Origin of the sequence: Leptolyngbya sp. FACHB-671 (genome assembly GCF_014695745.1) — a bacterium.
Lineage (GTDB): Bacteria > Cyanobacteriota > Cyanobacteriia > Elainellales > Elainellaceae > JAAUTN01.
In genome coordinates this window covers 57,672-115,342 of the sequence record NZ_JACJOV010000133.1, presented here as the reverse complement: position 1 = coordinate 115,342, position 57,671 = coordinate 57,672, and the positions used below count along the sequence as shown (strand labels likewise).

Here is a 57,671-nt window from a genome sequence, read left to right as displayed (position 1 = left end):
GGGTTGAGTCCGCCTCAGCGGGTTCTGCTGATTCGGTCTCTGGCTCAGTTGAGGGAGTTTCTGCTGGCTCGGTCTGAGCATCGACACGATCGTTGTACTGCCGATTAAACCAATTGAAAGACGACATAACACCTCATGAAACCTGAACACCGTACCCACTAGGACTCCTGCGTGAATGGTAGCGCAGGCTGCCGCACCATCATCGGCGTGCCAAAAAGTGTCTACTGTTTTAACTGTAGGGAAAAATGGCTCAGGCTGTCGCTTCTCGCTAAGATTCTGTTGGGATTAGTCTTCAACTCTGAGCAGTCGCTTGAGTTGCTCGAAATTTTCAGCGCCCAAAGAGATTTTGATCTCTAGCTGCTGGAGGTCGTCTTTGAGGGTGAGAATTTGGTCTTTGCCGCTTGTGCTACGTTCGATTTGGGGGTTTGTAACGACGAGCGATCGGTAAACCTCTTCAGGGACTCCAATTTGAATCACGACTTCTTGCTGCGATCGCGGAAAAACATAAAGGCGCTGATGCAAATGATCGAGTGCCAGTTTGTGAGGGGTGGTATTGCGTTCATCCGTAGAGCCAGATTTGCGCCAGTAGAGCGTGATACCGCGCGTTTCAGCCGCATCAAAGAGAATCGTCTCGTCGAACCGCTGGGTTTCCCAGTTCAGTACGCTCAAATCTCCATTGGGAGGAATCAGGCGTTGTCGCCAGGTAACTTCCTTGCCACTCAACTCAGCCCACCATCGGCTGATCGTGGCAAAATGGCTGGCATTGTCGGGGCTGTTGCTGCCTAATTGCCAAAACGTTTCGGTTTGCATGACGGGTTTAAGTACAAGGATTGATTTTACGTTAGATGGATCTGCCGTTCGTTTATCACCCTGATTACGTTGTACCTCTGCCACCTGGACATCGGTTCCCAATGGAGAAGTTTAGGCGGCTGTACCAAACCTTGCTGGCGGATGGAGTCGCTTCTGCATCCCAATTTCATCAGCCTGAAGCCCCGCCCCAGGAATGGATCGAACTGGTGCATACACCGGAATACATTCGAGATTACTGCGAGGGAACGCTGGATGCCAAGGCTCAGCGGCGAATTGGCTTACCCTGGAGTCCGGCGCTGGTGCAGCGTACCTGCATCGCGGTGGGTGGCACAATTTTAACGGCACGACTGGCGCTAGAGCATGGGCTAGCTTGCAACACCGCAGGCGGAACCCATCACGCTTTTCCTAGCTACGGGTCAGGGTTCTGCATTTTTAATGATTTGGCGATCGCCGCCCGTGTTCTTCAGCAGCAAGGGTTAGTCCAAAAAGTCCTGATCGTAGACCTGGACGTGCATCAGGGGGACGGCACTGCATTCATTTTTCAGGACGACCCGACTGTTTTTACCTTCTCGATGCATTGCGAGGTGAATTTTCCCGGCACTAAGCAAACCAGCGACCTGGATGTGCCTTTACCCGTCGGCATGGAAGATGAGGAATATCTGCAAACCTTGGCGAAATATTTACCCGATTTGCTGTCTGGGTTTCAGCCCGACCTGGTGCTATACGACGCGGGAGTTGATCCACATTCGGGCGATCGCCTGGGCAAACTGGCTCTCAGCGACCGCGGCCTTTTTTGCCGGGAAATGCAGGTTTTGAGTACCTGTGCTGCCCAAGGCTATCCGGTCGCTTGTGTCATTGGCGGCGGCTATGGCGATGATTTTGAAGCGCTGGTCTATCGTCACTCGCTGCTGCATCGAGCCGCCAGCGAGGTGTATAGCAGTAGCGGTATTAAATCACTCCGGTTTTAGGTTTTTGTTGCCTAGAGGATTTGGTCAGTTTAGGAAGTTTGCGAGTTGTTTTTTTGGGGAGGGGCGATCGCTTCTCCAACATTTCAGGTTTGCCTTCTAGTAAAGGTGTTTCCCCTGCATTGCCTAAGCTGAGCGCCCACTGGATCTCATTCCAGAGCGATCGCTTGGCTGCATGAAGGTCTGCCAACGCCAGCGCTAATCCCAGCAGCAGCATGACCAACCCAACGATAAATAGCACTAATGCTGCTGTAATCAGCCAATCCGCATTCGCGATCGTTCTCAGGGCAACGGTCAGCCCGCTCAACACAAACATGAACAGCGCATAGTGAATCACCAAAATGCTGCGATAGGCATCCTGATATTGCTGTCGCAACTGCCGCAGTTGGTGCTTGACCTGGAGCAAGCGATCGCCCCTGAGCAAAACCGAGCCGCCCATCAGCTCAGCATATTCCTGAGTGAGCGATCGCAGTTGCCTATGAGTTGCAGTGTGGCGCACCAGCAGTCCACCCAAAATCACTACGCACGCCGACACCATCAGCGCCGAATTTAGGACTAACTGAATCAACTGATTCGTTTGCTCAAGACTCATCCTGCCCTCTCCCGTTCAACCCTGGCATCTGCATCGCAGAACCAACAACGCATGAATATAGTACAAATGTACTAAAACCAGGCTGTTTAATCAAGCTCTAAACAGCACAAGCCCAATTCTTGACATTTTTATTGGTGCAGTTTCTGGAGCAACCTCATTACTCCTGCCAAAAATCGCTTCATTTACAGGCTAAACAACAAACTTTCGCCGAAAAGTTGCTATTTTTCAGAGATCTTTCTGTACAGAGCAGAGATATTTTCCAGCCAACCTGACGAAATTCATATAGAGGTTTTTCCTAAGTCCCCTAAAGTAAACTTTTGTAGCGTTCTTAGATTAAGGAATATTAAGAGGAAAAATTCTGTGGAAAAGCACTATTTTTCTGTGGAAAACTATGGGGAAACCAGCGTGGAAAAGCCAGGGTTTAGGTGGAAATGCTAGATGAGTATAAATACTGTGTAAAACACTCTTCTCTTTTTCCACAAGTTCTCCACAAGTTAGAAACTTTCAAGATCCCTATGCTGGCGTGATCCCCTGACTTTTTCCACATTTTCCACAGGCCCTACTACTACCGATCTCTTTTTAAAGATCCGATCCGGAATCCTTTAAAGTCACGGATGAATGCTTCAGATTCGACAAATTGAAAGGTTCAATTAAAGGCGGTAAGGGTGTTAGGATCTCGTTCCAAGCAGAACTTGTCCTTGGCTTTTCAGTGTACTAGTTGAAGTACTAGCTTTTGTACAACTAAATAGTACAAAGGATCTGATCTCTAAACGCTGAACCGTTACAAAACAATCGCGAACCGTTTACTAGCCAAGCCAGCTAACTCAAGTTAAAGCGTCCAAAAGTTGAAATCTCGCAGAGCATACCCAAGTTCCTTCAATCCGTCTTTGCCCCAGCAGCCCTCAATCCGACAGCCGCAAGCATCAATTTTTCACCCATGAAACTCATTTGTGCCCAAAACGAACTTAGTTCTCACCTTTCCCTGGTTAGCCGCGCTGTTCCTTCGCGTCCCAGCCATCCCGTTTTGGCAAATGTGCTGTTGAAGGCGGATGAGGAAACTCAGCGCGTCAGTCTCACTGGATTTGACTTGAGTTTGGGAGTGCAAACTAGCTTTGCGGCACAGGTTGAGGAAGGGGGGACGCTGACCCTGCCTGCTAAGCTGCTGAGCGATATCGTTTCGCGTTTGCCCGATGGCGAAATTACTTTGGCAACTGAATCGGGTGATATGACGGCAACGTTGACCTGTGCCTTCGGGCGGTATCAGGTTCGCGGCATGGGCGCAGAAGAATATCCCGAATTGCCAACGATTGAAGATGGGGATGTGACCTATTTGCCCGTTGAATCTTTGATTGAAGGGCTGCGCGGGTCGCTGTTCTCAACGAGTGCTGATGAAACTAAGCAGGTTTTAACTGGGGTGCATTTGACGGTGGAGCCAGATAGCCTAGAGTTTGCCGCAACGGATGGGCATCGTCTTGCGGTAGTCCAAACTGTGAATGTGGAACCGGATGAAGAGCCGTCTAGCGCAGCTAAGGCAAATGGCAAAGGAACGACTGATGCAGAGGCAAAAGCCGAATTTGATGTGACGGTTCCAAGTAAAGCTCTCCGAGAACTGGAACGAATGCTGCAAGTGCATCAGGATACGGGGGCGATCGCCGTTCACTTTGACCAGGGGCAGTTAACCTTTGAGTGGGCAAATCAGCGCCTTACCAGCCGCTTACTTGAAGGACAATATCCCAACTATCGGCAACTGATTCCACGTCAGTTTTCCCGCCAACTGACGGTTGAGCGTCGCCTATTTGTTGGTGCGTTAGAGCGAATTGCAGTCCTCGCAGACCAAAAAAACAGCATTGTGAAGCTGGAAATGAACAACGCTGAGCAGGAGTTAGTTTTGTCGGTAGACGCTGCTGACGTGGGCAGTGGTCGCGAATCTGTCGCGGCTCAAATTTCTGGTGAAGACTTAGAAATCGCCTTCAACGTGAAATATCTGGTGGAAGGGTTGAAGGCTCTCAACACTACCGAAATTCAGATGCAGTTCAATACGGCAACCAGCCCATCAATTCTCACTCCTTTAGGCGGCACGAAAATGACTTACCTGGTCATGCCGGTCCAGATCCGCAGCTGAGATACAAATGGTACAGAGCCTTGCAATCAGTAACCTCACGTTGCCGGAGCTAGAGGAAAAGCAGAATCTCAAGCTAACAGATGATCCTGAGTTTTTTGCGGAGTGGCATGAAGCTCTTCCCGAGTTGAGTGATGAGGAAAAACGCTATCTGGAGCAGGTACAGCAAGAGTATTTTGATCAAACTCGAATGGGGCAAATTTCTGAAGGTTTGATCAAGCTAATAGTGGTTTCTCCTTTGTTGCATCTAGCTGGGTTCTATCGATATCCGTTTGAGGTCAGGCTGGAGGAGCCCGTACAGATTGAAGTTACAGAAGCAAATGAACTTTGGAGAGGTCGAATTGATGCGCTGGTGATCAAAGACTTTTTCTGGGTTTTGGTAGTGGAGGCAAAAAATTCGGTCTTTGGCATTGATCGCGCAATCCCTCAGGCGTTGGGATATATGCTGGCAACTCCTCACCCTGCGCGATTGACCTATGGATTGGTAACCAACGGCAGCAGTTTTGCTTTCATTAAACTCATTCAAGAACCACAGCCTCGTTATGATGTCTCGGATGTGATGCTGCTATTGCCGGGACGTAATGTGCTTCTTAAGGTGCTACAGGTGATGAAGCAGATAGGAAGAATGACTGGTGAATGATTGTAAGGGCGGCTCTTTCTGCATGGGTTGGTGCATTAGCGGGAAACAAAGACTTTTTGATAATCGCTCTATGGCAAGATGACTGAATCGGAGAGGCATTTCTCCTGTCAGGAGCCGGAGGGCGATCGTGAAGTCAGTTGATTCTTTCTTTAAGGTTTTTCAGAGCCAGCGAATGGCAGCACTGCTGTTTCTGGGATTTGCGTCAGGACTGCCGCTGTTTTTGACGAGTAGGACGCTACAGTCCTGGATGACAGTTGAGGGAGTTGATCTGGCTTCGATCGGAGCCTTTAGTTTGGTGGGGGTGCCCTATTCACTGAAGTTTCTCTGGTCACCGTTGATCGATCGCTACATGCCACCATTTTTGGGTCGCCGCCGGGGTTGGCTGGTGATTACGCAAGTGGGTTTAACACTAGCGATCGCCGCTATGGCTCTGCAAAACCCAACTCAAGCACTCCAGCTTCTTGCCGTGAATGCATTGCTGATCGCATTTCTTAGTGCCAGTCAAGATATTGCGTTTGATGCTTACCGCACCGATGTGCTGGAAGAGCGAGAAATGGGAGCAGGAGCAGCCGTTGCCGTTTTAGGGTATCGGATTGCGCTGCTGTTAACTGGTTCCCTGGCGCTTATCCTGGCAGACCGAATTCCCTGGACGGCAGTTTATCTGTGTCTGGCAGGGCTGATGGCAATTAGTATTGTTTTCTCCATTTGGGCACCGGAACCGATTTTGCGCGATCGCCCGCCATCCTCTTTGGCAGAAGCGATCAAAATGCCCTTCCTGGAATTTTTTCAGCGATCGGGGTTGTTCCAGGGTATCGCTATTCTAGTTTTCATCGTTCTCTATAAACTGGGCGATGCGCTAGTCAACAATATGTCCCTGCCATTTCTGCTGCAGGCGGGCTTTAGTCAAACTGATATTGGTGCCATCCAGGGTGGAATGGGTCTGCTGGCAACAATCGTAGGTGTGTTGGCGGGTGGTGCAGTTTTAAGCCAATTGGGAATTAACCGTTCCCTCTGGATTTTTGGTGGACTTCAGGCAGTTAGCAACCTGACTTACCTCATCCTGGCGCAAATCGGGCGAAACTATCCCTTCATGGTTGTAGCGATCAATATCGAAAACTTCTGTGCTGGCTTGGGAACCGCTGCCTTTGTGGCATTTCTGATGAGCCTTTGTAATCAGCGATTTTCGGCAACGCAGTTTGCCTTGCTGTCTAGCTTAATGGCAGTCAGCCGCGATATTTTAGTGGCTCCAGCCGGAAGGATTGTAGAACTTACAGGGTGGACAACTTTTTTCCTATTGACTCTGATTGCCGCTTTACCGGGGCTGTTGCTGTTGCCGCTGTTTGCTCCCTGGAATCCGGGTCCGTTACCAGTTCCTAGACCGGGCTTAGGAGATGTCGAGGATAGCGATCACTCAGAATGAATGGTAGTAGGATGGATGAAAGAGCTTTATAAAACTTGAGATTTTTTCTTAAAATCCCTTCACCCATCATGGCTATTTTTCGTCAATATATTGCGCCGCTTTTAGTTGTCCTGGTTTTTGTGGTTGCCCTCGTTGCCGTCAGTGCGCGAATTTTCCTGCCTTCTGACATGATGGCTCCTGCTCCCATCGAGCAACCAGAGGAGCAAGCACAAGCCGCAGACACCGAAGCTGTTGCAGATTTGCCTCCCACATTAGAAATTTTGGTGCATGGCTTGCCTGAAGCGGCTTCCTTTTAGCGTCGCTGGGTTTTAGCTGTGGCAATTCCCGCCGATTATGTGCTTTGGTCAGGTTCAGGGCTAGATCGGGCGCTGTTGGTGAAGTTTATGCAGCGCACGTATCAGGAGCTATATCCTGATCAGTCCTTTGCTCATCTTGCGCGAACCGTTGAGCAGTATTTCTCAAAGGAAACGCCGCTCTGGTGGGTTGGGCAGTCCGATGCTCATAAGCCTGAATTTGGTACGGGAACTTATGCGCGATCGCCAATTGCTTGCTTGTGGTTAGGAAACGCTATTGATCAGGTAAGAGGCGATCGCCACTCTCATATTTTCTTGCTCTACGTCTTGCCTGCTCATCGCCGCAAAGGAATTGGGTCAGCATTGATGCATCATGCGGAGGAGTGGGCAAAAGAGAGGGGCGATCGCCAAATGGGTCTACAGGTTTTTGTTGCAAATCAACCTGCGATTAGCCTTTACCAGAAACTAGGCTATACTTCCCAATCTGTATGGATGGTGAAACCTTTGATTTAACGGATGCCGGACTAACCTCGATAGGTTTCTACTAGGCGATCGCTCCATTTATTTCGTATTTTCAACCAGAGCGAGAAGGGGGAACTAAGTTGCTCAAATTGCTTCCGTTGATCTAAGGTTACTTGTTACGATTTCATTGAAATTTTAGCTAGACGTTTGTGAAAAAGTACTTAATTTTCTCTGGTATCTTGCTGGGGTTGGCGGGTTGCGGTACTGTTCCTCCCGTCAGTCCAGAAGCTTCTGTGCCAGATAGCACGCCTGCTGCTGAAGAAGTTGCTCCGTCTCCCAGTTCTACTCCTTCAGTATCCGAGACAGCTGTTTCCGATGAGCGACGCATCTCAGCCGAGGGAATTGGGCTAGCCAAATTAGGAATGACCCTGGGCGAGTTAAAGCAGGCGTTGGGAGCAGAAACCGAGTTTGTGGTTGAGTCTCCTTTTATTGCAGACTTTGATGCGATCGCCGTTCGTCAAGCTGGCGAAGTTCAGTTTTACATTCTCTATCTGCCAGGTGGAACCTTTACAGATGAGGATGTAATTCAAGGTTTAATGACTGATAATCCTAAGTTTCTCACTGGTGAATCAGTGGGTCCGGGAGTGGCGATCGCCCAAGCAGAATCAGCTTACGGTAAAGCAACGCTTTCCTATAACACGCAAAATGAAGGGCGGGAATACGTCCGTTTTGAGAATCATCCTGCCTCTAACCTTTCCTTTGGAACGGGCAACTTCAATCAGCAAACTGCTGGCGTTTATCCTTCGACAACCGCTGACTTTAACGAAACTCAAGAGTTTCAACCAACCGCTACGATTACCTCGGTATTAGTGGTTTGTCTAGCTGAGAGCTGTGTAGGTGCAGGAAATTAGTAGACGCAGCAATAGTCATCAGAGATGGCGAGTGGAGAGTCGAGCGTAAAGCGCTATATTCGACTCAGGTGAGGGAGGAAAGGCAGAATGAAGGCAGCCAACGATACAAGCCAAATTTGCTTTGGCACGGACGGCTGGCGTGGAATCATTGCGGATGATTTTACCTTTGCCAATGTGTGTAGAGTCACACGGGCGATTGCCCATTATCTAGAAACTGCCTATTCCAAATCGCGTCCTGTTTTGGTTGCCTATGACACTCGCTTCCTTGCCGATCAATTTGCCAAAACAGCAGCAGTAGTGCTGGCAGATGCAGGCTGGACAGTCAAACTGGTAGAGCGAGATTGCCCAACTCCAGCGATCGCTTACAGCGCCAAATTGCTCAACTCGGCAGGCGCGCTTATGTTCACAGCCAGCCACAACCCAGCCGTGTATTGCGGCATCAAATATATCCCTGACTATGCTGGCCCGGCTACATCAAAAATTACCGACTCGATCGTAGCTCAGCTCGATCGAGTATCGACTCGACCTCCCAGCGGCGATCGGACTGATCAGATTTCTACCTTTGACCCTAAACCTGACTACCTCCGGTTCTTATACACGCTGCTGGATATCGAGCGGATTCGCAAGGCTAATCTACAGGTCAAGTACGATGCGCTGTTCTCAACTTCGCGTGGCTATTTGGATGTCGCGTTAAGCCACTGCGGCTGTCAGACTGAAGCCTTCCACATGCAGCGAGACGTGCTGTTTGGTGGTGGCATTCCTGAACCCAAAGGCAAGCAATTGAGAGGCTTGGTGAAAGCAGTGCAGCAGGATAAGGCGGCTCTGGGAGTTGCCACTGATGGAGATAGCGATCGCTTTGGCATTGTGGATGATCAGGGAAATATTCTCACGCCCAACGCAATTTTGCTGCTGCTGACGCGCCATTTGGTTGAACAGAGGGGTAAGACGGGGGCGATCGCTCGGACGGTTGCCACAACCCATCTGCTCGATAATTTGGCGCTGAAATATGGGCTGGAGCTTTATGAAACGCCAGTCGGATTCAAGCACATCGGCGAAAAAATGCGAACTGCCAACGTGCTAATTGGCGGTGAGGAGTCAGGCGGGCTGAGCATTGCAGGACACATTCCTGAAAAGGATGGGGTACTAGCAGCCCTGCTCGTGGTGGAGGCGATCGCCTACGCAGGCAAACCGCTGAGCCAACTGGTAGAAGAGGCGATCGCGGATGCAGGAGGACCTCGTTATGAACATCGGCTCGACTTTCGTCTGAGTAATTCTCACAAAGCAGCTCTGATGGATACCTTTAGCCAGAATCCGCCAGCCGACATCGCTGGAATCAGGGTTAAGCAGATCGGTCGCAAGGATGGAATTAAACTTTATCTGGAAGATGGCAGTTGGGTATTACTGCGTCCGTCTGGTACAGAACCTTTAATGCGAGTTTATTTGGAGACGGATGATTTAGAGAAACAGGCGAGCATTGCGGCTCATCTAGAACGTCAGGTGAGTCAATCCTTTTAAGACAAATTTGGGCAAAAAAAAGGACAGAGCTTTGCCCTGTCCCCTTCATTAAGGAAAACGTTGAATCGTGTCTCTACAGAAGGTTAAATCTCAAATTTTTAGGAGGTTTGGCTACTCAACGGGGATGGCATCAACGGTAACAGGTTCTTGATCTACGCTTGAGGCGACCCGATCGCTACCTGCTGCAACTGCATCTTCGTCTTTGCGATTTCTAACCCGCTCGATCATCAATTGAGATAGCTCTGACACCAGTAGAGTCATTAGCATTACATCATCGATCTGCCCAATCACCGGGATGAAATCTGGAGCAATGTCAATGGGGCTGAAGAAGTAAGCCAGAGTTCCTAAGATGATCCACCAGCGATATTTAGGATTGCGAATGGTGCTGCGGTACCACTGATAAATCGATTGAACAAAAGATTTTTGATTGCCTGGTTGGTTGCTTGTCATAGGAAGTTCCTCCGGTTACTTCTTAATTCTGGCGAATTTGTCCCAAGAGGTCCGGTACAGATATCCGTCTGTTTTGGTCTGGAGAATCCCACCGACAAAAGTTCGAAGGCTAAATTTCCTCCATGTGCTTCTGATAAATCTGCATAAATGCACTTGATCTTCTCAGAATAAATTGTTGATTTTGAGCAAACGCTTTTGAGCAAATTCGATAGCAGTTTTTATTGTTTGACTACGGTTCGTAAGCATGAAATTTAGCATCTAAAAGTCTTCCCCAGAGCGAATTGTAAGGATGGACCTGTTGAACAATCTGTTCGTTTCGGTAAAGGGGTCTGCCTTGATTTGCCCATTGAAAGATTGATCCCTTCAAGTTGACCACATTGGAGTAGCCCGCCGCTTGTAGGCGAGAGGCGATCGCTGACGACCGATATCCGACTGAACAGTAGGTCACAATTGGCGTGTTCAAAGGGAGCCTCAAGCTCTCGAACGTTTCCAGCTTAGGATCAACTTGCCGGGCGTTAGCTAAATGACTAACCGCAAATTCTGCCGGGTTGCGCGTATCCAGCAAAATTAGCTGGGGCAAATCTGTCTGCTCTAGTCTCGCTGCCAGTTCTTCAGATTCAATTTGCCGAACTGCTGGAAACTGAGTGTGAATCATGCGCTCAAGGGCAGCCCAACTGATGCGATCGATTAAATTCATAAACCATACTCTCTAACAGCAAATCTTTAGGGAATTGATATGAATTAGTCATGCATTCAATGGCTTAAACCGAGTTAAGTAGCCAACGAAATTAGAAGCGATCGCCCTAAGTTTTGTCATGATGCAGTTGCTAGCTTTGAAGATTCTAGTTGAGTTTTTGAGGATATCCGGACTGAAATAAACTTGGTCTGTAAACTACAAAAGCTAATCTGTTTGAGTTTCAAGCAATTTACCCTATCTCAGTTGATTTCTTATGGATTGTGCCTACTACTACCAGATTCTTGACCTTAAGCCCGGTGCATCAAAGCATGAAGTGAAACAGGCATACAAGGATTTGATTGTTGTTTGGCATCCTGACCGCTTCACGCACAATCCCAGGCTCCAACAGAAAGCCCAGGAAAAGGTGAAGGAAATTAATGCAGCTTATGCTTTTCTAAAGTCCTATGACTTCGCTCCTGAAATGGGCTTTTCAACACCCTATAATGAGCCCCGCTACAACGAGCCTCCTCAAAATTCTGCTGACAACTTTACTTATCAAAATCATCAAAATACGTCTTACCAAAACGCAACTTATTCAGATTGGGCTCACCAGAACACAACTTACCAAGAAAACACGGCTTATCAAGAAAACACAACTTATCAAGCACAACCTCAATCAACCGATTTAAGTTACTTGCAGCTACTCATGGCATCGGGTCGTTGGAAAGATGCAGACCTTGAGACTAAAGCAATCTTGCTGAAGATTATGAATCGCGAAGAAGCGGGTTGGCTCAGTGAAGAAGATGTGAGAAATTTGCCTGTTGCAACACTTGCTGCGATCGATCGCCTTTGGGTCAAATATAGCAATGGCCGCTTTGGGTTTAGCACTCAAAGCAAAATTTGGCGTGAGCTAAACTGCAAAACAGACTCCTGGCTGTTTGCCCAAAGCAAGAGTGAATGCAAATTTGGAGCGCAAATTGGCTGGTATGTAAATAATATTTGGCTGCTCCAGTGGGATATGTTCAAATATGGCTTTCGTGCCCCCGCAGGTAGCCTACCAAGGGAGTACATTTTTGCCCTGAACGGCTGGTGGAGCTATTCCCAAAACTTGAGTAGTCACTTGCTGTGGCGATTTGAGGAAGTATTCTTGCGGCTAGAACCCGCTGATGTTTAATCTAGCCAGGGTTGACTCGCATCAGAGCTTGCCCGTATTCTACGGGCTCTCCGTTTTGCACCAAAATTTCTACAATTTCGCCGGATACTTCGGCTTCTAGCTCGTTCATCAGCTTCATCGCTTCGATGATGCAGACGGTTTGCCCTGGGCGAATGCGATCGCCCACTTCTACAAAAGGTGACTCGTCTGGACCGGGCGCACGGTAGAAGGTGCCGACCATAGGCGACATCACATCGACCAGGCGATCGCTTGCAGGAGGGGCAGGGGTCGGCACTGAAGCGGTGACGCTAACATCGGCTGCCGTCGTAGCTGCCCCAGGAGTTGGGGAATGCAAAATCGCTACGGGTGGCGCAAAGCCTTCTGCCCCAACGACACCGCTGGTTGGAGAGCGATCGCCAATTTGAGAACCCTTCCGCACGACTAGCTCAAAGTCATCGCTCTTTAACGTCAGTTCTGCTATATCTGTTTGATTTAGCACCGCCAGCAGTTGACGGAGTTCGTTAAAATCAAATTCCACTTATGTGACCCCTCAAAATAGGCAACAGGCAACAGGCTTGGGCTATGGCGTTTTTAGCCTATCGCCTGTCGCCACCACCCAGCTAAATCACTAATTCTCTCGTCCTAAGTATGTATCATTGCGGGTGTCAATCTTGATCCGTTCGCCAATTGAAATAAACAGCGGCACCATCACCTGAGCGCCCGTTTCAACAATTGCGGGCTTGGTGCCTCCGGTGGCCGTATCACCCTTGACTCCTGGGTCAGTTTCCGTCACCTCCAGCACGACAGAGTTGGGCAGTTCAACTTCGATGACCTGCTCCCCCCAGCGCACGACGTTTACTTCCATACCTTCTTTCAGATATTTGACGCGATCACCAATCTGCTGGGCGTTGAGGCGTCCTTCCTCGTAAGTCTCCATATCCATGAAGACGTAGTCATCAGCTTCTTTGTAGGTGTGCTGCATTGTGCTTTTTTCGAGCGTCGCCTGAGGAACCGTCTCACCGGCTCGAAACGTCCGCTCGATCACGCTGCCAGTCTGAGCATTTTTTAGCTTAGTGCGGACAAATGCAGACCCTTTCCCTGGCTTGACGTGGAGGAATTCAACCACCTTCCACACGGAGCCATCTAGCTCAATGCTGACACCTGGGCGAAAGTCATTGCTGGAAATCATGAATCTTTTGAAGGAGAACAATTGGCAACTTATTGTACCGCTCAAGTGGGTGCGTCTTCACTTTCCTGAGAAGCATTTTGGGGATTAGAGATGTGGGGATGAGGAATGGCGATCGCCATTCCCTCTCCCCATTCCCGCACTGTGGCAAGATTAAACATGGGGTTGTTCCAAAAAATCCCCGCTCTCATGCCGAGTTCTTTAAGCAATTCTGATGACTATCGCTCTTGCAAAAACGGCTAGTGAATCCCCCAAGACGAGTTCAACTGAACTTTGCAAGAGGTTTGCCAGCTTCCTTAGCCCCTACCTCAAAGCCGGAGTCTTGATTGCAGTGCAGGCTGCTCTATTTCTGGGACTCAGTACAACTTGGTGCGTTAGCCCAGCCTCAGCGGATGTGTTGATTAGCGCTTTGCCGCCTGGTAACGCTATTACTGATGGCAAAGCGTTGCTTAGATATGCATTGCCGATTGACAACACTGCTGTGCGACGAATTCAAACCAGCATTGAAGAAATTTCGGAAGTGCTGCGGGCACGCAGACGATTTGGTGCAATCAACGGCAATTTGGCTCAAGCCGAACGAATTCTCAATTCGCGCCGTTCAGAATTGCTGACTACCGTTCCCGATGAGAACAAGCCTCAAGCAGAATATCTTGTCTTGCAATTGCAGAATGAGATCAACGCTATGCGGCAAGACGTCGAAACCAAAGACAAAGAAGCGATCTGGATTCGGCGGGGCAAAATGTTGGACATGATCGGTCAGCTCGAAGAGTTGATGGTGCAAGATTTTCCCTTTGAGGTGCCTGCTGAATACAGCAATTTGCCCCAACTTAAGGGTCGTGCCACGGTTGAGGTTGAAACCAGTAAAGGCACGATGACGCTAGTCGTGGATGGCTATAGTGCTCCTGTCACCGCTGGAAATTTCGTCGATTTGGTGCAGCGTGGCTTCTATGACGGGCTAGAGTTTACCCGTGCAGAAGACTTTTACGTAGTGCAAATCGGCGATCCACCCGGAGAAGAAGAAGGCTTTATTGATCCGAACACGGGTGAATATCGGGCAATTCCTTTGGAAGTTTTGGTAGAAGGTGACACTGAGCCGACTTATGGAATCACGCTAGAGGATGCAGGACGCTATCTAGATAAGCCCGTACTACCTTTCTCTGCCTACGGCACGTTGGGAATGGCTCGTCCCGGTGAGGATGCCAATGGAGGTTCGTCGCAATTCTTTTTCTTCCTGTTTGAGCCAGAATTGACTCCTGCTGGGCTGAATTTGCTGGATGGACGTTATGCGGTCTTTGGCTACGTCATCGAGAATAAGGAAGTTCTAGAACAACTCAAGCAAGGCGACAAGATTATCTCTGCCAAAGTCGTCAAAGGCGCTGAAAATCTGGTAGAGCCGCAAGCTGCTTAAAGTTGTCTCATGTTGATTCGTGATTTGGGGGAGCAGGCGCTTTTGCAGAAATTGCAGCGTTTTTGCCCCCCTGCTGTGGTTGGTGATGATGCAGCACTCATGGCTGTGGCGACGGGCCAGTCGGTCGTGGTAACGACCGATATCCTGGTTGACGGAGTGCATTTCAGTGTGGGACTGGCATCTCCGGGTGTGCATACGACTTCTCCGGCAGATGTGGGATGGCGGGCGGCGATCGCCAACCTCTCTGACCTAGCCGCAATGGGTGCTTCTCCCTTGGGAATTACGGTTGGACTGGGTTTGCCAGGAGACTTGCCCGTGAGTTGGGTTGAGCAGCTTTACCAGGGCATAGCTGATTGTTTAGAGCAGTACAATACGCCGATTGTGGGCGGGGATGTGTGTCGCTCGACGGTGTTGACTGTGGCGATCGCTGCCTTTGGTCAGGTCTTTCCGGATCAAGCAATCCTTCGTTCTCAGGCGCAACCGGGAGATGCAATTCTGGTGACGGGTGTTCATGGAGCCTCGCGGGCTGGGCTGGAACTGTTACTGAATCCCGATGCGGGGACCGGGTTGAGTGGGGGCGATCGCGATCAGCTCATCAAAGCGCACCAGCGTCCTGCCGCACGTTTAGACATTCTGCCAATCTTGCAAGAGGTTTATTCCCTCCAATCTCCCGTCCAAATTCCCTTTAGGCTGGCTGGGATGGATAGCAGTGATGGGCTAGCAGATGCCGTCCTGCAAATTTGTCGAGCCAGCGGTGTAGGAGCCAAGTTGGAAAAGGCAAAAATTCCTATGCCGACTGCTTTTGAGCAATGGCTTGCTCCAGAGCAAGCGCTGGATTGGGCTTTGTATGGGGGGGAAGATTTTGAACTGGTGCTGTGCTTGCCTCCTGATCTGGCTGAGTCGATAAGGAACCGTTTGGGCAGTGGAGCGGCGATTGTTGGCAGTATTGTTGCAGGCAGCGAAGTTTGGTTAAGCCAGAGCAATGGACAGCCTGATGTTGCCCTTAACCTCAGTCAAGGATTTCAACATTTTTAATTTTGCAGCGCTGACAACCCTCGAATTACTGGTCGTTCAACATGTTGCAGTGATTTCCAACAGGTGTCATACAATCAAGTGAAATTGTCATGGCATTAGCCCAGTGAGCACTGCTCTATGCTGAAAGTTTTTGCCGATCGCGGGGGTACGTTTACTGACTTGGTTGCCGTGACGGATGATGAGGCGATCGCCCGTCACCTCTCTCATTCTCCTGAACGGTTTCAGGTTGTCTCGCTGCCTGATCGTCAGTGGGTGATTGTCTACAAACTGTTGTCAGAGAATCCAGAACGATATCAGGATGCAGTCATTCAAGGTATTCGAGACATTCTAGGAATTGCCTCTGATGAACCCATTCCATCAGGAGCGGTTGAGGTGGTGAAGATGGGGACAACGGTGGCGACCAATGCCCTGTTAGAGCGAAAAGGCGATCGTACCCTCCTTCTAATCACAAAAGGCTTTCGGGATGCCCTGAAAATTGGTTATCAAAATCGTCCAAATATCTTTGCGCGTCACATTGTTTTACCCGAAATGGTGTACGAACAGGTGATTGAAGTCGAGGAGCGCTACACGGCACAAGGTGAAGAACTCATTGCCATCAGCCCTGAAGAAATAGCCCGCTTAACTCAAGCATTGCAAGTTGCCTTTGAAGATGGCATTCATGCCTGTGCGATTGTATTTTTGCATGGCTACCGCTATCCCAAACATGAGCAACAGGTGATGGCGATCGCCCAACAAATCGGCTTCACTCAAATCTCTGTTTCCCATGAAGTGAGTCCATTAATGAAACTGGTGAGTCGGGGAGATACTACCGTTGTTGATGCCTACTTATCACCCATTTTGCGGCGATATGTAGAGCAGGTCGCAGCCAACCTCACCAAAACAGAAACTCACTCTACCAAACTGGAGTTCATGAAGTCGGATGGAGGACTCACTGATGCCCGACTGTTTCAAGGCAAAGACAGTATCCTTTCTGGCCCCGCTGGAGGAATTGTAGGAGCCGTCAAAACCAGCACTGGCGCTGGATTCAATCAAATTATTGGCTTTGATATGGGAGGCACCTCCACCGATGTCTCTCACTTTAATGGGGAATATGAACGCACCTTTGAAACAGAAGTAGCAGGGGTGCGACTACGTGCCCCAATGATGTCGATTCACACGGTTGCGGCAGGGGGAGGCTCAATTCTGTTTTTTGATGGTTCTCGCTATCGAGTTGGACCCGAATCCGCAGGGGCAAACCCTGGACCAGCTTGCTACCGCAAGGGTGGACCACTTGCAGTGACCGACTGTAATGTGATGTTAGGCAAAATTCAGCCAGAGTTTTTCCCTCATGTGTTTGGCGAAACAGGGAATTTGCCTTTGGATAATGCCATTGTGCAGCAAAAGTTTGCTGAGTTGAGTGCAGAAATTCACTCCAAAACAGGTGATTCTCGCACTCCAGAACAAGTGGCGGCAGGGTTTTTGGCGATCGCCATCGACAAAATGGCTAACGCAATCAAAAAGATATCGGTTCAGCGGGGTTATGACGTAACTGAGTACACTCTCTGCTGCTTTGGTGGCGCAGGTGGACAGCATGCCTGCCTGATTGCTGAAGCGCTAGGCATGACGCAAATCTTTATTCATCCCTATGCAGGCGTACTGTCAGCTTATGGTATTGGTTTAGCTGACCTTCGTACCCTCAAAGAAAAAGCAGCAGAGGTTCGCTTAACTCCAGATACAATTCCTACGCTAAAGCAGATGTTGGAGGAGTTGAGTGCAGAAGCTCAGCAGGAAATCCTGGCACAGGGAGTGAGTGGCGATCGCATCCAAACGTTGCTTAAAACTCATCTTCGCTACGAAGGCACGGATTCTGCCCTGATCGTAGACTTTGGTGATGCAGACACGATACGAACTCACTTTGAGCAGTCCTATCATCAGCGCTATGGCTTCACCATGCCTCACAAAGTCCTGATTGTGGAAGCTGTCTCAGTGGAAGCAATTGGACAAACCACGCCACTCACCGAACCTCTGCTTCCTACGGGCAGAACTACCCCGCTCAACCCGATCGCCACCGTCCAGATGTACACTCACGACACCTGGCACGACACCCCGGTTTACCAGCGAGAAGACCTGAAACCAGGCGATCGCCTTCCCGGTCCATCCCTAATCATCGAACCCACCGGCACCAATGTCATTGAACCGGGCTGGAGCGCAGAACTGACCCAGCGAAACCATTTGGTGTTAACCCAAATAAAGAGCAAAGAACAACGAACAAAAGACGAACCCCTTCTCATTTCCCAACCCTCAACCTCCAGCAAACCCGACCCTGTTCTTCTGGAAATTTTCAACAACCTATTTCGGGCGATCGCTGAAGAAATGGGCATCACATTACAAAACACCAGTTATTCCGTTAATATCAAAGAGCGGCTAGATTTCTCCTGTGCCATCTTCGACCAGCACGGTCAACTGGTTGCCAACGCGCCTCATATTCCAGTCCATCTCGGCTCTATGAGCGAGAGCGTCAGCAGTTTGATTCAAGCAAAAAGTGATGTTCTCAAATCCGGTGATGTTTACGTCTCCAACAACCCCTACAACGGTGGTACTCACCTTCCTGATATCACCGTTATCACTCCCGTTTTTGCCACTGTAGCAACTTCCCATCCCTCTACTCCTCTCTTCTACGTTGCATCTCGTGGACACCACGCTGATATTGGTGGGATTACTCCTGGCTCTATGCCGCCTCACAGCACCTCAATGGAGCAAGAAGGAGTGTTAATTGATAACTTTCAGCTTGTGAATCAAGGAGAGTTTTGTGAATCTAAATTAGTTGATCTACTCACTTCTGGGGAGTATCCGGTTCGGAGTGTTTCACAAAATATTGCTGACTTACAGGCTCAGGTTGCTGCGAATGAGCGAGGGTCACAGGAATTGCTGCGAATGGTCGAACACTATAGTTTAGAAACAGTGCGGGCTTACATGCAGCATGTGCAAAACAATGCAGAAGAGTCTGTGCGACGAGTGATTGATGTATTGCAGGATGGGCAGTTTGTTTATCCAATGGATGACGGCTGCGAGATTCGCGTGAAGATTACGATTAATCGGGGCGATCGCTCTGCCCACGTCGATTTCACAGGCACTTCACCCCAACAGCAGAGCAATCTAAATGCACCTCTTGCGATCTGCAAAGCAGTTGTTTTATATGTGTTTCGCACCCTTGTGGAAGATGATATTCCACTCAATGCGGGGTGCTTGAAACCTTTGGAAATTACCATTCCCGATGGCTGCATGTTAAATCCACATTATCCTGCTGCTGTAGTTGCGGGAAATGTGGAGACTTCACAGGCGATCGCCAACTCACTCTACGGTGCTCTCGGTGTTATGGCGGCAGCCCAAGGCACGATGAACAATTTCACCTTTGGCAATGAGCAGCACCAATACTACGAAACTATTTGTGGTGGCTCTGGCGCTGGAGCAACGTTTGACGGAACCGATGCCGTGCAAACTCACATGACTAACTCACGACTCACCGATCCAGAAGTATTGGAATGGCGGTTTCCCGTGTTGCTAGAAGAGTTTGCAATTCGGCACAACAGTGGCGGCAAAGGACACCATTCGGGAGGTAATGGCGTGATTCGCCGCATCCGTTTTCGCGAAACGATGACTGCCGCAATTCTCTCAGGGCATCGGATCATTCCCCCCTTTGGGTTGCAGGGAGGTGAACCTGGGGCGATCGGTCGTAACTTTGTAGAACGAAAGGATGGGGCGATCGCCTCTCTACCCGGTAAGGCAGAAGTACAGGTACATTCAGGTGATCTGTTTGTAATTGAAACTCCCGGTGGTGGTGGCTTTGGTGCCTAAGCCTGAGCTGGCACATACCGTCTGATGTAACTATCCAGGGTTTCCATTCTCATGTTGAAGACCGATTCTAATCGCTCGATTTCGGTAGCAGTGCAGTAAAACTCATTCGAGAGCAATGTCCGAAAAGTTCCCAGCGCCTGCTTTGCTTCAGGATTAAAGAATCCTACGACGGTGCGAATCCCATCCACAGCGCCAATGGGCGGATTAATTACAACGGGTTCCTGATTAAAAATCTGTTCAAAGATTTTTGGAATGTTGCCTCGCTCAATAATCTCTGGCCCACCAACCGCAAAGATTTGATTGCGGGCGGCGTCAATGGCTACGGAATCTACTGCAATTCGGGCTAAATCATCGGTGCTGACGATCGACGAGCGAATTCTCAGGTCACCAATAGTGAAATAAATGCCGGATTGCTTGAACCGCTCTGCCAAGGGCACAATGTTAGAAGCAAAGCCGGATGGACGCAGGATTGTGTAGTTGAGTCCGCTAGCTTGCAAGTAGTTTTCAACTGCCCGCTTTGCTTTAAATGTCGGTGCGTCTTCATAGCCGCGATCGGCTCCCAGCACGGAAATGAAGACAAAATGCTCAACTCCGGCAGCTTTTGCTGCATCAATTAAGTCAATATTGGCGCAATAGTCCAGCGTTTCAGCAGTGCCACCACCGGCTTCGCTTGCACCGTGTGCACTAATCACATAGCGAACGCCCTGACAGGCTTTTTGAATATCTCGCTCTTTCAACAGATCTCCAACAAAAATTTCTGCGCCACGACTTTCAAGTTCTGCATAGCGCGAGGTCAGACGCGCGAAGGCTCTGACGGGTTTTTCTTCTTCTCGCAACCGCTTAATGACGCGGGTGCCGAGATCTCCGGTGGCTCCAGTAACTAGAAACATGGGGATTGGGGGGTGAGGATTAGGGACGGGGGGCTAGAGGCAGATTGTATATGCTTCTTCCCGTAGGGTAGCTCAAGATTTATGTGAGGTGTGCGATCGCTCCACTCAAGGCAGAAATTAAGATGAGTGAGAGAACGCTGAGGAAAGGAGCGTATGACTCATACAGCCTATGGAGTTTGAGTATGATTCATCTAAGAGCGAATCTAATCAGGAGAAGCACAAGATTGACTTTGTAGAAGCACAGAGACTGTGGGCTGATCCTGCCAGAATTGAGATTCCAGCAAAGACTGAAGATGAGCCAAGATACTTAGTGATTGGCAAAATTCTTCAGAAGCATTGGTCAGCGGTAATTACCTATCGAAAGGGCAAGATTCGCATTATTTCTGTTCGTTGCTCCCGTGTAGAAGAGGTGAAAGTTTATGAAAGCAACCGAATTTGATAGCAAATTTGACAACGGAGAGGATATCACCGATTCTCTAGACCTCCCTCAAGCAAAACGTCCTGGATACGAACAGCAACAGATTGATGTTGATTTTCCAACATGGATGGTTGCTGCATTGGACCAGGAAGCTAAGCGGCTCGGAGTAACCCGCCAATCGATTATCAAGATCTGGATTGCGGATCGACTTGCCAAGCTTGCTCGTTCATCTGTGGATTAGGTTAGGTCAAGGTGTGAAATTTACAGGTTCAGCCAAAAGTTTCTTCGGTAAATGCTGTCCTCCAACGTAATTCTTAGTTCTGATTAAAGTTCCACAATAACGGGGGCGTGATCGCTGGGCTTTTCGAGTTTGCGGGGAGCTATGTCGATGGTGCAGCTTTTTGCGGAGTCATAAAGGGGTTGAGTGGCGTAGTGGTGGTCAATCCGCCAGCCGAGGTTGCGACGAAAAGCGGCGGTGCGATAGTCCCACCAACTGTACTGTCCCCCTTCCTGGTTAAATTTGCGAAACACGTCCTGAAGTCCCAAATCCAGGACGGCTTTCAGGCTTTCCCGCTCCAGGTCGGTTGCCATCACCATTTTTTCGCGCCCTTGAGGATTATGAATATCCAGGTCTTCAAGGGCAATGTTGAAGTCGCCGCAGATCAATAGGTTGTTGGGTAACTGAAGCATCAAAGCTTGTACATACTCCCGCAAGGTTTTTAGCCAGCGCAGTTTGTACTCATATTTATCGCTGCCGACTGAAGAGCCGTTGGGTACGTAAAGGTTAATTAGTCGCACCTGATCGTTGACAATGCCGCTGATCACACGCTTTTGGTCATCAAGGTCATCCACCAGGGTTTCGGGAAGAACGGCTGAGAAGCCCATTTTCACATCGGTGAGCGGAGCGCGGCTAATCAGTGCTACACCGTTGTAGGATTTTTGCCCGTAGATGTAGAGGTGATAGCCCAGAGCTTCTAAGGGCGATCGCGGAAAGTCCTCATCCACAACCTTCGTTTCCTGCACACAAAGCACATCTACAGGATTCTCCTGCAACCAGTTGGTCACATGTTCCATTCGAGTGCGAATTGAGTTAACGTTCCAGGTTGCAATTTTCATGTTGAATTAATGCTCAAAGATGCTGGAATACTGCATCAGGTCTAGCTTGACGATGGTAGGTAGACAGGCAAAGCACTCCTGAGCTAGCTCCCAGCGTCCCTCTCGCTTCAGCATTTCGGTCAGTCTGATCCTGACGCTGAGCAAATAGCGTACATCATTTGCCGCGTAGCGAAGCTGTTCCTCAGATAGGTTGGCAGCATTTCCCCAATCAGAGCTTTGGGCGCTTTTGTCCAGCTCAACTCTCTCTAGCTCCTGCACCAGATCCTTCAATCCATGACGGGGCGTGTAGGTGCGGGCTAGCTTGCTGGCAATTTTAGTGCAGAAGGTCGGTTGAACTTGAATGTTTAAGTGATGCTGCAACGTCGCCAGGTCAAAGCGGGCAAAGTGAAACACCTTGACGGTGCTATAAGACTCGAGAACCTGTTTAAGTTTGGGTGCCTCGGTTTGCCCCAGTGCGATGCGAACGACCGCTACGTTTCCTTTGGGGTCACAAAGCTGCACCAAACAAAGGCGATCGCGCTGTGGCAACAATCCCATCGTTTCGGTATCAACAGCGATCGCCTCCGCCTGCAAATACTCAGAAAGAATCTCATCGGAGAGATCGCGATCGCACACCTGAAATTCAAATTCCATCAAGCCACACTGGAGAAACTAGACCAATTCTAGTATTCAAAAGTCTGAGTTTAGTCACTGACCCAGCGACCAGTGACCAATACCCCTAAAACGGCAACAGCCGCTTCACAAAAAGCTGCGTCAGGTAGTATTCCCCTTGCTCATTTTTGACCACACCAATGCCCGTCAGGTCAAAGTTGCCTTTAATGTTAGCGTGATGTCCGGGACTGTCGATCCAGCCTTCTACGGCTTGCGTTACAGGGTCAGCAAAACCCTGATTAAAGGCGAGATTTTCAGCAACCGTTCGGAATGGGATTTTGCGGGCGATCGCCTGTCCCCGCTGCTCAAACCCATCATGACTAAAGGGAGCTTGCCCGTCTGCCATTGCCTGACTGTGTTGGCGGGCAATTTCACTCATCTCAGCGTTTAGCTCTAGCGGCGGTAGCCCTTGTTCTGCGCGATATTGATTGATTTGAGTGTGAACTGCTTGCTCTAGCTCAGCGTAAGGGCTGGGAGGCTGGCTTTCTGAAGGGGAAGCAGCCTGCTCAGGTCGCTCAGCCGGACGTAGCTGTGGCAGCACTTCGGAGGTGACTTCTTGACAGGCGGCGATCGCCAACAAACCTGCGCCACCAACCCAAAATGCAGCAAATCTTGCAAACGAAATAAAACGAACCATGTGAACCATCGTGGAGTAAGCCTATCTACTCCACGATAGCGATCTGCAATAGCTAGCTGGTCATGTCTAAAAGCTTGGCAGCCGTTTGCACATCTTTGTCGCCTCGTCCTGAGCAGTTGATCACGACGCGAGGGTTGCCTGTAAGTTGAGGACAGAGCGTGTTGAGGAAAGCGATCGCATGAGCCGTCTCCAGCGCTGGAATAATCCCTTCCAACCGAGAAAGCTGCTGGAATCCGTCTATCGCTTCCTGATCCGTCACGCTGTAATACTCTGCCCGTCCTTCGTCTTTGAGGAAGCTGTGTTCTGGCCCAACACCGGGATAGTCCAATCCTGCGCTAATTGAATGGGGCTCAATCACCTGACCATCCTGGTCTTGCAGCAGATAGCTCATTGCCCCATGCAGCACACCAACTCGTCCTTGGGTCAAAGTTGCGGCATGTTTGCCTGTGTCAACGCCTTCACCGGCCGCCTCTACGCCAATCATTCTAACGCTGGGTTCATTCACAAATTCGTTAAACAGACCCATTGCGTTCGAGCCACCGCCAATACAGGCGAGGAGAATGTCTGGCAATCCACCCCATTTCTCCTGACACTGGACTCTGGTTTCCTGTCCAATAATGGCTTGAAAGTCTCTCACGATCATGGGGTAAGGATGTGGCCCAGCCACGGAGCCAAGAATGTAATGGGTCGTTTCCACATTTGTTACCCAATCACGAATTGCTTCAGACGTGGCATCTTTCAACGTTCCGGTTCCAGCTGCGACCGGTCGCACCTCTGCCCCCATCAGGCGCATCCGAAATACGTTGAGCGACTGCCGCTCCATATCGTGAACGCCCATGTAGATGATGCAGGTCAAACCAAATCGAGCGCAAACCGTTGCAGTCGCTACGCCGTGCTGTCCTGCCCCCGTTTCGGCAATAATCCGCTGTTTGCCCATTCGCTTTGCCAGCAACACCTGCCCCAGCGCATTGTTAATCTTGTGTGCGCCTGTGTGGTTTAGGTCTTCTCGCTTTAAGTAAATCTGTGCGCCTGTGCCATCGGGTCGAGCGTAATGCTGCGTTAGCCGTTCAGCAAAGTAGAGCGGACTGGGTCGTCCTACATAATCGCGCATCAGCCCTTGCAGCTCTTGCTGAAACTCTGGCTGATCACGATATTCGTAGAATGCAGTCTCTAGCTCTGTCAAAGCAGGCATCAAGGTTTCAGGCACGTACTTGCCGCCAAATCGTCCGAACCGTCCTAGGTTATCTGGTCGCTGAGTCGATTCTGAAATGCTAGGAGCATCGGTGGTATTTTGGCTGGGGGAAAGGGGAGTACGTGTCACAGACCCAATTTAAGATAATGGATTAGCCCCCATTATAGAGAAATCCTGGAAGATAGAAACATTCCAGAAAATAGAACAATTGCTATTCTGCAAAGACGCGGTGAATTGCTTTCCGATAGGAGGTTTTGGGATATGGCGGCTTCTAAAGGTAAATCATCTGATTCACAAAAGTCAGGTAAAGATCGCGTTGTCTACTCCGAGTTCGGTACGCCCGATAACTCGGCTGCGATGCAACGGGGCACACCTGACCTGCCGCCCAATCAGCAAAACCTGAAGGTGCAGGCTTCCCGCAAGGGACGAAAGGGCAAAACGGTCACAGTAATCAGTGGTTTCCAATCCAATTCTGAAACGCTGGCGGCTTTGCTGAAGCAGCTTAAAGCCCAGTGTGGGGCAGGTGGAACGATCAAGGACAATGAAATTGAAATTCAGGGCGATCATGCTCAGAAGATTGCCCAATTTCTGATCCAGCTTGGTTATAAGGCAAAAGTGAGCGGCGGGTCGGGGAAGTGAGGGTGGGGCGATTGGGAGTTGGGAGGGGGCGATCGCCCTCAAAACTGGCAATTTCGAGTTCTCAGTTTGAAGCTTCTAGTTTGAGACAGGAAATTTCTAGTTTGAAACCGCAACGTTCTAATTTCAAACCGAAAGCTTTCAGGGTTAAACCGCAACGTTCTAATCTCAAATAAGAAATTTTCGATTCTAAACCGAAAGTTTTCAGGTTTAAACTGGAACGTTCTAATTTCAAACAGGAAGTTTTCAATTTCAAATCAGAAGTTCCGAGGTCAAAGCCGAAAAGTTCCAGTTCAGAACCGGAACTTTCTGGTTTAGAACCAGAAGCCTCTCCCTTCAAAGTACAGTTCCGGGATTAAAATCTGAAGTCTCTGATCCCTAACCTTTGGCTTCCCCAGTTCTTAGCCTCTGATTGGTGATCCCAAATAAAGGCTCTGCCTCCGATTGCCTAACGTTAGAAGTAGAACCTCTAAATTCCGCACGACTAATCAGAATCGCACCATAACTGGCTCCTACGCTTCAGCTTAGGAACTAGCTAGTTCTCTACTGGAAGGCTAAATAATCCACTCGTTCAATACCATCAGGTGCAAGATCTTTAACTTCAACAACCAGATCTTCATTCACCACGTGTTCTACCACAGCCAAGTCAGGAATATAAGCATCCTGCTGTTTAAGGAACTCGTCCATGAAGGAAAAAGCGGTTCTATCCCTAATTTCTCTATCTCTGATTTTACGAATATCTCTGATTCTATGAAAATTAGAACGCCTCAGCTCGGACTGAAACTGGATAGGAAAACCTACCTCATAGAAGAATTTTTCTTGTAACGCACCACTGCTGTACAGCTGATATTCAATAGACTCTCCATCACTATCCCAGTAATAAATAGCGTGAGTATTGAGCAATCTAGATAACTCTAAAGTGTCCTGGTCTTGCAACACATTGAACTTTCGTTTTGGTTTGGCTAACTCTGGGATTTCTTCAAGCTGTTGTGGCTCCGTAACATACGGCGGACGCACGAGAGATCTATATTTACTCAAATCCCCAACCCGCCGATTTTCGTCAATTCGAGAAGCTATGACAGAAGGCATATAAATCATGCTCCAGGAATGCCTCCAAAAACGAAGTACAAAAGTGCTTTCATAAAGGATTTTAATTTCCTGCCCATATACATTTTTCTCCCAAACATTCATTCCTCTTGTAGTGCTTAACGCTTGAGCGGTTTCTTCTACAGGCGCTTTAACTAAAACGAGTATGTAGACTCCGGTACGACAACTACCAAGTCCTCTAGCTTGTTCTAAGGGACACTTTATCCAATGATTAATAAAAAGAGCCATAAGTTCTTACCTGAAGACGAGGTTATAGTGGCGTTGCGGCTTTGCCTAGTTGCTAATCTCCAGCATTATCTACTTCTCAAGCTGGACTAGTTCTCAAGCTCTCTGATTGACTGACAAATCTCCTGATGTAGGTTGGGTGGAGCAAAGCGGAACTCAACTCCTGCCTCAATTCGGTTGGGTTCCGCGATGCTTCACCCAACCTACGGCATATCAATGGCTTTAAAGGTTTTGTCAGTTAACCAGCTCAAGCCCCAGTTTGGCAGTGTAATCAAGGAAATTCCCGCTTCCTCTATGGTGGCACTGGAAGCGGGAGCTTCCAAAACGTGTTCCCAAGCCGGAGCTTGGGAACGAGCAAACGCATTAATTCTTAGAGAACGATACGTTACGCTGCGCTAACACATCCTACCGGGTTGTATATCAAGCTCCTGCTGATAACTAGTTAATCCTTCCTCCTTCCATCTTCCAAGTACAGCAATCCGATCGCCCCCAATAGCAACACTGCCCCAACTATTCCCAGCGAACCCAGTTGCTCATTCAGCAGCCACCAGGCTAATACAGTCGAGACAAGCGGCTCCAGCAGGGTTGCAATACTGGCAACGGTCGCGGTGGTATGGCGAATTCCACCAAAGTAGAGCAGATAGGCGAGGGCTGTCGGGATGATGCCCAGATACAGCAGCGCTAACCAGCCCAGACCGGAGTAGTTGACTGCCAATCCAGTTCCCAGGGCAAACGGTAGGAGAATGACTGCTCCAGAGCCAAACCCAATGGTCAGCGTTTGCAGCGGATGATAGCGCTCGGCTAGCGATCGCCCACACAGCGCAACCACTGCGTAGCCCAAGGCTGAACCCAGCGCTAGCAACACACCCAACCCCATTGACTGCATTTCAGAATCGGGCTGTATGCCGACTAACAGAATTGTTCCGGCGATCGCACAGCTTCCTGCTAAGAAAACGCCGCGAGTCATCCGTTCGCGCAATAGAACGGTTGCCAGCAGTGCCACCCAGACCGGCGCAACGCAAAGTGCAATCAGCGTCGCTGCTGCTACACCAATATGGGTAATCGCTGAGAAATAGCAAACCTGATACAGCGCAGTCATTGCACCAATCAGCAGCATCAGCCCCAAATCGCGCCGCGCTACCCGAAACGTTTTGCGTCCCAAAGTAAACCCGCAAACTACAAACAGCAGCGGCAGCGAGAGCGCTAGCCGCAAAAAGCCAACCGAAAGGGGATTGGTGTCGCTCAACCGATACAGCGCTTGAATCACCACCCCAACCGTGCCCCACAGCGTTGCTGCAAGCAAAATCGAAATTAGCCCAAGGCGAGCGATCGCTTGAGCGTTGACTTGAGTTTTCATGGAAAAAATCCTTATTCCCGCAAAGGTCAATGAACCGTTTAGAAGCGAGGGCAGGATTAATAGGGGCGATCGCTAGTCAGAAATGCAAGTTCGCGCAACTGGATAAGTTGCGAACTTGTATCTGGCTTCAGCAATGCTCAAAAGAGATTCAAGCAATCAACCTGAAAAAATCTTTGCTTGTCCTGCCCTAGTGGATGCGGGCAGATGGGGGAGAAATGCAGTAAAAAGTGTTTTGTAGAGACATTTTGCTCTCAACTCTCTGTTAAGCAACTCCTTCCGATAATACCGCATAGCGAAACTCCCAAAACTATGGGTATATCGTAGGTTGGGTGAAGCAGAGCGGAACCCAACCTACATAGGAAGATTTGTCGGGGAAAGGTCGAAGAGGATGTGCCCGTGATTCAGTCAATGTTGTTTTTTGTCCTGGCTGGAGTCTGTGAAATTGGCGGTGGCTATCTGGTTTGGTTGGCGTTGCGGGAGGGAAAGAGTTATTGGTTAGCGCTAATTGGAGTGGTGATACTCGGACTGTACGGTGCCGTTCCGACGCTGCAACCGACTCATTTTGGACGTGCTTATGCTGCTTATGGGGGTGTGTTTATTGCGATGTCTATTTTGTGGGGCTGGCTAGTGGATCAGATCAGACCGGACAAGTTTGACCTTTTGGGCGGCTGGGTTGTATTGATCGGCGTTTTAATCATGATGTACGCTCCCAGGAGCTAAACAGAAAAAGCTCACCTGGTTGACGCAATGGGCAGACAAAAAGCTGCCCATTGCATCGTTGTAAACTTACCTGTTAAGCAACTGCTGCCTGAGTGGGTATACCTACCACCGAGCAAGGAAAGCGACGAGTGAGTTGACGAATCAGCCGATGATTAGCAGAAGTGCAGCCCAAAACCAGCAAATCGGCGTGTAGAGACTCCACAACCTCACGTAGCTCGCCTGCTACTGTGCCAAAGCGCAGATGGGCATCAAGAGAGCCACGCCACTCTTCTGCCATGCATCGAGCTTGCCAGAGGATACAGTCGGCTTTTTCTAGTGCACTCAGTGATGCGTCGGGGCTAGGGTGACAGGAGGTACTGCAAACGGTGGTGCGTGAAGGGCTGAGTTCTAGGGGCGATCGCATTAAAGTCGCGACATTAGAGGTGAACTGAGGTAACTGAGATACAGACTGGCTCAACTCAGAATGCTGCCCGCTATTCAAAGTGCCAAAATCGCTAGACTGCTGAAGGCTCTGAAGGTCTTCTACTACATAAACCACATGGACAGTGACTTGCTTTTTCGTGGCTAGGCGAATTTGGTGGGCAATCCATAGCGTTAGGTCTAAGGCTGCTTGACTACTGAAAGAGCCGTTGTAGCCAACAATCAAGTTGATTGTTTTGCGAGATGCAATATTTGACTTTGCTCCTCGCAGCAACAAGATTTGTTTGACCCAGTCTTCTTGCCCCAGAGTATTCTGCAGGCGTGTCAGTACAGTTTCAAGCTTTACGCCTTCTGTTTTTTTCATAGTAGTTGGACTAAAAAGGTTAAGAAATGATTTGTTTTAATCGGAAGGACGGTTTAGAGAATTTGGAGAATCTTGGCTCTATTTATATTGAGAATTCCATTCTGCTTTGGTACTGCATTTAAGTCGAGCTAAATGGTTTTCTACACAGTTCGTCATGATCCCCAGCCATTATTCTTTCGATCCTGTCTACTAGGATGCCTGATCGCAATTAGTTTAGTCCTCCACCATTAGGCTACTTTTGTTACCAAGAGGAGTGTGATGCAGATAACTTTGCGGGTTATCCTACAAACGGTTAAGAGTTCCAGCCAACTGCGAACGAAAACCGCTGTGGTGTCTCACTCCTGGTTGACTGACAAAACTCCTAAAACTATGTATGTATCGTAGGTTGGGTGAAGCGAATGCGTAACCCAACAGAATCTAGGTGAGTGTTAGCTTACACGTTGTTTCACCCAACCTACATCACATTCAGTAAAGAGATTGTGGCTAGGGTGCAATAATCACTAACCGTAACTATATAGTTACTCTTCCACTAAAAGATTCAGGGATGCAGCCCTGCTAAGTGGGGCTGCATCCCTGAATCTTTTGGTACCTACTTTAACTGAGAAGGAAGTAGTTAATAATCGATCGCCAACCCCAACAGGTTAGTCATCTTGGCTGAAGTGCTGATCGAGGAAATTCAGCGCATGGTTTCGCAAGTCGTAGTAGGTGGACTGCGATCGCAGTTCTTTCAGGACGCGGGGATGCTCAAAGGGAACGTCTAGAATTTCACCTATTTTGGCGTGCGGGCCGTTGGTCATCATGATGATGCGATCGCTCATATACAGCGCCTCATCCACATCGTGAGTCACCATCATGACTGCCTGTCGCTGATTCTCCCAAATGTCTAACACCTGCCGCTGCAACCTGCCGCGTGTCAAAGCATCTAGCGCTCCAAAGGGTTCATCCATCAGCAGCATTTTGGGACGAATGGCCAATGCTCTGGCAATACCGACCCGCTGTTTCATGCCGCCGGATAGCTCATCAGGGTACTTCTCAGCTGCCGCATTCAGGTTCACCATTGCAATGTGTTCATTTACCACTTGCTTTTTGTCTGCGGGAGACAAGTGGTCTAGCACTTCATCAACGGCTAATCGGATATTTTCACGCACCGTTAACCAGGGCAGTAGAGAATAGTGTTGAAACACCATCATCCGCTCTGCTCCGGGCTTACGAACTTCGCGTCCGCCTAGCCAAATGGAGCCTGATGTCGCCTTCTCTAGTCCACCAACAATCTTGAGCAGAGTCGATTTGCCGCAGCCGGAGTGACCGATGATGGAGATGTATTCGTTCTCCCCAATATTCAGGTTGATGTCGTCGAGAACCACCGTTTCGCCACCATTCGGCGTTGGATAAGCCTTTGTCACATTTTCGATTACCAAAAACTCTTTGGGTGAGTTTGCAGTTTGAGATGTGTTGGCAAAGTTCGCAGTGGGTTTAATCATGTGGGACTCCTAGTTGCAGTAGAGCGAGAAATCTAGATCAGGAATGGTTTAGAGCCGCAATTCTCAAGACATGAAAATACGAGTGGGGCGATCGGCTCGAATGTCAAAGCTATTCAGATAGCCAACCGGATCACTGGGGTCAAACCCGACGTTGTCAATGAATGCCTCTGGCGGTTCAACTTTGTAATCATCAGCCGGACACTCAATGCCCATTTCTGCGGCAATCTCACGATACAAGTCAGTTCTCCAGGCTTGTCTAGCCAGTTCTTCCCCATTTCTAGGAAATTCTGGAAGTTGCCCCCACCGGGCGGCTTGGGTCATGAGCCAAATGCTTTGCGACTGCCAGAGAAACGTAGAGTGATCATTGGGTACCGTAGAAACGGTCGAAGGCATATCGAAGAAAATAGTTGTCTCGTCAGGATCGTTGACTATCCGCTCTTTTTCGTCAAACCCACCGTAGTTGTAGTTACCCAAGATGGCAGGTCCAGTGAATTTTGTGGTGCAATCAGGCAGGGAGCCGATGTTCTCCTCGGTAATGGCGGTGGGTGCCTGGCAAGTTTTGGGTTTTGCAGCAGTGTAAGATACACCCGTGATGATTTGAGCAACCTCTTGGCGGTTGTTGGGATTGCTGCAATACTGACAGGCTTCGATCATTGCCTTGACCAGCGATCGATAGGTTTTAGGATTTTCCTCAATGAAAGGTTCCATTACACCTAATACGCGGTCTGGGTGTCCCCGCCAAATCTCTCGACCTTGAGCAAAGGTAAAACCAACGCCTTCATTTCCACTAATGGCGCGGGTATTCCAGGGTTCTGCCACCATGTAGCCTTCCATTGCGCCAATGCGAATGTTAGAAACCATTTGGGGTGGTGGCGTGATGATGATCCGAAATTCATCTAATGGATTGACTCCTGCCGCTGCTGACAGATAGCGGATGAAGTATTCATAAATGGAAGAACTGAGCACGACTGCCCAGACTCGTCGTTCTGGAGGCAGACCGCTAAAGTGACGGCGAAAGTCTTGACCAAAGGCTTCCAAGTCACCGTTGTATTCCTGCCAGGGGCGCACACCGCTTTCCCACATGGCTTTGTTCATGGTCATGGAGTTGCCGTGACGGTGAATCGTCATCGCCGCACATAAGGGTGCGTGACGTGCGCCTTCGGCTCCGCTGCGAGCATTGGTTACTGCACCAGAAACCACGGGTGCAGCATCCAAACGACCAAAGATGACACCGTCGCGAGAGGTGCCCCAGCTTGCTTCTCGGTTGATCTTGACGTTTAGACCGTATTTGTGAAAGAAGCCTTTTTCGTGGGCGATCGCAAACGGTGCACAATCGTTCACGGGAACGTAACCAACGGTCAAATTTGGCTTTTCTAATGTGCTGGGATCGACAACCTGGTCAACTGCCTGAGCAGTAGGGGTGAGGATATTTGAACCCGTGCTTCCTTTGACGCAAGAAGCTAACGCCAATCCACTTGCGGTTGCGCCAAATCGTTTAATGAATCTTCTCCGACTCCAGGAAGTGTCAAAAATGTCAGTCATGCTTAGCCCTCTTGCTGGGAATGAGGTGATGCAAGGTGTAGCGATTAATGAAGTTAGATCAGGTCTGGGAGGCAGGGCGGTGTGTCACCCACTCCTGAATTTTGCCAACGATGTAGTCCAAGACCAGCCCTGTGACTCCGATTACAATCACTGCCAGGAAGACAGAGCTCAAGTTGAGTCGATTCCAGGAGTCCCATACAAAGAAGCCAATTCCGACACCGCCTGTTAGCATCTCAACTGCAACGATGACCAGCCAAGCGATTCCTAAACTGATCCGCAGTCCTGTGAAAATGTAGGGCAAGCTTGCAGGCAGAATGATTTTGAGTACCTGTCTCCAGCGGGGCATTTCTAGTACTCGCGCTACGTCAATATAGTCTTTAGAAACGCTTGATACCCCTAAGGCTGTGTTGATGATGGTTGGCCAAAGGGAGGTAATAAAGATTACGAAGATGGCAGAAGGGTTTGCCAGGTTAAAGATAGCAAGGGCGATCGGTAGCCATGCCAGAGGAGAAACGGGCTTGAGAATTTGAATAACGGGATTCAGCGCTAGCATGGCCTGCTTTGACATTCCAATTAAGAAGCCGACGGGAATGGCAACCAGAGCACCCAACACAAACCCAATCAAGACTCGACGCAAACTTGCCGCTAACAACCAGCCAATTCCTAAATTCCCTGGACCGCGTCTGTAGAACGGATGCAGAATGTAGTCGAGGTTTGCGACTAGAGCCTGCCAGGGAGTCGGCATCATTTCACTTCTCAAGGTAGCAACGATCCACCACAGTAGAATCAATCCTGCAAACCCTAGCAGCGGGAGCAATACCGAGTCTCGAACCAGGGCTGGACGCAGCGATCGCCGCCATGTTGCCTGAGCAGCGACAAGAATAATCTGAACGTTGAATTGCAGCAGCATTGAACTCTCCTGAGAGTGCGAGGCGATCGCAGACCAAGGAACGCTGTGCCGCTCGGTAGAGAGCACAAAAAAAGCGTCCTTGCGTGTATACGAGGACACTGAAGTATCGAGCAGTAGTAAAATGCTGATTCTTCAGTCTCCTCTCAATGCCGACGGAGTTAGCTGACGGGCTAGGACTGAGAGGTGTCCCTCGTTAGGGATGAAGAATGAAGGATGAGGGATGAACGAGCAATCTCCCTAACCAACAAGCTTCATAACCGTGCTAACGATAAGCCCCAAAATTTGGTTCCTCCGCTCTGAATTTGCGTTTGAGGCTGAATCGCAGACAAACGCCAGTCCAGATTAGGCTGACTTACTTATTCGATTTCCAAATAAGTTAGCACTGCTCTTTAGGTGCGTCAATGTATCTTTTGACAGACCGAAACAAAAGCCTGTGGCATCACGGTAAACTGATGGTGCAATACTTTTTGATTTTGCTTTGAGTGAGGCTTGTCCTAATGGCGACGTGGGCAATGTGGGGCGGTATCGTAGTGGTCGTGGCTTACTTGCTGGGCGCTATTCCCACGGGCTACTGGATTGGGCGATTGAAAGGAATTGACATTCGGCAGCATGGGTCTGGCTCGACGGGCGCGACAAATGTTTTGCGAACGCTAGGTAAACTGCCAGCGCTGGCAGTGCTGCTGATTGATGTGTTGAAGGGAGTGGGGGCGATCGCCTTCACGCGTTGGCTCTATACATTGCCAGCGGTGGTTGCTACGACTCCTGCATCGATTGATCTAGAAATCTGGGTGCCCTGGGCGGTGACAATCGCTGGATTGCTTGCCATCTTTGGACACAGCAAATCAATCTGGATTGGCTTTAGCGGCGGCAAATCAGTTGCAGCAGGGCTAGGTGTTTTGCTGGCAATGTCGTGGATGGTCGGGTTGGGTGCACTGGCAGCCTTTGGGATCGTGTTGGCGCTGTTTAGAATTGTGTCCTTGGGATCGATTGTGGCGGCGATCGCAGGCTGTGTTCTCATCGTGACACTGAATCAGCCTTTGCCCTATCAGCTGTTGGCGATCGCAGGTGGGCTTTACGTCATTTGGCGGCACCGCAGCAACATTCAGCGATTGATGGCAGGCACAGAACCTCGCATCGGGAAGAAGCTGCAAGAGTCAGAAGACGTGGTGGTTCAGTAAAGCAAAGCATCCCGGGCTCAAACGCACTTAATCTGACTGACTACTGCTGCCACCAGTGCAGTGGGCTCAACTGGCTTAGGTAGATGAAGCTGGAAGCCTGCATCTAGCAATTGCCTGCGATCATCATCTTCTCTGTCATAAGCAGTTAAGGCGATCGCCGGAAGGTGAGCGTGCTTTGCGGTAGTTGGGATCAAGTTTGGGCGCTCTGATTCGATTTCCCGTACCTGACGAATTAGCGCATAGCCATCCTGTTCTGGCATTCTCACGTCGCTGATTAAAATATCGGGCTGCGACTGTTGAATCACTTGCAAAGCTTCATTGGCTGAGGTGACTGTCTTGACGTTTGCGCCAGCATCCTTCAGCACAACAGCTATCCATTCACGGTTGTCTGCTTCATCATCAACTACTAAAACTTGCAAACCCAGGAGGGGATGAAAGGGTGAGAGGTTGGAAGGGTAAATCTCTTCCCATCCTCTGACTTCCTCTTTGTTTACCAGCAAAGGCAAAGTGACTGTGAAAGTGGCTCCTTGCCCTTCGCCTGGGCTGTCTGCTTCAACCGTTCCTCCGTGTATTTCTACCAATTGACGCACGATCGCCAGTCCTAAACCTAATCCGCCGTGACACCGAGTGGTGGCCTGTTCTGCCTGACGAAAGCGATCAAAAACGTAAGGCAGAAAATTTGAACGAATGCCTTCCCCGGTGTCTCTTACGGTAATCACAGCGTTAGTGGCAATGCGCTCTAGTCGAACTTCAATTAGTCCGTGTTGAGGCGTGAACTTGGTGCTGTTAGCAAGCAAATTCCAAACGATCTGCTGGAGGCGATCGCCATCTCCCAATACGAAAGTGGCTGATTCATCTAATACCGTCCGAATTTGAATATTTTTAGCCGTGAAAGCAGGCTGTGCAGACTTGATCGCTGCTTGAATCACTGACACCAGATTGATAGTCCGAATATTAAGGAAAAGCTTGCCCCGAATGATCCGAGAGATGTCCAGCAAGTCTTCGACTAGTTTTACTTGCGCTCTAGCATTTCGCTCAATTGTCTCTAATCCACGAGCAACCATTGACTCATTTAACTGCTTGTTGCGAAGCATCTGCGTCCAGCCCAACATAGCGTTGAGGGGCGATCGCAGTTCGTGAGAGACGATCGCCAAAAATTCATCCTTGAGAGTACTTGCCTGATTCAGAGATTCTGCTTGTTGTCGCAGTTCCTGCTCCAATTGTCTCCGCCGAGCAATTTCTGCTTCTAGTGCCTGATTGGTCATTTCAGCCAGTGCATTCTGCAACCGCGCTGCTTCGAGTTGCTTGCGTTCGCTGATGTCTCGCAGTAGCCAGCGCAACCCCACAGAATTACCTTTGGAGTCAAACACTGTAGTAACCGTTAGCGCTGCATCAAAAGAAGGGGCACCGCGAGGCTGCAATCGAGTGAGCCACTCTGGAAGTCGTTCAACCTGCTGCAATCGGTTCAGTTCGTTCCAAAAAGCTTGATGCTCAGGCTGAGGCATAAACACGGTTAGAGGTTTCCCGAGCAAATACTTCTGCGGCACCTTGAGCAACAAACTAGCAGCATGATTAGCTTGCTGAATATTGCCTTCGGGGTCAGTGATTAAATAACCATCAGGAGCACATTCGAATAGCTCCTGGTAGCGCTGTCGTTCTACTTCTAATGCTGCATGAGCTTCTAACAATTCCTGATTCTGCTGGTTCAGTACCTCCTGAGACATTCGGAGTTCTTCCAGGGAAGTACCCAGTTCTTCCAATGCTTCGGACAACAGTTCTGGATGTTGTAATGAATTGGAGTGAGCGTGTTGTAATAGGGTACTTACTCGCTCACCTAGGGCCCTCGTTTGTTGGCTCAGCCACTCACTGCTTACGTTCACTTTTCTAAAATACGGCTTTAAAGTTGCTTTTCAAATTACCTTTCAGACTACTGAAAATCCCAGTGTTCTCATCCCTCGCTAGATTTGTTTATTGGTGAACCTTTTTAAACTCACCAAATTCTGTTTGATTTCTCCCATATTGAAGCCGGATGAATGGAAGTCTTGTAGAACCCACTGATTGATAACGGCTTTCAGATCAACAAACCACAGGTAGACGCAAACGGTTGTTCGCACCTACAGAAACGATATGTTTTTTATACGGTTAAAAACCGCCATAGCACTGTTTAGGACTGAACCAGCGGGGTATTTTACCCGATTAGCCGCAGTTCTAATTTCCGATCGCCCATCCTTACCGAAATCCCTTTAGACAGATTTCACGACATATCAATTTCTGTAGGGGCGCACTGCGGTGCGCCCCTACTCTTTCCTGGGTCGCACCTTAAAACGGGCGAAACTGTTACCAGAACCTCTTTTGTCCGTTAAGGAGCTATTTTTCCAGTTTAAGGCAATCGTGTCAGCCTAATGTTAGAGCCTACAACTCCTTCCTTGCAAGGGTTTTAGGCTTTTTCTGTGGGTTTTTATTCTCTCGTTAAGATTAAGTCGTTAATTGCGTTTTTGCTCCTTGGGAGCAAAAACGGTTTAAACTGTTAATTGCCTTTTGCTCTTTGCGCTCCAAAGCACATCAGTCTAGCTTATGAAAGAAGTAGAACTTGTGTCCCCTGCTCTGCCTCTAACCCAGGTCAGTACTCTAGCTGCACAAGATGGGCGGCCAGTCCATAGGCTGCTAGCCGAAGAGATTGAGGATTTGGATAAAAGAAGATTCGTGATGCGAAAGCTTGATGCGATCGAAGATATTATTCAAACCTCAGATGACCTCAAGCAGGAAAGAATTCAGTTGTGGGCTGACCGACTGGAGAGGCACCCAAGAACCATCACGCGCTGGTTGGAAAAGGCGCAACAGGACGGACTCGCGGCGATCGCCAGAGAAGTGCGATCGGATGCTGGGCAGTTGAAGGGCAATAAGCGCTGGAAACACTCACTCCAGTATTGGACCGAGTTCATCCTCAATACCTATAACGACGGTGTCAAGGCGAAGCTGGGTATGACTCGCAACTTGACGTTCAATCAAGTGAAAGCCCATGCTGAGCTTGAACTAGGACTTAAAGAGGGTGAGTATCCCTGCCACGTATTTGTCTACGCGGTTCTGGACCCCATCATCGAAGCGAAAAATCGCAAGGTGCGTAATCCTGGACAGGGACCTGGCATCATCATCAAAGTTATTAATGACGAAGGCGAGGAAGAAGATATTGTCGTTGAACGCAGTAACCAAGTGTGGCAAATCGACCATACTCGATTAGACAATCTGTTAGCAGATGAAGAGGGAGGTTTAACTGGCTCAGTCTGGATTACAGCGGTGATTGATACCTGGTCAAGCTGTGTTATGGGTTACTACCTCAGCTTTGACTCGGCGGGTTCGCACGAGGTTGCTCTGGCGCTGCGTCATGCAATTTTGCCCAAGCAGTATGGTCCTGAATATCAACTGCAAAAAGAATGGGAAGCTGGTGGATTACCCGAGTACATCGTCACCGATCGCGCTAAAGAGTTCAAATCTGCTCACCTCAAACATGTTGCCTCAGCCCTGGGAATTAAGCTGCGACGACGTTTGTACAAAGAACAAGGTGGCGTTGTAGAGCGACTATTTCTAGCGTTAAAAACAGAGTTTGCTGCCCTCACCCCTGGCTTCAAGGGTGGCAGCTTGCAAGAGCGTCCAGACCAGCCGGAGAAGTATGCTTGCGTGGTCTTTGAGGACTATGATCGCAAGCTAGTGCGACATTTAGTAGACCATCACAACCAACATCTGTATCCCAGAGTTGCCAATCAGACGCTTTCAATGCGATGGCAGGCGGGCTTACCGGGACTCAAGCCGCGAATGCCCGAAAGTGAGCGATCGCTCGACATCTGCCTGATGAAGAGCACCAAGCGAAAGGTGCAGGAGCGAGGGTGTGTAGAGTTTAGAAAGCTTATTTGCACTGCAAGCTTGAGTCGGGATGAGGAAGGCAACTGGCAGTACGACAAAACTGCCAACTTTTTGAAAGTGTATGAGGGGCGTGAGGTGATGCTCCTGTACAACCCGACCAACATTGTTTATATTCTTGTCTATTCTTTAGAGGAGAATGGTCAACCTGCTGAGTATTTAGGTACGATTCGCGCTAGAGATTGGCTAGGAGAACGCTTATCCTTCAGAGAATGGGAGGCTATGAAGAAAAAGATACGAGATGAGGGTAACGCAATCGATCAATCCTCAATTCTAGCTGAGCAGCGCGATTCGTACAACGACTCGATCAAGCAAGTCAAGACGATGCGGCAACGTCGCAGAAGCGAAAGTAGGCGGCTTACCAAAGCTTCTCCACATTCTGATAAGGTCGTGGAACTTCATCCTCCACAAGCTGCTTCAGCAAATTCAACCAAGTCCAAACGGTCAAAGTCTAAAAAAGTTGAATCTGAAGTCGAATCTGCTGCGCCAGAGCCTTTAGAATCTGTACAGGAACAGGTTGAGGTTTCGGTGAATCCTGCACTTTATGTCGTTTCTGACTGGAATGAGTTTGTTGAAGACAGTTGGTAAGCCATTATGAGTCAATCCAACCTCGCGGTTCAACCGCCTGATGAAGCTCACCCTTCCCAGCAGCCAGCGCCACAGACGACGCAGTCGGCTCAAGTTGCTGTGACTGCCGCTGTACCAAAGCTGGGCAAGCAGAAGGAGCGATCGCCTCAGCAGCAAGCAGAAATTCAGAGGATTCGCGAGGTTGATCCTTATGTTGGGTTGGCGCGAGACGAAGAGTTGTTTACTCAATTGAATCACTGGCGCGATATTGGCAGTTGTGCCCGCGTCATGACAGCCGATCGCATGGGGATCATGAAATCTCTAATGTTTTACACGGGAAACAACATTCGGCGGAAAGGCGGTTTGTTGCTCACTCCTGCTCCAGTTGCTTACGTTGAAATCGAACAACACGGCAGTCCAACTGATTTGTTTCGGTTGATTTTGGCATTTCTAGTCAATCCACTTGACTGCGGGGCGTTGCGGCAGTTGCGATCGCGCACTTGGGGAACCCTCAAAGATCGCAAAGTCAAACAGCTGATTGTTAATAATGCTGACTTGCTCTCATTCGCTGCGTTGACTGAACTGATGCGAATTCATGAGAAGCTTAAAATCTCAGTTGTTCTAGCAGGCTCTCCTTATCTTGATGGTCTGCTTGAACCAAAAGCGCACAAGAAGCAGAAGTATATTCCAATTCACAATACTTTTCTCAAATACCATCCCTACAGTTTGTTCAGTAGAAATGATTTGAAAACTGCAATTGAGGTGTGGGAGAGAAGCTTAGGGTGGGACAAACCTTTGAACTTGCACCAAGATCAGGAGATCGCCAACGTTCTATTTGGTGCTTGTCAGGGGCAGCTAGGACCGCTTTACGAGAATTTGCGTGATGTTGCTACATGGAGAGTTGATCATCCAAAAGCTCAAATTAATCATCTCAATGTTTCTAATGCTTTGGGTATGTGCCATCAACCGATCGCGAAGCTGTAGAAGCGATCGTGCCGATTTTGCTGCATCAAGTAACGAGAATGGTTGAGCAAATGGAAGACGGTGAAGTGCAGCGATCGCTTCTGTACCTTCCGCCGCACGAAGGCGAAAGCATTAGTCACTACCTTGGGCGCTGGTTTCGGCAAGAAGTAGTTCAAGCGGATGCTTTCAGCGTGGGTGGAAAGTTAAGGCTCGGTAAAATCTTGCGAAGGTGGGAGAACTTCTACTTCAATCCGCCTCCGACCTCCACAGAAATGGCAAAACTAGGCAAGCTGGTTGACTTGGAAACTGAGCAGTTGATGCAGATGTTTCCACCCAAGAATGAGCCGATTAACCCGCGACCAATCCGACTCTGTGCTGCTTGTTATGGTGAGGCTCCGTACCACCAGATGCAGTGGCAATGGCAGTCAGTTGATAGATGCGATCGCCATCACCTAATTCTGTTAACGAAGTGTCCAGGGCACAAATGTAATACCTCTTTTCCAATTCCTTCCCAATGGACGATCGGAAAATGTCAGCAGTGTGGCATGTCCTATCGAAAGATGGCGAAACATCAAAAATCCTACTAAGTCTTATGTCAAATCTAGATTTGTGCAGTGACTTTTTAAGAATAATTAGTCACTGTACAGATGGAACAGCGATCGCACAACGCACTTCCACAAGCAAAACTTCTTCAGGTGTTAGAGCTAGACCTTGTTTTCAAGGTAGAGGAATCAAACATAATCGCGTAGTGAAGGGTGGGAGCATTTTGCCGCAGTATTCGCAGATGAGCTTCAGCATCGTTGCGGCGGCGGAAACGAGCGATCGCTCGGCGTTGCATGTTTGGCAAAAAGCGAATGATGCACCAGGGCTGTAAATGGTCGAGGTAGGTCATAAAACTTTCTCAGGAATATCAATAGAGTGTTGGTTGAGCGTGTTTTGAATGATGTTCAGCACCTCCTGTCGATTGCGATCGCCGCCAACTGGATGCAGAAACCAGGCAGCAATGGGAGACGGTTGATAGGTCAGCCGATAGCGTTTAGCTTGGCTAACCTGAATGATCCAGACAGCCTGTCGTGGTTGCTTGCGAAGCAAGTATCCGTGTTGCTTTAGAGCTGTGCGGATCAGGGTGATTTTCTGAACAATTTGCGCTCTGTTGTTGAGGTGGGTGTAGTCCATAGGGCTGAACCGCCATAAACACTGAAGCCACCTTACGAAAAGGTGGCTTGGCAAAACAGGTCAGGGTGGTATTGACTTTTTGAACAATTAGCTCTGTGAAGTCTCCTCCGCTAGACAGAGAACATTTACCAGTTCTGGAGGTAATTGCTCAAAGTGGCCGAGCAGGAAGTCCATCAGTGCCAGATGGCGTAAGTCAGTTGGAGTTGGGCGGCGGTAACTACGTCCTTTGCGGAACCAGCAGCGAACGGTAGAGAGAGAACGAGAGCAAATCGAGGCGATCGCTTCTTGACTGACGTTCCACTTGGCGTAGAACTGTTGAGGTGTCATCCCAAGCTGGCAGTAGCTGTAAAGCTCAATCAGATGCTGTTCTCGTTGGCTAAGAGAGCGAGGATTCATTGGAATTTCCCCACTTCCATTGGTTCAAGGTCCTCTTCCCAAGCAATATCGGCACTGATCCAGTTTGAACTGAGAGAATTGGGATCGAGCCAAAGCAAGTAGCACCATGTCCAGCGACAACTATGAGGTGCGAAGCTGTAGAATCTGCCAATGACAACACCCCAGTCGGTCGCTTCCCCATTCGAGAGCCATTGGAGGCGATCGCCATACAGAAACTGGGGAATTTCTACATCAGGAAAGTTGGTTGGTAGCGATATAGATGCTGAAGGCAACTTTAGGTTGGAGAGATTACTGAGTGCCTCAAATTTGTTGTGGCGTATTGCCTCTAGATAACTGGCGAGTAGGCTGTCATTGAGGTTGGCAGTTAGGGTTTGGATCAGGATAGCAGCGAGGACTTCGATCTCTTGAGACTCTAGACTCACCCCGACTGCATCGAAGTAGGTTTTCAGGCGAAGCAGTAAGTCGCTGAGAGCAAAGCGATCTAAGACCTGCTGATAAGCAGGAAGTCCATCTGTTTGATGGAGAACTGGATTTATCATTAATTAAAGTCTCCTATGACGTAGGAGCTAGAAGTCAGCGGAGAGCCTGGAAACCTTACTGCTGACTTCTAACTGCAAATTTTGTAGAGAGTAGAACTGCGATCGACGCTCATTACGCATTTTGCTCGTCGATGTCTTTACTTTAGAAAAACTTGACACAGGTTTCAATACTTGACACAGGTTTTTTTCAAAAACTTGACACAAGTTGTTTGAGGCGTTCTCTGGCAAACTTGATACAAGTTGTGGTTAGGATAAGGGGCCCGATGACAGACAATACTGAGCGTGGCAGTAGAGGACCAGCTCCCCAGTGGAACTTGGGGCGAACTAGAACGATTCGAGTGCCGATCGCGATCGCAGACCAGTTGCTGGGAATTGCCCGCAGGATTGATCAAGGTGAAGCGGCTGAATTAGAAGTGCTTTTAACCCAGGAGGATAGGCAGGAGTTATCCAAAAGCCCTTGGACAGCAAATTGCGCTTGCTAACGACGAGTTAGTAGGGCAGGGGCTTTATGAGGGAAAAAAGGCTGAGGGCGATCGCCGCAAAGAGTTAGAGCAGCAGATTAAAATTTGGGAGGCTTTGCGGGAGAAATTGAACAACGAGCCATAGGGTGAGCGGGGTCAGCATCTTAGAGCAGATGAACCTGGGGTAACGCATATGAAGGAGCCTGAACCAGATGTCCAATTAGGTAAATACCTGACACTTGGTGAGTTTTGTACCTGCACTCAGACTTACCGGAAGTATGCTGATCAAATTGATCCATATCCGAGGAATTTAGAAGAGACTATTCCAGCATTATGGGCTCTCTGTCGGCATATCCTCGATCCTATCTTTGACCATTTTGGTAAGGAGCGATTCCAGCTTACCTACGGATTTTGCTCAACTGATCTGAAGCGCTATTTGAGTCAGAAAGACCCCAACACTGGGATTAAAAATGGACGGGTTGACCCAAGTCGGGATCAGCACATGGCACATGAGAAAAATCGGAATAGCAAGTATTACTGCGATCGCCTTGGTGCTGCTTGTGATTTTCAGATTCTGGGACTGGAGAGCGATCGACTTGTGGAGTGGATTCTAAAACAGCAATTGCCCTTTGATTCGCTTTATTACTATGGGAGCGGTCGTCCTATCCACGTCAGCTATGGTCCTCAACATAAACGTGACCTTTGGGCATTTACAGCCAAAGGTCAGCCAACAAAGCAAGGAGTACCAAGTGCTAGATAAGGGCAAGTAGAGTAACGATTGCAGGAAGTAACTTAGCGGACTCCTGTACCAACTTAGTCACTTCTGGTAGCCCAGCAACCGTCCCTTTCAAGATTTTCATTGCTGTCTTCGCTGTTTTTTGTAAAGCTCCGTCTTCTGGTTTCTGTCCTGCCTCAGCTAAAACCTTAACTTGCTCTAGTGCTTCAACTTTGTCTTCAGGAGCCAACTCAGGTTCTGTTTCAATTGCTGCTTGTAGCTGTAACAGTAGCTCTTTAATTCCTGGTTCGTCTGGATCTGAGGAATCTGGTAGCTGATTGATGGCGTTTGTGACGTTGCCGCTGATAGTGCCCAAGTTTAGAACACCACTGATATCGCCTCCAGTGACACCGCTAACGTTACCAATGTTGCCGCCAGCTTCAATATTGATTGAGCTTTTTTCTGACACGGTATCCCCCAAACTGTAGTAAGTTTCTATGTAAGATTTGTTGCTATTGATGGCTGTCATTACCATCGTTTCCAGGCTACGAATCCTTTCATCCTTCTCTGCAATACCTGCTAGAAGTGCCTGTAGATCACTATAGGGTAGTGAGGAAACTTCTTTATATTTCTCAAAATACTCTGCATTGAGCTGAGACTGATCTGCTTTGCCTGTCACCCTAGCTTGAAGACGAATTTTTTCTTCTCCTCGTCCCTCTAATGCAACAACCTCCAGTCCTGCTTCAGGGTGCTGTTCGGCTAGTTGTTTCAGTGCAATTGCAGCAGCACTAGGGTCAATGCCCTCGTAGTGGTATAAGTCCAAGGTCTTGAAGGTGTCTGCCATTTGACGAGGGTCAACGTTCTGTTGGCGGTATAGATCTAGCGTTTTGACAATGGGAGCAATAAAATCTGAAAAATCTCCTTCTTCAAAGGTTTCGCGTCGATTGTCCGGCTTGCGCCAAGGATCGGGATCATCCTTCGTTGGTAGACGCATGTAAATGAATTCACATCTCACTCCATCTAATTTAGTGTCAGTTGAGATTGCCCAGTCCTGAATACAGGCTCCTGTTAGACAGCAATCAGTTAAATTGACTCTATAGAGTTGTGTCTGAACAAGCTTTGCTCTCGATAGGTCAGCATTTTGAAGAGTTGACTCACTCAGATCTGCTCCAATAAAGCTGGCATCTGCTAAATTAGCTCCTTCTAGGTTAAGTCCTCTCAAATTAAAATAGTCAAAGTTTTTGTCTTGTCCATTTTTTGAAATGACTAAACGTCTCACTTGTAAATTTTCTAAGTACGTCCCTTCAATTTGAGATTGATCCAACTTTTCTGCAAGTAACCAATTAGTTCGCTTAAGATTAGCGTTTCTTAAATCTACATTTTTAAGAATGGCTTTTGTAAAGTTTGCATCAGTAAGATCAGCACCTCGAAAATTTGTTCCACCCAAAGTTGAAAGAGTAACTACAATCGTCCGGGTAATAAGATACTTCCGATCTTCTGCAAGAGCACGAAAACCAATGTAAGTGCTTAGAGCTACAAGTCCTATAGTAATCAGGATTTCTAATATCCAATCAAAAGTTAGGGTTCTACTTTTTGAACTAATACCCAAAATTGCACCAGCTATTCCGCCTACAATCACTCCAGGGCTAGCAAGAGCGATTGCGAAAGAACCAACAGTATTTCTGAGTACACCGATAGAAACTGCCCCCGCTAAAATTCCTGCTCCTGCACCAGCTATAGCTAAAGTTTTCACTATAAGAACAGCAATGATCTGTTCAGTCTGAGAAAGGTTTTCAGCTACTGCCGCTGTTATTGCAACTATCGCAATAACAACAGCACTCGATAAGCCTAAGGCTGAGCCTAATCCACGTTTAATAGTAATTGTAAGAAAGAAGGTTAACGCTGCTAGTGGCAAGAGCCTAAGGAAAAAGAAGTTATCAATGCCGTTTTCAAGAACTTGAACTGTTAAAGCAACTGTGTAAGCAATAATGAAGCCTGCCATTATTGTTAATAACAGCGCCACTACTGCCAGACCAATTGCCCAATGATGCTGAAGCCCAGCCTTAGCATTGCTAAAATCAGCACCAGTAAGTATGGTATTACTGAAATCAGTCCCTCGGATATCAGTGCCTCTGAAGTTGGTATTGGCTAGATTTTGCCCTTTAAAGGAGCGCCCCTGAAGATTAGCATTAGAAAAGCCATTCAGCATAAGCTATAGACACTGCTAACAGTCACCAACATCAAAGATCTCAATTTATAGATACAAGTACAGTTTTTCTGCTTCAACGAGCTAGAAATAACTTAATTTATCTTTGTTGAAAAAGCCTTGATATGGCCCCAACAAGCCTTTGAAGGGTTGCTAAATCTTCTTGTGGGTTGTCTACTACTTCACTAACTACATCCCATAAAGCTTTTGCAGCAGATCTACGGGTCTCCAAATTCTCGCTTTGAAGTAATGTAATAAGCACTGACGTAAGTTCTGCTCGTTCATGCTCATTTTCTACTTCTACTCCCACCAAAACAGAAAACGCAATATTCTGCTCGTCTGAACTACCATTTAGAAGTTCTATGATAAAAGAACTATCATGTCTCCCAATATGTTGAAGAGTACCAATGACATTGTCTCGATATTGCGAAACGTCGCCATTATAGTTAAGTGCAAGGAGAGCAGGAACAGCTTCAATTGGTGCAGGTTCTAAGCGGTGTAGATTACTTATAGCTTCATACCGAATATCAGGCGATTTATCTTGAAGAGCAGTGATGAATAGTGAAATATCTCGACTATTTATAGCTTCAATATCAATTAATGCCATAAAAGCATTTAAGCGAATAGAATCCGTCTCGTTTTCGTTTTGAAAAATCTCCAATAATTCTGGAACAGCAAGAGCTGCCTCAGCGCCAAATCCTCTCAAGGCTTCAGCAGCAACTTCTCTAGTAATATCGTCTTCATCCTGAATAGCAGTAGTAAGTGCAGGGACAGAGATAGAGGGTTCAGCCTTAATTCTGCCTAAAGCAAAGGCTGCAACACCACGAACCAATGTGTTGTCATTCAATAAAGCATTCACTAGTAGTGGAACAGCTGATGCTGCTTCTGAATTCATTGCGCCTAGCGCAAGTGCAGCAGTTGCGCGAGCTTCAGCATCAGGATGGTTTTGAAGAACATTAACTAGTTCAGAAATGGATGCGTCCGCATTCAATCCAATGCTCTCTAGACGTGCTGAAGCTTCAGAGCGAATTTCCTCGCTTTCATCTTCTGGAACGAGAACTGCTGATTCACTAAACTCCTGCAAATCAGGAGAATTAATTGTTTCCAAAATTTTATTTATAGTAGCGCTTACAGATGGGGTACTTGTTTGAAGAGCTGCTGTCAAACCAGGAATGGCTGCGGGTCCAATCTCAACTAACATACCAGCAGGATCATAGTTTCTAAGGAAAGCAGTAGCAGCAACTTCACCCTCGAAGTTGATATAAGATTCTATACCTGGTAAAACTTCGATTAATCCAGGTACAGCAGCAGATCCAATACGCTTTAAGGCATATGCAGCAAGACTGCGGACGGCTTCATCGTCACTTTCAAATAGAGCAATTAGGGTAGGCACGGATTCCGAGCCACAATTGACGAGCGCATTAAGAGCGTCGTAGTCAATGATTAGCAGTTGTTCCGCATAACCCCAAATTTCTTGGTCACTACACCCATTCAAAGTTTCACGTGACACTTCTGTTTCACTTGATTGTCCAATGACCAAGTTTTGTCTTGCTGCTCCAACAGAAATTGTTACGGAATATGAACCTTGGCTTGTTGCATCGGGAGCAGCAACTAAAACCCGGTAAAGCCCAGTATAAGGAACGTTGAAGCTTGCAAAAGCTCCTGTTGAATCTGCCCAAGTATCAAGACTTTGAATTAGGCGAGAATCTGGTTCTGTAACTACTTCTCCACCTGCCAGAACGACCAGCAGGTTATTCGCTGAATCAAGCAAAATCAGGTTGAAATTAAATGCTTCACTTGACCAATTAATCTGAACTGGAGTGCCAGCGGCTCCTTGGAATGTATATTCGTCAAAAAGAGCTCCAATTCCTGATAATGCGGAATCACCTGGTTCAAGGACACCTATCTCATCTAGCAAAATCTCGGGACTAGGCTGTGCTTTTACTTCGAGGTTAGTTAAAAGTCCAAAGGAAGCGACCAAAGAGATTAGAAAAACGGGCAAAGCTCTCACTAATGTATCCCTATTAAATCTTAAGTAAAGTTATGTTTCTTCTAAATATGTTTGAGAATTTGTGCCGTTCACCAAGTGTTTGCGTTTAATAGTAAGCACTTGTAGGGCAGAAACTGGATCTTTAACATTCTCCTTAAGATGCCCTAAATGATCCGGCAATTTACTGAGAGCATTACAATATTTATCAAATCTTGATACCTCGGTAATCCTTATCCTTCAAGCTTCTCACCAACAGCTATGGATATTGTTCTTGCTGCCCTTTCAGATCAAACCTCTCTGTCGCCGTGTTGCCCGCACCAACTTCACCCGGTAGGGGTCAGCATCTTTCTGCCACACCACACGATGCCCCTTTAATTCAGCACAATGCTCCTCCAGGCATTTTTGCCAGCCACGATAGTCATAAATCAGCCGCAAATCATCCAACAAGCCCCATCCTTCCTCCTGTCGCGTCAGCTTTGCGAACTTCTCATACAGCGGATAGTCGGCTGTCACTATTGAGTCCTTCTGGTGCAGTAGGGGTGGGTTGTCGTTGGGGTCGTAATCTCGGTAATGGACGTGTAGATCCCGCAAGTCGATCTCCATACTTGTGTGAAGGGCAGGGTGAGGATCGGTGTCAAAACTTGGGTAGACAAGGTAGGAAATCTTAGGTTTGCGGAAATGGAACTTGACGACATTAGCTTCATGGGGACGACCGATCGTGCGAGAAGCGCAACCTTCATAGAGCCTCAGTAGCGGATCAAGTGCCTCGATCGCCGACACATGAACCCATAGCGAATTCGGTCGCTTCTGCCCGATCGCACTACTCTTGCAGCGTTCCTCGACGACCTCTAGATTGCCCAAACTCATCAGCATCAGGTCTGCCGCAGCACAGGCTTGCTGATAGCCACCGAATAGACTTTTGATGTCGTTCTGAACCACAGGTGTCAAATCCCGAAGCTTGGGACGGCGACCAAAATGGCTTAACGCCAAATAAACTAGCAAGTCTTGACGACGGCGATCGCTAATCTCATCCCATTCCTGCGGATTGGTAGCTTGCAGGACGATCTGGAATGCCCGTCGCAGGTTGCCAAACTCGGTACTGAGTGTTTCCGTCTCAGGCAGTTCCTCCAGGGTTGGTAGTCGTCCCCGCTCGGTGAAGAATGCCATCAATGGAGTGAGCAGTTCCTTGTAATCTTCAAACCGCTTATTCGCCAGTTGCACTTTCGGAACACTAACCCGCGATCGAAACCGAGATGCCCGAAAACTCTGTGCCTGTGCCTCGTCTCGAAAAACGAAGTAGATTCCTAATGCTGCCGGAACTGCATCGACCCCAAGCACCTGATCGATATAAATTTTCAGTTCTTCCTGGTCATAGTATTTCTGAAAGGTGTTACGGCTTGTAATCACCCCATCCTCATAGGCAATCTGACTATTCCCCTGCGCGATGAGAACCTGGGCGGCGACAATTAGCACCTGCCCGGCTAGCTCCCATGCTTTAATCAAAGCCTCACGCCGCTCTGCTTGAGACTCGATGACGTTGATGACATATCCCAAGTTCACGACATCCGCAGCGACTAAGGGCGAATCTGGGCGGTAGTATGGGTCCCAGCCAGCGCTCTCGTAGCCCAGTTTAGCAACCCGTTCCAGATCCCCTCCCTGCCCACATCCGTAGTCAAAGAAGGTTGTGGTCTGGTTCAGCAACCCTGCTTCTAATGCCAGACGCACAGGTTTAGAGAAGTCGTTGCGGCTGATAGCCGCTTTATGGCGATCGATTTTAACCTGAGTCGATTGGGCATTGAGGAGCGATCGATGGATCAGGGTATGCCCTTGAAACGCGACCTTGAATTGGGCTAAGCGTTCTTCCCAAGCCAAGCGCGTCCCGATCGCCCTCGGATTATCCAATAGTCCCAGAGCTTTCTCCTGACGAGTGAGGGCAGCGAATTGCTGGTAGTGGGGATAGTCAGTCGCGACAAAGGTTTCTTTCCGGTGAAGAATAAAGGGATTGCCTGCCTCGCCGTAATCTCGATAGTTCACCTCACGGCTTTGCAGGTTCACCTGAATGCTGGACTGAAGCGCAGGATGCGGATCGCTGTCAAACTCTGGATACAGCAGGTACGAGATACTTGGTTTCTCCAGATTAAATTTAACGAGCGTGATCCCCTCTAGACGGGAGGCAATCTCTCTGGCTTCACTCTCGTACTCTTGGAGAAGCGGGTCTAATGACTCTAAGGCTGAGACATGGACGTATAAGGCATCCGGCAGAAGCTTACCCACCTTGCTGCGTTGGCAGGTAACGGCGATCGCACTAAAGTCATCAAGGCTACAAAACATCAAACAAACCGCTCAAGCTGCACCTATCAGTTCTTCTTGACTTATTATGCTTGCGAAACCGCTATGATAAAAGGTCTTTATATATCCTGCTTAATTTCCTATTGCTGTTAAGGAATTACACTATAGAATGCCATGTAGTCCCATATATGGAGTACCCTTGGAGCTTCAACCCTACATCTATTGGGTCTAGCCATTTTCTTCCTAATCACAGACAATAGGTACATTCGTTCTACAAGGCTCCATGGTAAAGCAAATTAGCCTAAATTTGGGCAAGGTAGACACTAAGAAAATCAGTGTCTTTGCTCGCCATGAGACATTTCATCCTCGTTTCGGATGGATTAAGAAAGGATTTGACAGGACTGTTGAAGATCCAGGCATTTTTTTACGGGAGGATGCCCCCGTCCGCCTTGGTGTTGGAAAAAACATGGTGCGGGCGATTCGGTACTGGTGTACTGCTTTCAAGGTTTTGGATGAGCAGGAGGGGCTTTCCCCAACGGAATTAGGCTCAAGGTTGTTGGCAGACGGAGGGTGGGACCCATTTTTAGAAGATCCTGCTTCTCTCTGGCTGCTCCACTGGAGCTTGCTAACTCCCCCCTGCTATGCCACAGCTTGGGATTTTACCTTCAATGCTTTCCGGCAAATCGAGTTTTCCTCTGAAGATTTGTTTCTAGCACTCTGCGATTACCTGGATGGGCAGTCAATTCGCGTTGCCGATTCTTCATTAAGAAAAGATATCACTTGTATTTTGCGGATGTACGTTGAGCAGGAAGGGAAAGCAGGTTTTAACGAGGATCTGGTGGATTGTCCATTTACAGAGCTTCGCCTGCTCTATACCTCTGGGGACTCCAAGCAGTACGAGTTTCAAATCGGCTCTAAGGACAATCTGCCTGCTGAAATCATTGTCTATGCTTGCCTAGATTTTGCAAGTCGGGTTAGTAAACATCAGCGGACTATTGCACTTTCGCGCCTTGCTTTCGATCCCAATAGTCCAGGTCTTGTATTCAAACTGTCGGAGAGTGCGATCGCTGAGGCAATCGAGCGAGTTGTTCGCCACTCAAATTCCCTCTTCCTGTCAGATACGGCTGGGTTAATTCAGCTTTCTTATACCGAAGATCCAACAGCCTTAGCCTTTGAAGTCTTAGAGGGCTACTACCAGGGTGGGCACAGAACCCCTGATGGTAATACAGCTTCGGGTTTGGAGAGTGCGAATGAGGGGAGAGTATCATGACAAAGCAAATTTTATCTGAATTTTTCAGCCTCAATCGCCGCTACTCCCGCTCGATTAACTTAGAGCGTGATTTTGAGTTGCCAAACTCCGTTCTGGGTTACATTTTGACGGAGCGGGCAGTTGATGCGCTTCAGCGGATTTTTGCCTCAGTTACGAAGTCTCAATCAACCCGTGCTTGGACGCTGACAGGTGTGTACGGTACGGGTAAGTCTGCTTTTGCCCATTATCTGACCTCTCTCTGTGCCCCAGTAGAGAACCAGATGCGCCACTATGCCGTAGAGATTGCTCAGAAGGCTTTGGGAGCAGATAGTTCTGAGTATGAAGCATTAGAAACCGCACTGCCTCCACAAGGATTGTTCAGAGCTGTTACCGTTGGGCAGCGAGAACCATTACGCTACACCATCGTTCGGGCTTTAGAGCGGGGAGCCGACACTTTTTGGAAAAAGGGACGCAAACCCGCGATCGTTCGTCAGTTAACAGATTGGGCAGCGGAGGTCGAGGTCGATCGCACCACATTTACCAGTCGTCAAGTGCTGGCTGCGGTTAAGGAAATTGCAGAGGCAGCTAAGACAGATATTCTGCTAATCATTGATGAATTAGGAAAAAATTTAGAATTTGCTGCTCATAATCCAGGGTCGGATGACCTTTATCTCTTACAACAGTTAGCGGAACTACCTCGCAAAAATAACTTTCAAGTTTACGTGATTGGCTTGCTACATCAAGCTTTCGCAGAGTATAGCCAACGGCTTGCTTCGGCAGAGAAGAATGAGTGGGCAAAAATCCAGGGTCGATTTGAAGACATTCCGTTTACAGAATCAACAGAGCAGATGACTCGGTTGATTGGTCAAGCTATCGACTCTTCCAAAGCGAGTAAGTACGAATTCATCATTCATAAACAGGCTAAAGAGTGGAGTAGTACTCTCAAATCTGCAACAGACCTATCTGAAATCTCAACCTCAATTCTGGCTGCTGCGTATCCCTTGCACCCAATTGCAGCCCTTGCACTGCCGATGCTCTGCACCCGCTACGCGCAGAACGATCGCTCTCTATTCACGTTTCTGACTAGCTCTGAACCCCATTCCTTTGCCAATTTCCTTGAAGAAGCAGCCATTGAGGAAGGAGACCAAATCCCAACTCTCAAGCTCCATCAAATTTATGATTATTTTGTGGAATCCGTTGGGTCGGGGATCGGTTCTCGACCGACCTTACAACGATGGCTTGAAATCCAGGGTTTAGTCTCAGATGCCAAACATCTTGACCCAGATAGCATCGCTGTCCTAAAAACCATTGGAACGCTAAATCTGATCACCTCAACAGGTGCTTTTAGAGCGACTCGCAATCTTGTGAAGTTGGCTCTCATGAATCAGGTTGGAGAGAAGGGCAGCCAAAAGCATTGGGATCAAATCATCAAGAGCCTTTTGGATAAAGGACTTGTAACCTACCGTAAGCAATTGGATGAATTGCGGATATGGGAAGGATCAGACTTTGATGTTGAGCGGGAGATTACAGCTTATGTTGAAAAGGAGCGATCGCCCCTCGCTGAAATTCTGACTAAAATCAGCCCTCTCAAACCTCTAATTGCCCAGCGACACAGCTACCGCACTGGAACGCTCCGATATTTTGAACGGCAATATCTTGGCTCTCAGGCGGAGCTAGAGGATTTGAGTTGTGCCGAGTCTGACTGTGATGGGATAGTTGGCTACTGGCTGAATGAGGAGTTTCCCCAACAGGTTCCTACTGAAACAAAGGACGGAAAGCCATTTATTTTGCTAATGGCTGCAAATTTAAATGTGCTCAAAGTCCGGGCAATGGAGTTTGCTGCTTTGAAGAAGATTCAGGCAGCCGCGACTCAACTTCAAACAGATGGGGTGGCGCGAAGAGAGGTTCGGCATCGGCTCGTGCAAGCAAAGCGCCTGTTAGACGAGTCGTTGAACCAGACATTTAATCTAGCCCACGGGGAGACGGTTTGTTGGGTTCAGGGTATCCAAGAGCAGATCAGCCATACAACAGATTTCAACGCCAAGTTGTCGGAAGTGTGCGATCGCGTCTATGACAAAACCCCGATTCTTTGGAACGAACTAATCAACCGTCGAGAACTGACCTCTCAAGGTGCAAAGGCACGACGAGAGTTGATTGAAGCTATGCTGGATCGCCCCACCCGGGAACGATTAGGGCTAGAGGGATACGGTCCAGAAGTAGCCATGTACTACTCCGTACTGGGAGAAACCGGTATTCATCAACAGGATGGCGATGAGTGGGGCTTTCAACCTCCTAGCCAAGATTCTGGGATTTGGACAGCTTGGCAAGCGATCGAAGGGTTTTGTCTGAACGCTAAGGGAAACATCCAGACTCTAGATCTTCTCTATCACCACCTAGAACGTCCTCCCTATGGTGTCAAGCAGGGAGTAATTCCATTGCTCCTGGTAGCGGTTCTTTCCCACCATTTTGATGATGTCAGTGTCTACAAAGACGAGGCGTTTATTCCTGTTCTTAGTTCTGAGCATTTTGAACTGCTGGTTAAAGATCCCTCCCGTTATGGCATCAAATATGTAGAAGTCGCGGGATTACGGGCGCAAGTCTTTAAAGAATTGGAGTCTGTTTTACGAGGAGCAGGGGCAAAAACTCAGCCTAAGACTCGCAACACGACATTACTATCTGTCGTAAAACCCCTATTCCAATTCGTTCGTCGTCTACCTCCCTATACCCTCAAAACAAAACGTTTGAGCAAACAATCACAAGCCGTTCTCCAAACGCTAATTCGCGCTCAGGAACCAGATGAGTTAATTTTCAAGAGTCTGCCTGAAGCTTGTGGGCTATCACCAATTACTACTGACCAAAATGACGACAGCTCTATAGCTAAGACACTACGCAAGAAGCTAGTTCAATCCCTACAGGAAATTCAGAATGCCTATGAAAAGCTTCTGAGTGAATGCCAATCTTTGCTGCATAATGCCTTTGGTGTTCGGAGCGAAGAGAAGCTCCGAGAAGACTTACGGGTGAGATCTGGGTATTTAGCCGATCAATGTATTGATCCTCTGCTACGGCGTTTTACGCTAGCAGCTATAGAAGAATCTACTTCTGACCATGAGTGGGTCGAGGCTTTAGTGATGATTGTGGCAGACAAACCTGCCGAGTCTTGGACGGATGAGGATGTCACAGCCTTTGAACTAAAGTTGAGCGACCTCGCCAGACGATTTAAAAATCTGGAGGCCCTCCAAACAGAGGTAGCTGCCTCCAAACAAAAAGGATTTGAAGCTCGTCGGGTAACGATTACCCGCCCAAATGGTCAAGAAGTCCACCGGATGGTTTGGCTGGATCATGAGCAACAAGGACGGGTTAATGAGCTTGTTGAAGACTTTTTGGGAAAGCTAGACTTGTACGACGATATTCAGCTTCAGCAAGCTTTTGTTGCTAGATTAGCCGAAAGAGTGCTGGGTGCGGATTCCCAGGAGAGTGTTTCCAAGTTACCAACCAAGCGGCAAGGTCGTCAAAATGCCAAAGAAAAAGGTCAGACACATTCTCGGACTCTCAGGCGGCAAGGATAGCACTGCGCTCGCGGTTCTGCTCCACAAGGAAATTCCTCAGATGGAGTATTTTTTCTGCGATACCCATAAAGAGCTACCTGAAACCTATGAGTACCTCGATCGAATCGAGGCACGTCTTGGCATCAAAATCCAAAGGCTGAGTGCTGAGAGAGGTTTTGACCATTGGCTAGATGTCTATGGAGGCTTTCTTCCGTCTCCTAAAAGCCGCTGGTGTACCAAGCAAATGAAAATAATTCCCCTAGAGCGATTTATTGGGGATGATGAGGCTATCAGCTATGTTGGCATCCGGGCAGACGAAAACCGAGACGGCTATATCTCAACAAAGCCCAATATCAAACCTGTTTTCCCCTTCAAAGAAAAAGGTTTGGTAAAAGCAGATATTCTTCAGTTGCTAGAAGATAGCGGCATTGGCTTACCTGAGTACTACCGTTGGCGCAGCCGATCGGGCTGCTTCTTCTGCTTTTTCCAACGTAAGTATGAATGGGTCATGCTTGCTCAAGAACATCCAGATTTGTTTGCAGAAGCAGTTCGATATGAGCAGGAACACAGTGATGGTAGACAGTACACCTGGACTCAAGGAGAAACTTTACAGGAATTGCTAGCTCGGAGAGACGAAATTATTGCTGAACATCATAAGTTGGTTGAACAAAGAAGAAGAAAAAACAACGTAAGTTCTTTGGCTGAAGCTTTAGAAGCCATCTTAGATGAACAAGATGAAGTTTTGCCTTGTCTAGCTTGCCACTTATGATGCTGGTCAATCTTAGGGAGTGTATTAATGACAACGAATGTATCAAGAATCTACAAGCCCGAAACATTGACAGTATTTGATCTTCTGAATGAAGATGTTGGGTACTTTGTTCCCAACTATCAGAGAGAATATAGCTGGGACTCTGAGAACATTATTGATCTAATGGAAGATATTGCTTCCGGGGTGCAAGAATTAGTTACTGAAGGTAGACATAATCACTTTATAGGAACGATGATTATTGTTCCTAAAAATGATCCCGAAGGCTTAAACATGGATGATCGGCGTGTAAAGCCGCCTAGAACAGATGTAATAATCGATGGACAGCAACGAATATCAACAATCGCACTTCTTGGCTGTGGGTTGTACCGAAAAATTTCTACCGCTGTTAAACGCTTAAATAGCAGAGCTTTAAGTAGTGGAGCAAGAAATACCATTGATTTGTCTATCATTACGGATATTGCTGTAAATAACTACTTAATTTATTTGAGTAGGTTTTTTTCTTATTCTGTAACACATCCATCTGCAATACCTCAAAAAAAACCAAACATAATCAGATATGACCTAGATGAATTGACATTCTGTGGAGATGACAGTAAGTACACCTCAGATGTCTCATCCTATTTAGCACAATTTATTCGAGCGGTATGCAGTTTATCAACCTCCCTACCCTTACCTCAAGGGAAAACCCGTGTTGCACAAAACTATAGAGCGATTACTTCTTCATTAACAAAGTTTGAAACAGCCCACACATCATCAGGCAGTAGTAAAGTATATCCTTCAGCTACAGAAATACTTGAATGGTCTGAAAATCAAAGAATTAGCAGGGATGAAAAACCTCCTTTATGGGATTCCCTCTGGAATCATGATTTCTCAAGCTACTTAAATTTTCTACGCTCAACACAGACTGAGACATATGAACAGAGAAAACAAAGTTGTCTTTCGTCATTAATTCAACTTTTAGCTTTCTCATACTATGTTTTTGACTGTTGCTGTTTAACAAGAATTGAGCCTCTTTCGGAAACTAGCGGGTTTGATATGTTTCAATCGCTTAACGCGACTGGAACTCCTTTAACAGCAATTGAAACATTCAAGCCTTCTGTTATTGCCTATCTTAAAGTCAATAATATTTCTTTTGAGAATTCTGAATTACAAAAGAATTTTTCTCAAATTGAAGCTCTGTTAAAGCCACAACTTAGTGCTTCTACAAAGAATAAACTGACTAATGAATTTCTCACAATGTTTGCTGTTATCTATAATGGCGAGAAACTGCCTAAAAGATTCAGTAGACAATTGAAATGGTTGACTACAGAGTATAGCAGTTGTGGGACATCTGAAGAGCATGCAGCATTTGTTCAACGGATGTCCTACCTTGCTACTTATTGGCTTAATGTCATTAATTATAAGTGGAGTGATAGCTGTACAGTTATCCCTAAATTAGAGTCAACTCCTGAAAATGATTTAGCAACTCTTTGCATAATGATGCTTAATGATGCAGGACATAGAATGGCTCATTCTGTGTTGAGCCGCTTCTATAGCCGTGTTATTCAAGGAGTACCTAATGCGGAGAAAGACTTTATTGAAGCAACTAAAGCAATTGCCGCATTCTATGTAATTTGGCGATCTGCACATTCAAACTCTGGTTTAGATGATGTATACCGAGATCTACTTGCTGATAAATTTTCTTGGAAACAAGGTGACTCTCAACTAACACCTAATGTTCTCAAGGAGTATCTAAGAAATAAATTACGTGATGATAAAGGTTGTGGAGGTAGAAGAAATTGGCGAGAAAAGGCATCAATTAATCTAACTTATGATAAGGCTGCTCCAGCTTGTAGGTTTGCTCTATTTTTAACTGCTCACGACACGGTTGCTAGTCGAATAGCTGGTTTGATGGAAAAAGGAAGAGCGGGTTCTAGCTCATGTTTAACACCTCAAATGTGGCAGTCTGAAGCACTTAATAGCATTGAACATATAGCACCACGTAAGCCAGAACCAGGACACACATGGGACTCACAAATTTATAAGGAAGGTAGAGTAGAAAGAATAGGTAACTTGACCTTACTACCTATTGAAATTAATATCTCTGCTGCAAATCGAGGTTGGCTTGAGAAGTGGATTTATTATCGGCACCTTGCAGTCACTAGCCCTACTGAATTAAATAGCTTGAGAGGACAAGCTAATAGTTTAGGGGTTGTACTTGCTGATTCAACTATTTTGCGTTTAAGACAATGCACTTATAAGCAGCACATGGAATCGATTGTTAGTTGTAAAGCGGATATAGGAGCAAATTGGAGCAGCAAACTTATCGAAGCTAGGACAAGCCGTATCTGTGGAATCACGTGGGATCGAATTTATCCTTGGTTAGCTGATTCATCACCTGCTCCATCTGCCACACCAGCTAGAAGAAGATCCAACAGATCGAGAGTATGAATTTTGGTGATTTGATTTCACGGGCTGATGATGAAACACTACAAATTCTTCTAGGTAGTGCAGCTATTCGTTTGTTAAAGTTACTAGATCCTGGTCTTGCTACTCCTACGCGACTGCGAGAGATCCTTCTCGAATTGCGTTCTCCTAA

Annotated in this window: 55 protein-coding genes and 1 riboswitch (2 of these 56 cut by a window edge); of the genes, 28 read left to right on the top strand and 27 right to left on the bottom strand. The window is 48.0% G+C overall.

From position 1 onward, the window contains the following. A protein-coding gene (gene ftsY, locus H6F93_RS20400) for a signal recognition particle-docking protein FtsY (protein WP_190684553.1) crosses the window boundary here: on the bottom strand, window positions 1–127 show its 5' end (the start). It extends 1,580 nt beyond the left edge of the window; 127 of the gene's 1,707 nt are visible here — the first part of the coding sequence; the start codon lies at window positions 125–127; the stop codon falls past the left edge of the window. 158 nt (window positions 128–285) lie between these two features. Continuing rightward, window positions 286–810 (bottom strand): hypothetical protein, encoded by a 525-nt coding sequence (locus tag H6F93_RS20395; protein ID WP_190684550.1) that lies wholly within the window; start codon window positions 808–810, stop codon window positions 286–288. A gap of 35 nt (window positions 811–845) precedes the next feature. Here H6F93_RS20395 and H6F93_RS20390 point away from each other — a divergent pair, with 35 nt between their 5' ends. Beyond that, window positions 846–1,778 carry a histone deacetylase family protein gene (locus H6F93_RS20390; protein WP_190644077.1) on the top strand — a complete coding sequence of 311 codons (933 nt, stop codon included), beginning with the start codon at window positions 846–848 and terminating at the stop codon, window positions 1,776–1,778. Here H6F93_RS20390 and H6F93_RS20385 read toward each other — a convergent pair. Then, entirely contained in the window at window positions 1,759–2,367 is a 609-nt protein-coding gene (locus tag H6F93_RS20385; RefSeq protein ID WP_190644076.1) for a DUF2721 domain-containing protein, read from the bottom strand. The two genes, H6F93_RS20390 and H6F93_RS20385, sit on opposite strands and share 20 nt — an antisense overlap. 937 nt (window positions 2,368–3,304) lie before the next feature. On the opposite strand from H6F93_RS20385, the gene dnaN reads away from it, so the two are divergent. From dnaN to H6F93_RS20350, 7 genes are all read left to right on the top strand, one after another. Beyond that, window positions 3,305–4,489 carry a DNA polymerase III subunit beta gene (dnaN, locus tag H6F93_RS20380; protein ID WP_190684546.1) on the top strand — a complete coding sequence of 395 codons (1,185 nt, stop codon included), beginning with the start codon at window positions 3,305–3,307 and terminating at the stop codon, window positions 4,487–4,489. A 7-nt stretch (window positions 4,490–4,496) separates the two neighbouring features. After that, window positions 4,497–5,126 (top strand): type I restriction endonuclease subunit R, encoded by a 630-nt coding sequence (locus tag H6F93_RS20375; RefSeq protein ID WP_190684543.1) that lies wholly within the window; start codon window positions 4,497–4,499, stop codon window positions 5,124–5,126. A 127-nt stretch (window positions 5,127–5,253) separates the two neighbouring features. Next, on the top strand, window positions 5,254–6,546 hold the full coding sequence (locus H6F93_RS20370) for an AmpG family muropeptide MFS transporter (RefSeq protein WP_524537981.1): 1,293 nt from the start codon (window positions 5,254–5,256) through the stop codon (window positions 6,544–6,546). A 68-nt stretch (window positions 6,547–6,614) separates the two neighbouring features. Next, window positions 6,615–6,842 carry a DUF8624 family small hydrophobic protein gene (locus H6F93_RS20365; protein WP_190644073.1) on the top strand — a complete coding sequence of 76 codons (228 nt, stop codon included), beginning with the start codon at window positions 6,615–6,617 and terminating at the stop codon, window positions 6,840–6,842. 18 nt (window positions 6,843–6,860) lie between these two features. Further along, a complete protein-coding gene (locus H6F93_RS20360) occupies window positions 6,861–7,352 on the top strand; it encodes a GNAT family N-acetyltransferase (RefSeq protein WP_347277335.1) in 492 nt (163 codons plus the stop codon). A gap of 158 nt (window positions 7,353–7,510) precedes the next feature. Continuing rightward, a complete protein-coding gene (locus H6F93_RS20355) occupies window positions 7,511–8,212 on the top strand; it encodes a hypothetical protein (RefSeq protein ID WP_199313850.1) in 702 nt (233 codons plus the stop codon). Window positions 8,213–8,299: 87 nt separating this feature from the next. Beyond that, entirely contained in the window at window positions 8,300–9,727 is a 1,428-nt protein-coding gene (locus H6F93_RS20350) for a phosphoglucomutase/phosphomannomutase family protein (protein ID WP_190684515.1), read from the top strand. Window positions 9,728–9,838: 111 nt separating this feature from the next. Here the strand turns inward: H6F93_RS20350 and H6F93_RS20345 are convergent, their stop codons facing one another. Together H6F93_RS20345 and H6F93_RS20340 are read right to left on the bottom strand one after the other, a co-directional pair. Next, a complete protein-coding gene (locus tag H6F93_RS20345; RefSeq protein ID WP_190644071.1) occupies window positions 9,839–10,177 on the bottom strand; it encodes a YkvA family protein in 339 nt (112 codons plus the stop codon). A gap of 229 nt (window positions 10,178–10,406) precedes the next feature. Beyond that, entirely contained in the window at window positions 10,407–10,874 is a 468-nt protein-coding gene (locus H6F93_RS20340; RefSeq protein WP_190684512.1) for a rhodanese-like domain-containing protein, read from the bottom strand. A gap of 253 nt (window positions 10,875–11,127) precedes the next feature. On the opposite strand from H6F93_RS20340, the gene H6F93_RS20335 reads away from it, so the two are divergent. Next, on the top strand, window positions 11,128–12,027 hold the full coding sequence (locus tag H6F93_RS20335; RefSeq protein WP_190684507.1) for a GUN4 domain-containing protein: 900 nt from the start codon (window positions 11,128–11,130) through the stop codon (window positions 12,025–12,027). A gap of 1 nt (window position 12,028) precedes the next feature. Here the strand turns inward: H6F93_RS20335 and accB are convergent, their stop codons facing one another. Further along, window positions 12,029–12,544 carry an acetyl-CoA carboxylase biotin carboxyl carrier protein gene (gene accB / locus H6F93_RS20330; protein WP_190684504.1) on the bottom strand — a complete coding sequence of 172 codons (516 nt, stop codon included), beginning with the start codon at window positions 12,542–12,544 and terminating at the stop codon, window positions 12,029–12,031. A 90-nt stretch (window positions 12,545–12,634) separates the two neighbouring features. Further along, the gene (gene efp / locus H6F93_RS20325; protein WP_190644067.1) at window positions 12,635–13,195 is read right to left on the bottom strand and encodes an elongation factor P; all 561 of its coding nucleotides are present in this window, start codon (window positions 13,193–13,195) and stop codon (window positions 12,635–12,637) included. A 211-nt stretch (window positions 13,196–13,406) separates the two neighbouring features. Between efp and H6F93_RS20320 the strand changes: the two genes are divergently transcribed. From H6F93_RS20320 to H6F93_RS20310, 3 genes are all read left to right on the top strand, one after another. Continuing rightward, complete coding sequence (locus H6F93_RS20320; protein ID WP_190684500.1) at window positions 13,407–14,600, top strand: peptidylprolyl isomerase; 1,194 nt, start codon at window positions 13,407–13,409, stop codon at window positions 14,598–14,600. 9 nt (window positions 14,601–14,609) lie between these two features. Further along, the gene (thiL, locus tag H6F93_RS20315) at window positions 14,610–15,635 is read left to right on the top strand and encodes a thiamine-phosphate kinase (RefSeq protein ID WP_190684497.1); all 1,026 of its coding nucleotides are present in this window, start codon (window positions 14,610–14,612) and stop codon (window positions 15,633–15,635) included. A gap of 117 nt (window positions 15,636–15,752) precedes the next feature. Beyond that, window positions 15,753–19,469, top strand: coding sequence for a hydantoinase B/oxoprolinase family protein (locus tag H6F93_RS20310; RefSeq protein ID WP_190684494.1), 3,717 nt, complete (start codon window positions 15,753–15,755; stop codon window positions 19,467–19,469). Here H6F93_RS20310 and H6F93_RS20305 read toward each other — a convergent pair. After that, on the bottom strand, window positions 19,466–20,359 hold the full coding sequence (locus H6F93_RS20305; RefSeq protein ID WP_190684491.1) for an SDR family oxidoreductase: 894 nt from the start codon (window positions 20,357–20,359) through the stop codon (window positions 19,466–19,468). The two genes, H6F93_RS20310 and H6F93_RS20305, sit on opposite strands and share 4 nt — an antisense overlap. 169 nt (window positions 20,360–20,528) lie before the next feature. Here H6F93_RS20305 and H6F93_RS20300 point away from each other — a divergent pair, with 169 nt between their 5' ends. Both H6F93_RS20300 and brnA read left to right on the top strand, forming a co-directional pair. Then, window positions 20,529–20,798: a BrnT family toxin gene (locus H6F93_RS20300; RefSeq protein ID WP_190644062.1), complete on the top strand. Its 270-nt coding sequence runs from the start codon at window positions 20,529–20,531 to the stop codon at window positions 20,796–20,798. Continuing rightward, window positions 20,779–21,018, top strand: a complete 240-nt coding sequence (gene brnA / locus H6F93_RS20295) for a type II toxin-antitoxin system BrnA family antitoxin (RefSeq protein WP_190684488.1) — start codon at window positions 20,779–20,781, stop codon at window positions 21,016–21,018. Before H6F93_RS20300 ends, brnA begins: the two co-directional genes overlap by 20 nt. 83 nt (window positions 21,019–21,101) lie before the next feature. Here the strand turns inward: brnA and xth are convergent, their stop codons facing one another. From xth to trpB, 4 genes are all read right to left on the bottom strand, one after another. After that, complete coding sequence (xth, locus tag H6F93_RS20290; protein WP_190644060.1) at window positions 21,102–21,893, bottom strand: exodeoxyribonuclease III; 792 nt, start codon at window positions 21,891–21,893, stop codon at window positions 21,102–21,104. 6 nt (window positions 21,894–21,899) lie between these two features. Next, window positions 21,900–22,526, bottom strand: coding sequence for a ribonuclease H-like domain-containing protein (locus tag H6F93_RS20285; RefSeq protein ID WP_190644059.1), 627 nt, complete (start codon window positions 22,524–22,526; stop codon window positions 21,900–21,902). A gap of 85 nt (window positions 22,527–22,611) precedes the next feature. After that, window positions 22,612–23,190 (bottom strand): CAP domain-containing protein, encoded by a 579-nt coding sequence (locus tag H6F93_RS20280; protein WP_242043538.1) that lies wholly within the window; start codon window positions 23,188–23,190, stop codon window positions 22,612–22,614. A 43-nt stretch (window positions 23,191–23,233) separates the two neighbouring features. Next, window positions 23,234–24,502 carry a tryptophan synthase subunit beta gene (trpB, locus tag H6F93_RS20275; RefSeq protein ID WP_190684486.1) on the bottom strand — a complete coding sequence of 423 codons (1,269 nt, stop codon included), beginning with the start codon at window positions 24,500–24,502 and terminating at the stop codon, window positions 23,234–23,236. A gap of 132 nt (window positions 24,503–24,634) precedes the next feature. On the opposite strand from trpB, the gene H6F93_RS20270 reads away from it, so the two are divergent. Continuing rightward, complete coding sequence (locus H6F93_RS20270) at window positions 24,635–25,012, top strand: translation initiation factor (RefSeq protein ID WP_190644056.1); 378 nt, start codon at window positions 24,635–24,637, stop codon at window positions 25,010–25,012. 61 nt (window positions 25,013–25,073) lie between these two features. Here H6F93_RS20270 and H6F93_RS20265 read toward each other — a convergent pair whose 3' ends face one another. Both H6F93_RS20265 and H6F93_RS20260 read right to left on the bottom strand, forming a co-directional pair. Continuing rightward, window positions 25,074–25,349, bottom strand: a complete 276-nt coding sequence (locus tag H6F93_RS20265) for a hypothetical protein (RefSeq protein WP_190684483.1) — start codon at window positions 25,347–25,349, stop codon at window positions 25,074–25,076. 203 nt (window positions 25,350–25,552) lie between these two features. Further along, window positions 25,553–26,344 (bottom strand): hypothetical protein, encoded by a 792-nt coding sequence (locus tag H6F93_RS20260; protein ID WP_190684480.1) that lies wholly within the window; start codon window positions 26,342–26,344, stop codon window positions 25,553–25,555. Between the two features lie 213 nt (window positions 26,345–26,557). Here H6F93_RS20260 and H6F93_RS20255 point away from each other — a divergent pair, with 213 nt between their 5' ends. Beyond that, complete coding sequence (locus H6F93_RS20255; RefSeq protein ID WP_190684478.1) at window positions 26,558–26,740, top strand: hypothetical protein; 183 nt, start codon at window positions 26,558–26,560, stop codon at window positions 26,738–26,740. Window positions 26,741–26,783: 43 nt separating this feature from the next. Here the strand turns inward: H6F93_RS20255 and H6F93_RS20250 are convergent, their stop codons facing one another. Beyond that, window positions 26,784–27,698, bottom strand: coding sequence for a DMT family transporter (locus H6F93_RS20250; protein WP_190684475.1), 915 nt, complete (start codon window positions 27,696–27,698; stop codon window positions 26,784–26,786). Between the two features lie 396 nt (window positions 27,699–28,094). Between H6F93_RS20250 and H6F93_RS20245 the strand changes: the two genes are divergently transcribed. Continuing rightward, a complete protein-coding gene (locus H6F93_RS20245) occupies window positions 28,095–28,418 on the top strand; it encodes a YnfA family protein (RefSeq protein WP_524537980.1) in 324 nt (107 codons plus the stop codon). 73 nt (window positions 28,419–28,491) lie between these two features. On the opposite strand, the gene H6F93_RS20240 is transcribed toward H6F93_RS20245, so the two are convergent. From H6F93_RS20240 to ntrB, 4 genes are all read right to left on the bottom strand, one after another. Continuing rightward, window positions 28,492–29,202, bottom strand: coding sequence for a universal stress protein (locus tag H6F93_RS20240; RefSeq protein WP_190684472.1), 711 nt, complete (start codon window positions 29,200–29,202; stop codon window positions 28,492–28,494). 641 nt (window positions 29,203–29,843) lie between these two features. Then, the gene (locus tag H6F93_RS20235) at window positions 29,844–30,683 is read right to left on the bottom strand and encodes an ABC transporter ATP-binding protein (protein WP_190644050.1); all 840 of its coding nucleotides are present in this window, start codon (window positions 30,681–30,683) and stop codon (window positions 29,844–29,846) included. 63 nt (window positions 30,684–30,746) lie between these two features. Further along, window positions 30,747–32,225, bottom strand: a complete 1,479-nt coding sequence (locus tag H6F93_RS20230) for an ABC transporter substrate-binding protein (protein ID WP_190684469.1) — start codon at window positions 32,223–32,225, stop codon at window positions 30,747–30,749. A gap of 58 nt (window positions 32,226–32,283) precedes the next feature. Continuing rightward, the gene (ntrB, locus tag H6F93_RS20225; protein WP_524537979.1) at window positions 32,284–33,201 is read right to left on the bottom strand and encodes a nitrate ABC transporter permease; all 918 of its coding nucleotides are present in this window, start codon (window positions 33,199–33,201) and stop codon (window positions 32,284–32,286) included. Between the two features lie 66 nt (window positions 33,202–33,267). Next, window positions 33,268–33,461, bottom strand: a riboswitch (cyclic di-AMP (ydaO/yuaA leader). A 171-nt stretch (window positions 33,462–33,632) separates the two neighbouring features. Here ntrB and plsY point away from each other — a divergent pair. Beyond that, a complete protein-coding gene (plsY, locus tag H6F93_RS20220; RefSeq protein WP_190644048.1) occupies window positions 33,633–34,313 on the top strand; it encodes a glycerol-3-phosphate 1-O-acyltransferase PlsY in 681 nt (226 codons plus the stop codon). Window positions 34,314–34,330: 17 nt separating this feature from the next. Here the strand turns inward: plsY and H6F93_RS20215 are convergent, their stop codons facing one another. Then, window positions 34,331–36,193: an ATP-binding protein gene (locus tag H6F93_RS20215; RefSeq protein WP_190684467.1), complete on the bottom strand. Its 1,863-nt coding sequence runs from the start codon at window positions 36,191–36,193 to the stop codon at window positions 34,331–34,333. Between the two features lie 694 nt (window positions 36,194–36,887). Here H6F93_RS20215 and H6F93_RS20210 point away from each other — a divergent pair. Genes H6F93_RS20210 through H6F93_RS20200 form a run of 3 tightly spaced genes read left to right on the top strand, consistent with a single transcriptional unit; the run spans window position 36,888 to window position 40,345 of the window. After that, entirely contained in the window at window positions 36,888–38,816 is a 1,929-nt protein-coding gene (locus H6F93_RS20210) for a TnsB C-terminal domain-containing protein (protein ID WP_190684464.1), read from the top strand. A 6-nt stretch (window positions 38,817–38,822) separates the two neighbouring features. Then, the gene (locus H6F93_RS20205) at window positions 38,823–39,779 is read left to right on the top strand and encodes an AAA family ATPase (RefSeq protein WP_190684461.1); all 957 of its coding nucleotides are present in this window, start codon (window positions 38,823–38,825) and stop codon (window positions 39,777–39,779) included. Then, complete coding sequence (locus H6F93_RS20200) at window positions 39,752–40,345, top strand: TniQ family protein (protein ID WP_199313849.1); 594 nt, start codon at window positions 39,752–39,754, stop codon at window positions 40,343–40,345. Before H6F93_RS20205 ends, H6F93_RS20200 begins: the two co-directional genes overlap by 28 nt. A 104-nt stretch (window positions 40,346–40,449) precedes the next feature. Here H6F93_RS20200 and H6F93_RS20195 read toward each other — a convergent pair whose 3' ends face one another. The 4 genes from H6F93_RS20195 to H6F93_RS34155 form a co-directional block, all read right to left on the bottom strand. Next, entirely contained in the window at window positions 40,450–40,650 is a 201-nt protein-coding gene (locus H6F93_RS20195) for a hypothetical protein (RefSeq protein ID WP_190684458.1), read from the bottom strand. After that, entirely contained in the window at window positions 40,647–40,934 is a 288-nt protein-coding gene (locus tag H6F93_RS20190; protein ID WP_190684456.1) for a hypothetical protein, read from the bottom strand. The genes H6F93_RS20195 and H6F93_RS20190 overlap by 4 nt, the downstream gene beginning before the upstream one ends. Window positions 40,935–41,021: 87 nt before the next feature. Then, a complete protein-coding gene (locus tag H6F93_RS20185) occupies window positions 41,022–41,330 on the bottom strand; it encodes a helix-turn-helix domain-containing protein (RefSeq protein ID WP_190684452.1) in 309 nt (102 codons plus the stop codon). Further along, window positions 41,327–41,869 carry a hypothetical protein gene (locus tag H6F93_RS34155; protein WP_190684433.1) on the bottom strand — a complete coding sequence of 181 codons (543 nt, stop codon included), beginning with the start codon at window positions 41,867–41,869 and terminating at the stop codon, window positions 41,327–41,329. The genes H6F93_RS20185 and H6F93_RS34155 overlap by 4 nt, the downstream gene beginning before the upstream one ends. Window positions 41,870–42,132: 263 nt before the next feature. Between H6F93_RS34155 and H6F93_RS20175 the strand changes: the two genes are divergently transcribed. Then, window positions 42,133–42,351, top strand: coding sequence for a hypothetical protein (locus H6F93_RS20175; RefSeq protein WP_190684430.1), 219 nt, complete (start codon window positions 42,133–42,135; stop codon window positions 42,349–42,351). A 172-nt stretch (window positions 42,352–42,523) separates the two neighbouring features. Next, a complete protein-coding gene (locus tag H6F93_RS20170; RefSeq protein WP_190684427.1) occupies window positions 42,524–43,090 on the top strand; it encodes a hypothetical protein in 567 nt (188 codons plus the stop codon). Here the strand turns inward: H6F93_RS20170 and H6F93_RS20165 are convergent. From H6F93_RS20165 to H6F93_RS20155, 3 genes are all read right to left on the bottom strand, one after another. Beyond that, a complete protein-coding gene (locus H6F93_RS20165) occupies window positions 43,083–45,254 on the bottom strand; it encodes a pentapeptide repeat-containing protein (RefSeq protein WP_190684424.1) in 2,172 nt (723 codons plus the stop codon). The two genes, H6F93_RS20170 and H6F93_RS20165, sit on opposite strands and share 8 nt — an antisense overlap. Before the next feature lie 97 nt (window positions 45,255–45,351). After that, a complete protein-coding gene (locus H6F93_RS20160; RefSeq protein WP_190684420.1) occupies window positions 45,352–47,262 on the bottom strand; it encodes a HEAT repeat domain-containing protein in 1,911 nt (636 codons plus the stop codon). A 261-nt stretch (window positions 47,263–47,523) separates the two neighbouring features. Then, window positions 47,524–49,572 carry a DNA phosphorothioation-associated putative methyltransferase gene (locus tag H6F93_RS20155; protein ID WP_190684417.1) on the bottom strand — a complete coding sequence of 683 codons (2,049 nt, stop codon included), beginning with the start codon at window positions 49,570–49,572 and terminating at the stop codon, window positions 47,524–47,526. 241 nt (window positions 49,573–49,813) lie between these two features. Between H6F93_RS20155 and H6F93_RS20150 the strand changes: the two genes are divergently transcribed. The 5 genes in view from H6F93_RS20150 to H6F93_RS20130 are tightly spaced (at most 27 nt apart) and all read left to right on the top strand, a layout consistent with a single transcriptional unit that may run on beyond the window. Then, window positions 49,814–50,800 carry a DUF4007 family protein gene (locus tag H6F93_RS20150; RefSeq protein WP_190684414.1) on the top strand — a complete coding sequence of 329 codons (987 nt, stop codon included), beginning with the start codon at window positions 49,814–49,816 and terminating at the stop codon, window positions 50,798–50,800. Further along, the gene (locus H6F93_RS20145; RefSeq protein WP_190684411.1) at window positions 50,797–54,345 is read left to right on the top strand and encodes a hypothetical protein; all 3,549 of its coding nucleotides are present in this window, start codon (window positions 50,797–50,799) and stop codon (window positions 54,343–54,345) included. Before H6F93_RS20150 ends, H6F93_RS20145 begins: the two co-directional genes overlap by 4 nt. Further along, window positions 54,293–55,093, top strand: a complete 801-nt coding sequence (locus H6F93_RS20140; RefSeq protein ID WP_190684409.1) for a phosphoadenosine phosphosulfate reductase family protein — start codon at window positions 54,293–54,295, stop codon at window positions 55,091–55,093. The genes H6F93_RS20145 and H6F93_RS20140 overlap by 53 nt, the downstream gene beginning before the upstream one ends. A gap of 27 nt (window positions 55,094–55,120) precedes the next feature. Continuing rightward, complete coding sequence (locus tag H6F93_RS20135) at window positions 55,121–57,523, top strand: DUF262 domain-containing HNH endonuclease family protein (protein WP_190684406.1); 2,403 nt, start codon at window positions 55,121–55,123, stop codon at window positions 57,521–57,523. Next, window positions 57,520–57,671, top strand: partial view of a DEAD/DEAH box helicase gene (locus tag H6F93_RS20130; protein ID WP_190684403.1) — the 5' end (the start) only. 1,462 nt of this gene lie beyond the right edge of the window; the window shows 152 of its 1,614 coding nt (coding positions 1–152); its start codon is at window positions 57,520–57,522; its stop codon lies off the right edge, out of view. The genes H6F93_RS20135 and H6F93_RS20130 overlap by 4 nt, the downstream gene beginning before the upstream one ends.

Coding starts and splice junctions, on each gene's coding strand:
- H6F93_RS20310 (WP_190684494.1), top strand. CDS start 15,753: ATGCTGAAAGTTTTTGCCGATCGCGGGGGTACGTTTACTGACTTGGTT.
- H6F93_RS20190 (WP_190684456.1), bottom strand. CDS start 40,934: ATGGACTACACCCACCTCAACAACAGAGCGCAAATTGTTCAGAAAATC.
- H6F93_RS20390 (WP_190644077.1), top strand. CDS start 846: ATGGATCTGCCGTTCGTTTATCACCCTGATTACGTTGTACCTCTGCCA.
- H6F93_RS20145 (WP_190684411.1), top strand. CDS start 50,797: ATGACAAAGCAAATTTTATCTGAATTTTTCAGCCTCAATCGCCGCTAC.
- H6F93_RS20155 (WP_190684417.1), bottom strand. CDS start 49,572: ATGTTTTGTAGCCTTGATGACTTTAGTGCGATCGCCGTTACCTGCCAA.
- H6F93_RS20335 (WP_190684507.1), top strand. CDS start 11,128: ATGGATTGTGCCTACTACTACCAGATTCTTGACCTTAAGCCCGGTGCA.
- brnA (WP_190684488.1), top strand. CDS start 20,779: ATGAAAGCAACCGAATTTGATAGCAAATTTGACAACGGAGAGGATATC.
- H6F93_RS20150 (WP_190684414.1), top strand. CDS start 49,814: ATGGTAAAGCAAATTAGCCTAAATTTGGGCAAGGTAGACACTAAGAAA.
- H6F93_RS20345 (WP_190644071.1), bottom strand. CDS start 10,177: ATGACAAGCAACCAACCAGGCAATCAAAAATCTTTTGTTCAATCGATT.
- H6F93_RS20300 (WP_190644062.1), top strand. CDS start 20,529: ATGGAGTTTGAGTATGATTCATCTAAGAGCGAATCTAATCAGGAGAAG.
- H6F93_RS20165 (WP_190684424.1), bottom strand. CDS start 45,254: ATGCTGAATGGCTTTTCTAATGCTAATCTTCAGGGGCGCTCCTTTAAA.
- H6F93_RS20365 (WP_190644073.1), top strand. CDS start 6,615: ATGGCTATTTTTCGTCAATATATTGCGCCGCTTTTAGTTGTCCTGGTT.
- H6F93_RS20195 (WP_190684458.1), bottom strand. CDS start 40,650: ATGACCTACCTCGACCATTTACAGCCCTGGTGCATCATTCGCTTTTTG.
- H6F93_RS20230 (WP_190684469.1), bottom strand. CDS start 32,225: ATGACTGACATTTTTGACACTTCCTGGAGTCGGAGAAGATTCATTAAA.
- H6F93_RS20395 (WP_190684550.1), bottom strand. CDS start 810: ATGCAAACCGAAACGTTTTGGCAATTAGGCAGCAACAGCCCCGACAAT.
- H6F93_RS20285 (WP_190644059.1), bottom strand. CDS start 22,526: ATGGAATTTGAATTTCAGGTGTGCGATCGCGATCTCTCCGATGAGATT.
- H6F93_RS20255 (WP_190684478.1), top strand. CDS start 26,558: ATGGCTTTAAAGGTTTTGTCAGTTAACCAGCTCAAGCCCCAGTTTGGC.
- H6F93_RS20375 (WP_190684543.1), top strand. CDS start 4,497: ATGGTACAGAGCCTTGCAATCAGTAACCTCACGTTGCCGGAGCTAGAG.
- xth (WP_190644060.1), bottom strand. CDS start 21,893: ATGAAAATTGCAACCTGGAACGTTAACTCAATTCGCACTCGAATGGAA.
- H6F93_RS20175 (WP_190684430.1), top strand. CDS start 42,133: ATGACAGACAATACTGAGCGTGGCAGTAGAGGACCAGCTCCCCAGTGG.
- H6F93_RS20135 (WP_190684406.1), top strand. CDS start 55,121: ATGACAACGAATGTATCAAGAATCTACAAGCCCGAAACATTGACAGTA.
- H6F93_RS20170 (WP_190684427.1), top strand. CDS start 42,524: ATGAAGGAGCCTGAACCAGATGTCCAATTAGGTAAATACCTGACACTT.
- dnaN (WP_190684546.1), top strand. CDS start 3,305: ATGAAACTCATTTGTGCCCAAAACGAACTTAGTTCTCACCTTTCCCTG.
- H6F93_RS20320 (WP_190684500.1), top strand. CDS start 13,407: ATGACTATCGCTCTTGCAAAAACGGCTAGTGAATCCCCCAAGACGAGT.
- thiL (WP_190684497.1), top strand. CDS start 14,610: ATGTTGATTCGTGATTTGGGGGAGCAGGCGCTTTTGCAGAAATTGCAG.
- efp (WP_190644067.1), bottom strand. CDS start 13,195: ATGATTTCCAGCAATGACTTTCGCCCAGGTGTCAGCATTGAGCTAGAT.
- H6F93_RS20385 (WP_190644076.1), bottom strand. CDS start 2,367: ATGAGTCTTGAGCAAACGAATCAGTTGATTCAGTTAGTCCTAAATTCG.
- H6F93_RS20210 (WP_190684464.1), top strand. CDS start 36,888: ATGAAAGAAGTAGAACTTGTGTCCCCTGCTCTGCCTCTAACCCAGGTC.
- H6F93_RS20270 (WP_190644056.1), top strand. CDS start 24,635: ATGGCGGCTTCTAAAGGTAAATCATCTGATTCACAAAAGTCAGGTAAA.
- H6F93_RS20140 (WP_190684409.1), top strand. CDS start 54,293: ATGCCAAAGAAAAAGGTCAGACACATTCTCGGACTCTCAGGCGGCAAG.
- H6F93_RS20260 (WP_190684480.1), bottom strand. CDS start 26,344: ATGGCTCTTTTTATTAATCATTGGATAAAGTGTCCCTTAGAACAAGCT.
- H6F93_RS34155 (WP_190684433.1), bottom strand. CDS start 41,869: ATGATAAATCCAGTTCTCCATCAAACAGATGGACTTCCTGCTTATCAG.
- H6F93_RS20340 (WP_190684512.1), bottom strand. CDS start 10,874: ATGAATTTAATCGATCGCATCAGTTGGGCTGCCCTTGAGCGCATGATT.
- plsY (WP_190644048.1), top strand. CDS start 33,633: ATGGCGACGTGGGCAATGTGGGGCGGTATCGTAGTGGTCGTGGCTTAC.
- H6F93_RS20305 (WP_190684491.1), bottom strand. CDS start 20,359: ATGTTTCTAGTTACTGGAGCCACCGGAGATCTCGGCACCCGCGTCATT.
- H6F93_RS20185 (WP_190684452.1), bottom strand. CDS start 41,330: ATGAATCCTCGCTCTCTTAGCCAACGAGAACAGCATCTGATTGAGCTT.
- H6F93_RS20280 (WP_242043538.1), bottom strand. CDS start 23,190: ATGGTTCACATGGTTCGTTTTATTTCGTTTGCAAGATTTGCTGCATTT.
- H6F93_RS20235 (WP_190644050.1), bottom strand. CDS start 30,683: ATGATTAAACCCACTGCGAACTTTGCCAACACATCTCAAACTGCAAAC.
- H6F93_RS20250 (WP_190684475.1), bottom strand. CDS start 27,698: ATGAAAACTCAAGTCAACGCTCAAGCGATCGCTCGCCTTGGGCTAATT.
- H6F93_RS20205 (WP_190684461.1), top strand. CDS start 38,823: ATGAGTCAATCCAACCTCGCGGTTCAACCGCCTGATGAAGCTCACCCT.
- H6F93_RS20350 (WP_190684515.1), top strand. CDS start 8,300: ATGAAGGCAGCCAACGATACAAGCCAAATTTGCTTTGGCACGGACGGC.
- H6F93_RS20240 (WP_190684472.1), bottom strand. CDS start 29,202: ATGAAAAAAACAGAAGGCGTAAAGCTTGAAACTGTACTGACACGCCTG.